Genomic DNA, 54,997 nt, shown 5'->3' with positions numbered 1-54,997 from the left:
CGCGGTTCAGCTCGACCACCGGGGACGGCATCGCCTCGGCCAGATGCTCGTACAGCCAGGCGATCCGTTCCCAGTCGGTGTCGTCGAAGCGCCGGGCCCGGGCGTGACAGGCGGCGATGGCGGCCTGCAAAACGTACGGGCCGGGCTTGTCGTCGATCAGCGCCTCGGCCTGCTCCAGCGCGGCCAGCCCGCGGCGGATCAGCAGTTGGTCCCAGCGGGCCCGGTTCTGGTCGGCCAGCAGGATCGGCTCGCCACCGGGGCCGGTGCGGGCGGCGGCCCGGGAGGCCTGGATCTCCATCAGCGCGACCAGGCCGTGCACCTCGGGCTCGCGCGGGGCCAGCCGGGCCAGGATCCGGCCCAGCCGCAAGGCGTCCTCGCACAGCGCCGGCCGCATCCAGTCATCGCCGGCGGTGGCCGAGTAACCCTCGTTGAAGATCAGGTAGACGACCTCCAGCACCGAGGAGAGCCGGGCCGCCAACTCCTCGCCCTGCGGCACCTCGAACGGCACCTTGGCCTTGGCCAGAGTCTTCTTGGCCCGCACGATCCGTTGCGCCACAGTCGGTTCCGGCACCAGGAACGCCCGGGCGATCTCGTCGGTGGCCAGGCCGCCGAGCAGCCGCAGCGTCAGCGCCGCGCGGGCCTCCGTGGACAGCACCGGGTGGCAGGCCACGAACACCAGGCGCAGCAGGTCGTCGCCGATGCCGTCGTCCTCGGCGACCAGCGCGCCGATGTCCGGGGTGGATTCCTCCAGATCCCGGCCGACCTCCTCGACCTTGCGTTTGAACGTCTCGTTGCGCCGGATCTGGTCGATGGCCCGGCGCTTGGCCGTGGTCATCAGCCACGCCCCGGGATTGTTCGGCACACCCTCGGCCGGCCACTGCTCCAGGGCCGCGACCAGCGCGTCCTGCGCCAGCTCCTCGGCCGCACCGACATCGCGGACGAGCCTGGTCAGCCCGGCGACCAGCCGAGGCGACTCGATCCGCCAGACAGCCTCGATCGCGCGATGGGTGTCGGTAGGCACGGCCCACAGTATCTACGTCGCGCGCGCCGAGCGGGCATGTTTGTCCTGGCCGGGAAGATCGAGTGATCTTCCCGGCCCGCGGTTGTCCTGCTCAGCGGTGCTGCTCGGCCGCCCGGGCCCGCAGCTCCTCCACCGCAGCCTGCCGCTCCGGCGTGAAGTTCTCGCCGAAGTCCTCGGCCTCGAAGACCCGCCGGATCTCGATGTTGGTCTGCCCGTTGGGCGTCGGGCACGGGCAGCGCCGGAACCGCTCGACACACTCCTCCAGCGACTTCATCTCGACCAGCCAGAAGCCGGCGATCAGCTCCTTGGTCTCGGTGAACGGCCCGTCCACCACGGTCTTCTTGTCGCCGTCGAAGTAGATCCGGGCGCCCTTGGCGCTGGACTGCAGGCCGTCGGCGGCCAGCAGCACGCCGGCGTCCACCAGCTCCTCGTTGAACTTGCCCATGCACTCGAACTCCTCGGGCGTGGGCAGCACGCCGGCTTCGCTCTCCGCGCTGGCCTTGACGATCACCATGAAGCGCATCGCTGTCTCCTCAGGTCAGGGTGCCTTCTCACCTACGCGTCGATCGGCGGTCGGCCCGCTCGACACCCTGCCAGAAGTTTTTTCCGCGAACGTGTCGGTGGCCGTGACCAGGGCATGTCGCATGCCGGGGGCGGAGAGGCTGTGGCCCTCGTCCGGCACCATGATCAGCTCGGCCTGCGGCAGGGCCTGGGCCAGCAGCCACGGTGTGCCGACGAGGTTGCCCAGGTCGAGCACCCCCTGCACGAACACGGTCGGGATGTCCCTGAGCCGGCCGGCGTTGGCCAGCACCTCGTCCGGGTCGATGAAGTGGTCCTGACTCCAGTAGTGGGTGACCAGCCGGGCGAAGGCGTAGGCGAACTTCTCGTCCTCCTCGTACATGGCGCGGGGCGGCGCGTACGGGAGCATCGCGTCCTCCCAGTCGCACCAGGCGCGCGTGGCCCGGTCGCGCACGGCGGAGTCCGGGTCGTTGAGCAGCTTCGAGTAGCCGGCCGCGGTGTTGTCGCGTTCGTCCTCGGGCAGCAGTGCCACGAACTTCTCGTACGCCTGCGGGAACATGCCGCCGAGGCCGCGGGTCAGCAGTTCGACGTCGTCGCGACGGCCGGTGGCCAGGCCCATCTGCACCAGCTCGGTCACCCGGTCCGGGTGCCGCTCGGCGTAGACGAGGCTCAGCACGCACCCCCAGGAGCCGCCGAACAGCATCCAGCGGTCGATGCCGAGGTGCTCGCGCAGCAGCTCCATGTCGGCGATCAGGTGGTCGGTGGTGTTGGCCGACAGGTCGACGGCCGGGTCGCTCGCGTTGGGCAGGCTGCGGCCGCAGTTGCGTTGGTCGAACAGCACTATTCGGTAGCGCTCGGGATCGAAGTAGCGGCGGGAGTTGGGGCTGCAGCCGCTGCCGGGGCCGCCGTGCACCGACAGCACCGGCTTGCCGTCCGGGTTGCCGCAGGTCTCCCAGTACATGAGGTTGCCGTCGCCGACGTCCAGCCGGCCGTGCTCGTAGGGCTCGATGTCCGGGTAGCGGTCACGCATGGGTCTCCCCCTCGCTCAGTTACAACAGCGCTGTTACATTAGCACTGTTATATTGACCGGGTGACGGGACCGGGATTGGGCACACGACTGCGCCACCTCATCGAGCTGCTGGACGGCGACGTCGCGGTCGTCGAGGAGGAGCTGGGCCTGACCGGGTTCCGGCCGCGCTACGCGCCGTTCCTGCGCACGCTGGCGGCGCTCGGCCCGAGCTCGATCCGCGACCTGGCCGCGGCGGTGGAGGTCACCCACTCGGCGGCAAGCCAGACAGTCGCGCAGATGGACCGTCAAGGATTGGTATCACTGTCGCCGGGAACCGATGCGCGGCAACGGATCGTGGACCTCACCGCCCGAACGCGGGAGCTGCTGCCCAAGATGGAGCAGGCGTGGCAGGCCGCGGAGGCCGCCGGGCGGGAGCTGGACGCGGAGCTGCCGTACCCACTGTCCGAAGTGGTCATCGCGGCCACGGAAGCGTTGCAGCGCAGGCCTCACCGCGACCGAATCCGAAGCTACCTGTAGGAGTTGCGATTGGCGTTGATCTGCTCGCGGTTGGCCATCGCCCACTCGGCGAGCGCGATCACCAGCGGCACCAACGTCTTTCCCAGTTCGGTCACCTCGTACTCGACGCGCGGCGGCACCTCGGCATAGGCGGTGCGGGAGACCAGGCCGTCCTCGACGAGGTGCTTCAACGTCAGCGTGAGCATGCGCTGCGAGATGCCGGCGATCGCCTTCTCCAGCTCGCCGAAGCGCATCGGCCCCTCGCGCAGGGTGCCGACGACCAGCAGGCTCCACTTGTCGCCGATCCGGTCCAGCACCTCGCGGACCGCGCCGCCGTCCTTGATCGGCGGCGGACAGTTGCCCTTGCCTGTGACCTGCGTCATAGTCGAGCCGCCTTTCCTGGACACATACATCGGTGTGCCTTTTGCAGCGCCGTCCATGCGGACAGACCATGAGGCTACGCACAAGGGGTAAGGATTGGGGAGTCCCGTGAACATCGCACTGTGGGTCGCGCAAGTTCTGCTCGCATTGGTCTACCTCGCCGCGGGCGGCATCAAGGTGGCCCAGCCGCGCGAGCGACTCGCGGCATCCGGCAACTTCAACTGGATGGAGGACAGCTCGGACGCCGGCGTGAAGGCGATCGGCGCAGTCGAGGTGCTCGGCGCGGCGGGTCTGATCCTGCCCCAACTGACCGGAATCGCCCCGATTCTGACGCCGATCGCCGCCATCGGCCTGGTCGTCGTGCAGGTCGGCGCGATCCGAGTCCACCTCACCCGAAACGAGCGGCAACCGTTGCCCGCCAACGTAATTCTGCTACTGCTGGCCACCTTCGTCGCGGTCGGCCGTTTCCTCGGCTGACCCGATCCATTAACAAAAGGCCGCCGGCTAACCGGCGGCCTTTTGTCTGTCACCGACACGTCAATAGCTCTCACCCATTCGGGGGCATTTCCCGCCCTTGGGGAACTCATTGACAAGTTACTCCGAACGCAGCATCATCTTGCGCATGATGCGCGGGGTCTATCTGACCATTCGCCGGCATGTCGACCTGCAACGGCAGGCGAGCGACCTCTGTCTCGGCCGCTGAGGCCATCTCACATTCCTCGGACTCCGACATAGTCGGGAGCCGTTGAAAGCGCTTGCCCGAACACCGCCTCCGGTGTCCGGTCGGACAGTCACGCGCATTTTCTCCTGTGACGAATAGGGAGCACACAACACATGTCAGTGAATTCGCCCGGCCGACGACGGACGAGGGTGGCCGGCGCGGCGGCGGTTCTCGCCGCGGCCGCCGTCGTCTTCCCGGCCGCGGGCACATCCGCCTACGCCGACGTCCAGGTCAGCACCGAGCACGTCACCGGCTCGGACGGCAAGGACTACTCGGTGACCAACCACCTGGTGCCGCAGTACGTGGCCAAGGCCAACACCCGCAAGGAATGGCTGCTGGTCTGGGCCGGCGACGAGAACATCGCCGACACCCTGGTGCCCGACATCAAGAACCTGCCGGGCACGCTCGGCGGCGGCCTGACCAAGGTGCGCAACGCCCTGCCAGGACCGGACTTCCTCGCGGTCATCGACGCCACCAAGGGCTCGCCCGACTACGGCAAGGTGGTCAACACCGCCACCGTCGGCCCGCTGGTGGAGAACGAGCCGCACCACATGCAGTACGTGTGGCACAAGGGCGACACCATCTACGCCGGCGCGCTGTTCGCCGCGGCCACCTACGCGTTCGACGTGACCTCGCTGCCCCAGCTCAAGCTCAAGGGCATCAGCCTGCCCAGCCAGACGCTGGGCGGCTCGGTGCCGGACGCGTACTGGACGCTCAAGGACGGCACCGCCTACGGCACCTACATGGGCGGGCCGGTGGTGCCCGGCCCGTACGTGTACGGCGACGGCTCGACGGTGATCGGCAACGGCTTCGCCGGCAGCCCGGGCGAGGTGATCCACTTCGACCAGAACGGCAAGGTGCTGTCCCAGTCGCCGGCCGACACCCCGCAGGGCGACGACCCCAAGCTGTGCGACAACCTGCCGCAGCTGGGCAGCCCGACCTGCGCCAACCCGCACGGCATCCAGGCCCGCGAGGACCTGAACACGATGATCACCAGCGACTACGCCGAGCCACGCAACATCATCCTGGACCCGGTCAAGCAGCCCTCGCCCTACCTGCGCCGGCCGACCATCCGGACCTGGGACATCTCCGACCGCAACAACCCGAAGCTACGGGCGGTCAGCTACCTGCCGGACGGCCCGCGGGCCAACCCGGCCGACCCGCTGCACTCGGAGAGCCGGGCGGCGATGGAGAACACCGTCACCAACCAGCCCGGGCACAAGGGCGCGTTCGCCCAGACCATGCAGGGCGGCGCCATCTTCTACACGCCCGACATCACCGCGGCCCAGCCGCACTGGCGTGAGGTGTTCGACGACGGCACCGCCACCAAGGCCTTCAATCCCAACGCGACCGAGGCCAACGGCGGCGGGACCAACGGCGGCTGGGTGCAGGTCAGCCCGGACGACCACTACCTGTACCACGCGGTGATCGGCCGGCCCAAGGGCACGCTGTCGGCCGACGACCCCGGCACGGTCGGCGGTGTGTACACATTGGACATCCGCAAGCTGTTGTCCGACGGTGACAACTACACCTGCACCATCGACACCATCGCCAAGGCCCAGAACGGCGGCGGCGCCGACTGCCCGACCCTGGTCGGCGCGGCGGCGATCAACCCGGGCACGCCGGGCCAGGGTCCGCACTGGGGCACGTACGACAACTTCCAGATCGGCGCGGACGGCTACTACCACGAGACCGACAACCCCGACCGGGTCGCGGTGTCGGACTACTTCGTGGCGCGGTCCGGCATCGACGGCGACCACAAGGTCAACATGGTGGACATCGGGCCGGACGGCAAGCTGACCGTCGACACCTCGTTCCGTGACGAGTACACGGGGCAGGTCGGCATCAACTTCAACCGGAAGTCCTGGCCGCACGGGGACTTCGGCAACGCCAAGCCGCACTCCGAGCTGTTTGTCGTGGCCGACGCCGACGTGAAGTAGCGGACGCGGGTGGCGCCGCCCCGACCGCGGCGCCACCCGCCCTAGGTGAAGCGGGATCCCCTGTGAACATGACCGACATGGGCACGGACCTGCCGGCATCCGGTGTGCCGGCCGCCGTGCTGCTGCTCAGGATCGTGCTGCTGCTGGCCAGCGCGACCGTCGCCGGCATCGGGTTGTTGCGGCCGGCCGTGGCCGCCACGCCGCGCGGCACCGTTGTCATCGCATGGATCGCGGCCGCCGTCACGGCTGTGGCCGACGTGATTTCCCTGCTGTGGCTGGACACCAACCTGGCATTCGCCATCGGGCAGCTGCTGCTGGCCGTCGCGGTGCCGGCGACGCTGCGCTGGCGCACGCCGGCCACGTACCTCGGTTTCGGCCTGCTGGTGGTGCTGATCTCCGAGATCTCCCTGAGCCACATGGGGATCGAGTTCCTGGCCGACACCGGCTACACCGTCGGCGTGGTCGCCTGGCTGGGGCTGACGCTGATCCCGCCCGCGCCGGCCGGTCGGCTGCGGCCCAAGCCGGTGGCGTTGACGCTGGCCATCGTGCTCGCGCTGGCCGGCGTGCTGCAGATCGCCGTGTCCGGGATCGGCTTCGACCGCCGGCTCTACGACACCGGCTTCGGGCTGGCGCTGCTCTTGGTGGCACTGCTGCCGATAGTCGTCACCGTATTGACTCTTGCCCTGCCCGTGCCGCGGCTCTACCCCGTCGGCGCGCTGCTGGTGGTGATCGCCTACGTGGCGTGGGCCGCGCTGGGCGCGATTCCCCGGCCGACCGACCTGCCCACTCCGGGCGTGCCGCTGCTCGGTGATGCTTCCGGTGCACCGGTTCTGGTCGCCCCGCAACGCCCTGGCCGCAACCTCGTCCACCTGCCGGACGCGGCGACCGTCAACGGCGTGAAAGCCGTGGCCCGGCCCGGCATGAACGGCACCTGGGCGGAGATCGACCTGCCACCGGGCCGCAGCACTTTGCAGGTCTTTCGTGACGGCAAGGATTCCACGCTGGCCGTGGACACCGGCTCTGGTGCCACCGCTCGTGCCGTCGACCCCGAGTGCGCCAACGCCGCGCTGGGCGGTCTGATCGGCGGCAGCCGGCTCGCCCTCACCTCGTGCCCCAGCGACTCCTTGTCCACAGAGGACACCGATTCTGTCCACAAGCTTGTGGACTACTTGAAGGGCCGGAAGATCCCCGCCGTCACGGTCGTCGGCGACGGCTCGGCCCGGGCCAAGGCCGCCGAGGAAGTCGTGCGGCAGGCCGGCATCCCGGTCTCCGACACCGAACAGCCCAACAGCGCCCTGGTCGTGGTGGCCGGCTGGTCCGACGCGGCCACCGAACTGGCCAAGGTCGCCGTCGAGCAGACCCAGAAGCCGACCTACGTCTACGGTGTGTACCTCGCCCCCTGGCTGCTCACCGCCCCGCTGCTGAAGTCCGTGGTCAGCTCGGCCATTCCGCTGCACTTCGACCCCCGTGATCCGCGGACCCTGGCCTACACCGTCGCGCTGTCCAACGCCTTCCCCGGCGAGACCGGCACCATCGGCGGCCTCGACCAGTGGCTCGCCGCCCAGGGCCAGCAGACCGAGCCGGCCGTGCGGCTGTACGCGTCGGCACAGGTCGACGCCATGCCCATGGACAGCACCATGGACGGGATGGAGATGGCCTACCCCGGCCAGTGGGTGCCCAACGGCACCATCGTCCCGATCTCGGGACCGCTGTCGTGACCGATCGCTGGAACCTGCTCTCCACTCCCCTTTTCCCTTCCCCTGCCCCGAGTCGTTAGGAGGGACGATGTCTGTCGCCAACGAGAGACTGCCCGTGGTGGCGGTCGAAGCGCCGTCGGCCAGATCCGGTGTGATCGTCGTCGGCACCGCGCTGGCCGCCATCCTCGGCTTCGCCGTCTACCACGCGGCGGGCTGGAAGCTGGCCCTGCTGTACGTGGTCGGGCTGGCGCTCGGCCTGGTGTTGTTTCACTCCCGCTTCGGTTTCACCTCGGCCTGGCGGCAGATCGTCGCGGTCGGCCAGGGTGCGGCGATCCGGGCCCACATGCTGATGCTGGCCGTCGCGGTGCTGTTGTTCGCGGTGATCCTCCAGTCCGGCTTCGGACTTTCCGGCGCACCGCAGGGAATCGTGCTGCCGGCGAGCATCGGGGTGGCGCTCGGGGCGTTCATCTTCGGCGTGGGCATGCAGATCGGCGGCTCCTGCGCGTCCGGCACGCTGTTCGCGGTCGGCAGCGGGCAGACGGCGATCCTGTACACCCTGGGTGGATTCATCCTGGGGTCGATCGGCAGCGCCTTCGCCGCGACCTGGATCGGCTACCTCCAGTCGCTCGGCCCGACCGTGTCACTGGCCAGCACGCCGCTGGGGTACGGCGGCGGCGTGCTGTTCTCGTTCCTCATCATCGGCGCGATCGCGGCCGGTTCCCTGCTGCTGCAACGACGTCGCAACCCACCGCCGATCGAGCCAGCTCCCGTGGCCCGGGGCTGGACGCGGGTGCTGCGCGGCGCGTGGCCGCTGTGGGTGGGCGCGATCCTGCTGGCCGTGCTCAACGCCGTGACGCTGTTCATCTCCGGCAGCCCGTGGGGAATCACCGCCGCGTTCGCCTTGTGGGGTGCGAAGTTCCTTGGTTGGATAGGGATCGACATCTCCAGCGCTCCCTATTGGACGATCCCGAAGAACGCCGCCGCCCTGCATGCCTCGGTGCTCGCCGACCGCGTGTCGGTGATGGACTTCGGCATCATGCTCGGGGCCCTGATCGCCTCCGCCCTGGCCGGCGCGTTCGTGCTGCACCGGGCCGTGCCGTGGAAGATGGCGGTCGGCGCGGTCATCGGCGGTGTGCTGATGGGCTTCGGCGCGCGGATGGCCGGCGGCTGCAACATCGGCGCCTACTTCTCCGGCGTGGCCTCGTTCAGCCTGCACGGCTGGCTGTGGGGCGCCGCCGCCATCGTCGGCACCTACGTCGGCGTGCCCCTGCGGCCGCTGTTCGGCCTCGGCAATCCCAAGCCCACCGATTCCGTCTGCTGAAAGGAAACCCGTGAAGAAGGTCCTCACCGTCGGGCTGCTGTCCGCCGCCCTGCTCGCCGCCGGCGCCGGCGTCGCGAGCGCCGACACCCTGCCCATCTGGGCCTTGCCCGGCCTGGACGTCGGCTCGGTGCTCGGCCCGACCGTGCCCGTGCCCACTCAGGTGCTCGCCCCCGTCGACGGCCTGCTGAAGCTCATCAGCGGCTGAGAAGGAAAGGAATCCCCCATGCGCAAGACTCTCGTCACCGGCGCGCTGGTCGCCGCCGCCCTGATCGGCGCGGCCGCGCCGGCGATGGCCGACGGCGTGACCGTGGTCGACCAGCCGGACACCAGCAGTCTCAACAACATCTGGACCTTCGACCCGCTGGGCGTGCCGGTGTTCGGCGCGGTGCAGTCGGTCTCCCAGGTGTTCGGCCGCCTGTTCTGAGGCGATTGCCCGACCGTTCCTGAGTTTCCGCGGAAAGACCCACCGTGGCCCGGCCCGTCGTCCCGCCGGGCCACGGTCCTCTCCGCCCCCCTGATTGGAGCCCTGCGTTGTCTCGTCGTGCCTCGACCGGTCTGGTCGCGCTGGCCGGCGTGCTGGCCGTGACCTGTGCGGCCAGCACGACCCCGCCGGCCGCGCTGGTCGCCGCCCAGCCGGCCGCTGCCAACGTGCCGGATCGCATTGTGCCGCCGGCACATTCGCCCACCGCGCCACACAAGCGTCCCGACGTGCAGGTCGTCTATCCCGATCACGTCGTGCCGTACAAGCCGATCCCGACCGTCGTCGACAGCCGGATTCCCGCCGTGCTGCTGGCCGCCTACCAGCAGGCCGCCGGCCGTGTGCCGGGGTGCCATCTGCGCTGGCAGGTGCTCGCTGGCATCGGGAAAGTCGAGTCCAATCACGCCCGTAGCGGCCAGGTCGATGCCCGTGGCACCGTCACCGAGCCGATCTTCGGTCCCGAACTGGCCGACGGCGACCATGCCGTTGGGCCCATGCAGTTCCTGCCGTCCACCTGGGCCAAGTGGGGCGTCGACGCCAACCACGACGGCACCGCCGACCCGCAGAACGTCTGGGACGCCACCGCTTCCGCCGCCGACTACCTGTGCGCCGACGGCCGTGACCTGGCCCTGAACGGCGACCTCGTCAACGCCATCCTCAGCTACAACCATGACGGCGCCTACCTGGCCGACGTCTTCCAGTGGATCACCGCTTACTCCGGTGGCGTGAGCGTAATCCCGGCCGTTGCCGCGCCGCCGGTTGCCACAACCACCACAACGCCACCCACCACGACCACTTCACCTCCTACTACGACAACCACCACGCCACCGACCACGACCACCACGACTCCACCGCCGAACGTGGTCGGAGCGGTGGTGGGTGGGCTGCTCAGCGATGTGGGGTCGTTGCTGGGAAAGAAGTGACCCACCGCCGCAGCGCCTCGGTCATTCCCGCATCCCCGGCCCACGCCACATAGCCGTCCGGCCGGATCAGCATTTGCTCCTCCCCGGGCAGCCATTCGGCGCCGTCGAGCGGCGCGGGGCCGACGTAGACCCACCGTCCGCCCCTCAGCCGCTCGGCGAGCCCGGGCCAGGCCGGCGCATAGTGGCCGATCGCCGGATGCTCCCCGGGTTCGTAGTGCACGTCGAGCCCGGCCAGCATCGAGACCAGGTGCCGATTGGTCTCGTCCAGCAGCATCAACTCCGTGCACAGCTCGCGCAGCGGGTCGAACCTCGGGTCCGGGTCCATCAGCACGACCTGGGCGCGGGCGTTGCGGAGCACGCGTTCGCCGACCGGGTGCCGCTCAGCGTGATACGTGTCGAGCAGCCCGTCGGCGGCGGTGCCGTTGATCGTCGCGGCGAGCTTCCAGCCCAGGTTGACGGCGTCCTGCAGGCCGAGGTTGAGCCCTTGGCCGCCGGCCGGGAAGTGCACGTGCGCGGCGTCGCCGACGAGCAGCACCTGGCCCTTGCGGTAGCTGACCGCCTGCCGGCAGGCGTCGCCGAAGCGGGACAGCCAACGGGGATCACGCATCGGTACCGGCCGGCCGAGAATTCGCTCCACTGTGGACTGAAGTTCGCCCAGGCTGAGCGGGGCATCCCGGTCCGCGTGCGGGCCGTCGAAGGTGAAGGCGAAGACGCGGCCGACGCCGTCGGGGCGGATCATGCCGACGACCCAGCCACGGTCCGTGCGGTGCCAACCGAAGGGAATCGCCCCCGGGTCCTCGACCGTCACGTCGCCGAGCAGCGCTGCGACAGTGGCGTCGGTGCCGGCGAAATCGATGCCGGCGAGCTTGCGAACCGTACTCCGGCCGCCGTCCGCGCCGACCACGAACTTCGCGGCGATCCGTTGCCCAGCAGCGGTTTCCACCACTGCCTCGGCGAGCCCGACCACCTCTTCGCCCCGTCTGATGTCCGCGCCGAGGGCGATGGCGTGGTCCAGCAGGATCCGCTCGGTCTCGGCCTGCGGGACGCCCAGCATCATCGGCACGTCGACCTCTACAGCGTCACGGTCCAGCACGGCCAGCCCACCGAACTGGGCCCGGCCACGCGTCGGCCGGGTCCCGGCCACCGGCTGGAACCGGGCCAGCAGGCCTCTTCGGTCCAAGGTCTGGATCGTCCTGGCGTGCAGGGCATTCGCCTTGGACAGCCCGGCCGGCCGGGTCAGCCGTTCCAGCACGACCACGCCGATCCCCTGTAGGCGCAGCTCCGCCGCCAGCATCGCCCCGACCGGCCCGGCCCCGACAATCACCACATCCGTAGTCTCTAACACCGTTAGAGACGGTACCCGAACAGTGTTAGGGTGACAACCGTGGATCGGGACACCGTGCTGGCCACCGCGCTGCGACTGCTGGACGAGGTCGGCCTGGACGGCCTGTCCATGCGCCGGCTCGCGGACGCCCTCGACATCAAGGCGCCCACGCTGTACTGGCATTTCGCCGACAAACGGGCCCTGCTCGACGCCCTGTCGGCTGAGATCGCCGCCGCGGCCATGGACCCGGTCGAGCATCCGCTCCCCGGCCAGGCCTGGCCAGAGTGGCTGGCCGATCGCGCCCGCGCCTTCCGCCGTGGGCTCCTGGCTCACCGCGACGGCGCTCGCCTGCATGCCGGCACCGTCCCCCGGGCCGGCGACACGACTTCATTACAGCGGCTGGTCGAGATGATGATCGCCGACGGCCTGAGCCAGGAGGACACTCTCGGCACCGTGCTGGCCGTCAGCCGGTACACCGTCGGCTGCGTCATCGAGGAGCAACAGGCCACCGAGCCGCTACCCGATGCCGACCGCCACTTCGAACACGGACTTCGCGTGCTACTCCTTGGTGCGCAACAGGATTCCCTCAGCTAGGGCGATGGCGTGGGCCTGTCCCGGGCATTCGTGAGTGCCGGCCCCGAAGGGGTGGCCGTCGAGACTGACCAACACCACCTCGCCGTCGCGAACCCGGCGGGTGGTGCGCAGCGGCTGGTCGTCGCGGAGGGTCTCGTCGATCGTGGCGTGGTTGCGGGCCTTGGCCACCAAGGCAGTAGTGGCGTCACAACTCTGCACCAGCAGGCTGATCCGGGCGGCGGTCAGTTCATCGGTGACGCCGCCGAAGGCGTCGACCAGGCGAGCGACAGCCCGGTCGGCGGCCTCGTCGGCGACAGTGTGCGGGTGGTACGCCCGGGCGACGTCGGCGACGGCCTCGCCGGCGTCGATGCCCATGGCTTGGGCCAGCACTTCGGCTGCGGTGCAAGAAGTTTCGGCCGCTCGGCGGCGTAGCTCGGCGGGGTCGATCTTCGCGAGTTCGGCCACGGCGAGGGCCCGCCGGCGGCGGTGGTCGGGGCCGGAGCTGAACCGGGCGACCATGGCCCGCAGCCAGGCCACGGTCGGCACGGGCTGCGGCACGGGCAGTTCCAGATCCATGGCGAAAACCCTAGCGCCGCAACAGTTCGGCCGCGGCCGAAGCGTCAGCGGCGGTAGGCCTCGGCCAGCGCGGCGAAGACTTCCTTGGGCACCAGACCCTCTTCGGTCACCCGCATCACGCCGTAGGCGGCCATGTCCAGGTCATACCGGGGATCGGGGTTGTACGGCGCGTTGTAGGAGGCGAAGGTGAACCACAGCGCGGTGTCCACACCGACTTCCTCGAAGATCGCCAGATGGTCCCGCAGGTAGCGCACCTGCTCCTGCTCGTCGCGCACGTAGTCGCCGTTGAGCCGGGGCGGATCGGCCTTGTCGTCGACGATGGCCCAGCCCGCGCCGCCACGGTCGCCGGCCCCGGCGTACGTGCAGCAGCCGAACTCGGTGATAGCGAGGGGCTTGCCCCACTTCGTCCGCGTGGCGAGCTGGTCGCGGAAGGTGGCGGCGTTCTCCTTGTCCCGGTAGCCGTCGACCGACACGATGTCGAACGGCGTCCAGTCGATGTCCTCCCACAACCCGGACGCGTAAGTGATCTTGCCGCCGAACCGCTCCCGGACGGCCGCGGCCGCCTGCGCCAGAAAGGCCTTGATCTTCTCCGGGGCGGTGGCGAAGGCGGCGTACGTCTCCGGCTTGCCGTTCATGACGCCGTCCAGGCGGGCGTACACGTTGTCACCGGGCAGGAAACCCTTGGCGAACAGGCTGACCTCGCAGCCGAGGACCAGCACGACCTCGGCACCGTTCAGGCGCACCTGCTCGGCCTTCGTGGCGCAGTCCACGAACAGCGGCAGCATCTCCTCCGACGTCAGGTCGCAAGGGAACGGCGCGAACCACACCTCCAGTCCGAACTCGGCCGCGATCGCGGCCGCCTGGGCGATCCGCTCCGGGTCCGCGCCGCTGATCCGGACCGTCGTGCAGTGCAGCTCCTCGGCGATGACCCGCATCTCCCGCCGCACGTCGGCGAGGTCGAACACCGGCCGGCTGAGCTCGTCGCCCGGCTCGAAACCGGTGTCGTAGTTGATTCCCCTGGCTCGCATGGCATCGAGTCTGACACCGGCGTCCGCACGGCGACCACGACAGATGTCATGGCCTCGACACGACAATCCACATCGGACAGTCAGACGACCGCGCTGCGCCGCTCCAGCTGCACCACGTCCCGCCACCGGCCGTCCCGGAACCGGCCGATCCGCTCGGTGACGCCGACGATCCGGAAGCCCAGCTTCTCGTGCAGGCCGAGGCTGGCGGTGTTCTCCGGGAAGATGCCGGCCCGCAGCGTCCAGATGCCGGCCGCCTCGGTGCTGGCGATCATGCAGTTCAGCAGCGCCCGCCCGACACCCCGGCCGCGGCCGTCGGGACGCACGTACACGCTCTCGCTCACCACCCCGGCGTACACCGCCCGGCTGGACGTCGGCGAGCAGGCGACCCAGCCCAGCACCCGATCCCCGTCGAGCGCGACGAAACGGTGCCCCGGCAGGTGGCCGGCGTCGAAGTCGGCCCAGCTCGGCGCGGCCGTCTCGAAGGTCGCGTTGCCAGTGTCGATGCCCTGCTGGTAGATCTCCAACACGGCGTCCGCGTGAGCGGGCAGCATCGGCGTGACGGCCATCATGACCGGGACGCTACCCCAATCGGGCGACGTATCCTCGCCAGTTGTGACCAGGGCGAGAACTGCCGGGCTGGCGGTGGTGCTGGGCAGTCTGTCGGCGTTCGCGCCCCTGTCCATCGACATGTACCTGCCGGCCTTTCCGGCGATGGCGCGGGAGCTGACCGCGACACCGTCGGACATCCAACTGACGCTGACCGCGTGCACCATCGGTCTGGCCGTGGGCCAGCTGATCGCCGGCCCGCTCTCCGACCGGCTCGGCCGCCGTGGACCGCTGCTGGTCGGGCTGGTGATCTACCTCGTCGCCTCCGTGGCCTGCGTCGCCGCGCCGTCCGCGCTGACGCTGACCGTGCTGCGGCTGGTGCAGGGCATGGGCGGCGCGGCCGGCATCGTGATCGCCCGGGCCGTCGCCCGTGACCTGTTCGAGGGCCGCGAGCTGGCCAAGTTCTTCTCCCTGCTGATGCTGGTGAACAGCCTCGGCCCGGTCGTCGCGCCGGCGCTGGGCGCGGTCGTGCTGCACTGGACCACCTGGCGCGGGGTATTTGTGGTGCTGTCGGCGATCGGGCTGCTTCTTCTGGTGCTGGTCACGCTGACGCTGGCCGAGTCGCTGCCCCGGGAACGCCGTCACCGCGGTCGCCTGTCCATCGGCTCCCTGCTGGCCGACCGAGTTTTCGTCGGCTACGCCCTGTCCTGCGCCCTCGCCTTCGCCGCCCTGTTCGCGTACATCTCCGGCTCCTCGTTCGTGCTTCAGGACACCTACGGCCTGTCCGCGCCGCTGTTCAGCCTGGTGTTCGGCGTGAACTCGCTGGCCATCATGGCCGCCAGCCAGGTCAACAGCTGGCTGCTGGGCCGCTTCTCCCCACGCCGGCTGCTCGCCGCCGGACTGGCCGGCACCGTACTCAGCGCTGTCGCCTTCCTACTCTCCGTGCTCACTGGCCTCGGCCTGCCCGGCGTGCTGCCCTCACTGTTCGTGCTGGCCGCCTCCGTCGGCATGGTCTTCCCCAACGCCACCGCTCTGGCCATGAGCGACCATCCCGACAAAGCCGGCAACGCCTCCGCCCTGCTCGGCACCGCCCAGTTCCTCATCGGCGGCGTCGCCGCCCCGCTGGCCAGCTCCGCCGTATCCATGGGCGTCGTCATGGCCGCCGTCGCCGTCTTTGCCGTGCTGGCCTTCCTGCTGCTCACCCGGGCCCGCTCCTTGGCCACTGCGGCCCAGATCACCCGTTCGCCCTAGTGCCTGCCCGGAACCACCCGCCCCCGACCTGCGTCGAAGTCCCATCGATGACGGACAGTCACCAGCGTCACGGCAGGTGGAGCTTGAGTCGCCTTGCTGAGGGATTCACCCGCGCCGCGGTGCACGGTCGGCTAGCCTAAGTGGCGGGTACGGGGAAGCTAGGTGGGGACGGGGACGATGGCAGGTCAGATCGACGTTGGCGGCGGCTACAGCATCGACATCGACGATGCCAAGAAGTTCACCGACGCCCTCCAGGCGCAGCTGGACCAGCTGCAAATCGCGCAGGCGCAGGCCAACCGTGAGCTTGTCGTCTTCCCGCCTGGCCATGACGACTACAGTGCGGCCTGGGCCAACTCGGCCAACCAAATGGTCACGCAGCACGCGACGTGGAATCAGGGCAAGCAGCAAGAGCTCGCCGACCTGATCAAGAAGGTCAACGCTGTGGTGGAGCAGTACAAGCAGACCGAACACGACAACACATTGAGGGCCTGACACGTGCGATCGAAGACCACGCTCACCGTGACCATCCTCAGCGGCGTCGCCGCTCTGGCCCTCGCCGGCTGCAACAACAATCCGGGTGGGACCGCCGGCCCGACCACGGGTGCGTCCACAACAACCGCGACGAGCAGCGCCGACACTGTTTCGAACCCACTGGACACGACCAAGCTCCAGCAGAATCTGTGCGGCGGTCTGACGCCTGCACAGTTGGCGCCATACATGGGTCAGGTGCGAACCACCAGCCCCGTTAACCAGTCCGATTACGCCGGGTGCGACCTTCTGCCGGCCGACAGCGGCATGGCGACTGTCTCAATCAATGTTTACCCGAACCTCGGACCCAGCGCCATGATCGCCAGTAACGGCAATTTTCCCTACGCCAAGAACATTGCCCCCATCGAGGGCTACACTGCCCGCAACACAGGCCTAAAGAACCCACCTAACGGCGAGTGCTCAACGAGCGCCGCTGTCTCGAGCCACGCGACGGTCGAGGTTTCGGTCCAGTGGGCGGACAAGAGCTCCCAGTATTACAACAATCCGTGCACCGTATCTGATGCGCTCACACCACTGTTGCTCGACAACATCAAGGCGTCGAGGTGATCCCATGAGTGGAAACGGACAAGGAAACGGCTACACGTTCACGCCGCTCTGCCGGGCCGGCCAGGGAACGATTTACCAGCAGTTCCACGAAGGCGTCAAAGGCGACGGGCCTATTCACCAAAACGCAACAGGGTTCCAAGGCCTCTCACAGAAATACGGTGAGATGCAGACAGCCTTCAAGACGGCGTTGGGCAACATCAAGACGACCTACACCGGGTCCGCCGCGGACAGCATGCAGAGCGCCTTTGATCCGCTGGTCAAGGGGATGGGCGACGGCCAGACGATGTCGCAGCAAGCGTCAACCGCGCTGACGAACCAGGCCGGCCAATTCACCACGGCACAGAGTAAGATCAACAACACTGTGCCGGTGCCGGACCAGCCCTGGTACGGGGACTACGTGCCGTGGAACACCGACCACGATGACGCGGTCGACAAGAACAACAGCATCAACAACGCCAATGCCGCGGCGTACTCGGCGTACGGCAAGTCGACCACGTCGAATGTGCAGACGTTCCCCGGGTTCACCGACAACGACACGATGAACGCCAACAGCATCAGCCTGTCCAGCAACCAGGTGGGGCCGGTCGGCAACGGCTCCGGCGGGTACAGCGGTTCGGGTACCGGCGGCGGCGGGGGCTACTCCTCCCACAACGTCGGAGGCACGGGCGGCGGTGGCGGGGGCTCCTACCAGTCGGGCACGAACCCTGGCGGCGGGCAATACAACCCCGGCGGCATCGGCGCTGACGGCAACGGCCAGTACGTGCCGCCTCCCGGCCCGTCGAGCACCAACCTCCAGGGTGCCGGCGGTGGCGGCGGCTACCCGACAGGCGGCGGCTCCTGGTCGTACCCAGGCGGGGGTAGCGGCGGCGACGGGAGTGGCGGCGGTGGGTTCGGCGGTGGCTTTCCGGTCGGAGGCGGTGGCTTCGGCGGCGGTGGCGGGGGCAGCTACGGCGGGAGTGGCGGCGGCAGTGCCGGAAGCTACGGCAGTGCCCGAGGTGCCATGGGTTCCGGGTCCACGGCGGGTGCCGGGGCGAAGCCGGGTGCCGGGGCGGCGGCGGGCATGGGTGCAGGCGAGGAGGGTGGCCGCATGGGCTCCGGCATGGCCGGCGCACGGGGTGCGGCCGGCGCGAACAGCGGCATGATGGGCGGCGGCCAGGGCCGGGGTGGCAAGAAGGAAGAGGACGGCGAGCACAAGTCGGCCGCCTACCTGGTCACCGAGGAAGACGAGATCGTGGGGGACCTCCCGGCGACATTGCCGCCGGGTGGGGTGATTGGGGGCTGAAGCAGTGCTCAGGGCACCGGTGAGCGTCTCGAAGGACGCGTGGGAAGCGGTGCGCCAGCGGCACGGCATCGAGGAGCAGCACGCGACGCTGGCCGTGCCGCTCCCGGACGTGACGCTGGCCGACTACCCGGCCTGGGAGCGGCGGGCCTACGACGAGTTGGCCCGCATCGGCATGGCCAACGGCATGAGCGCGCACCCGGACCTGGTGGCGACGATGGCCCTGCTGGCCCGGCCGCCGCTGCAGCTGTACGGCAGCGTCGGCTACCACAACCGGGTCACGGTCGGCGCGGTGGCGGCCAGCGACGGCCGGTCGGCGGTGCTGGCCGTGCTGGACGACCGCGCGCTGCACCTGCGGCCGATCGCGCCGGACAAGCTGGCAGAGGCGGCGGTCGGCCTGCTGCCGCCGGCGCCGCCCGGGCGCGGCCAGTCGATCAGCATCTCGCTGGCGGCGGCCAACCGGGTCGGCACCGGCCAGCCGGCCGCGTCGAGCTACGACGACGAGCCGCAGAGCTGGCTGCAGTCCGGCACCGACCAGGACCCGCCCGAGGAGCGCGCGTTGCAGCGGCTGCTGGCCGAGCCCCGGCTGGGCGGCGGTCGGCTGTACGCGGCCGCCCGGGACGGCATGGGCCGGCACCGCCGCAGCGAGAATCCAATGACTTACATGGACTTCGAGTCGGGCCGCTGGCTGTTCCAGCACAAGCCCGGCGCGGGCGGCGAGCAGTGGCTGATCGTCCGGCCGGCCACCCCGGAGTCCCTGGTCGCCGGGGCGAACGACCTGCTCGGGGAGATCACCGCCCGGGTCTGAGTCTCCTCACACCGGAGTCAGCTCGGACACCAGCCACTGGCCGTCCTGCCGCTGCAGGGTGGCCCGCACCCGGGCACCGTCCACTCGGGACGACGGGTCGGCCCCGGTCTGCGTGACCTGGTCGAGAAACACCAGCAGCACCACGCGATTCGGCTCGGCGCTGACCACGGACGTGCCGGCGACGGTGGTCTTGGTGACGATCTGCTGTTTCTGGGCGGCCGGGGCGACAACCTTGGTGCTCAGCTCGGCGAACTGATCGCGAAACGCCCCGGTGGTGCCGGCCCGCGCGCCGGCCAGATCCTTGTCCAACGTGTGGTAGTCGTACGACAGCAGCTGCGGCAACCGGGTCTGTGCCGCGTCGACGGCCGACTGCCGAGCCGAGTCCACTTCGGACGCAGCCTCAACCCGTTGGTACAAAAGGAAGGTCGCGGCGCACAGGCCGAGAACCGCCGCCGCGGCCACCCCCAGAAGAAAGCGCTGTACGAACCTCACGGCACGAACTCCAGATCCGAGACCAGCCAGCGGTCCCCGTCGTGTTGCAGCTGCATCTTCATCCGGTACTGGCGCTGTTCCCCACTGGGAGCATCGGCGTTCTGCACGGTCGCGGACACGGCGGCCAGCACGGTGACGGTGTCCCCGTCGACGCTGCTCACGCCGGCCTCGGCCACGGATCCCCTGGAGGTCACCGAGGCCTGCTGCACGACCTTGCGGAACACGTCGGCCTGTTGGGCGAACTGGTCCTTGAACGAGCCGGTGGCCACGTCCAGCAGCCGGTTCACATCGCCCTGCGCGGTGTCCTTGCTGACGGTGGTGAGGTCGACGGCGACCTGCCGGGCGACCTGGAGCGCCGACTCGCGGTTGACCTCGTCGGCGTTGGCGTCGGTCAGCTTGAGCAGCAACAGGGTCGCGACGGCGACGAGTGCGGCCGCCAGCACCATGGCGGCGGCCGGCAGGATCCGGCGCCGCCACGGCCTCACTTCACGAACAACTTCTGCCATGCGGGCTCCTTTTCTTGGCATTGCTCGGGACTCGCGCCCCGTCGGCCAGGGGCGTTCAGGCACGGCGTGTTCCGCGCACCTCGAACGATCCGTGGATCAGCCGGCCCGACCTTGCAGTACAGGTCGCTCGGCGCGGCGATGTCCTTGGTGTCGCTGGGATCCCGCCGCTGCGGGTTGGGCAGGAACCCGGTGGTGCACGGCGGCGGGTCGTTGATGTTGAGCCGCAGCGTGGCGGCGATGTCCCCGTTGTGCCGCAGCAACATGTTCTGGATGAGGGCGACGGTCGCCGGATAGTCGGAGAGGAACTGCTCGACGCCGGGCAGATAGGTGCGGACGACCTGGCCGGTGGCGATCATGTTGCCCAGCAGCATGGGCAGCGTCGGCCGGAGCCGATCCTGCAAGCTCAGCACCTGGTCGTCGAAGCCGGGCACGGTGCCGAGCAGGCGGCGCAGGTCGTCGTCGCTGAGCCGGAGCTGGTCGGTGAACGAGGCCAGATCCCTGGTGTACGAACGGATCTGGCCGTCGAGGTCGTGCTGGGTGTCGAGGAACGGCCCGAGCTGGGTGATCAGACCGGTGGTCGGTCCGATGTCGACCGCGACGTTGTGCACCAGCAGCGAAGCCTGGTTCAGCAGTTGCCCCAGATCGTCGTGCGAGCCCTGGAACGCCGTGGTCACCTCGGCCAGCACGGTCCGGAGCTGGTCGGTCGGCACCGCCTTTGCCAACGAGTCCACACTGGACAGCAGCGCGTCGGTCGGCGTCATCGGCTTGGTCCGGCCGGCGGGAATCGTGGTGCCGTCCACGGCCATCTCGGTGAGAGAGCCGGTCGGCGACAGGTCGACGTACTGCTCGCCGATCGCCGAGGTGCTGTGGATCTCGGCCCGCAGCGCGGCCGGCACGGGCTGGTCCAGCGACAGCCCGACCGCCACGCCGTCGGTGCCGAGATCCATCGAGGTCACCTTGCCGACCTGCACGCCCAGGTAGGTCACCTCCGCGCCGGCGTACAACCCCGAGGCATCGGCGAAGTCGGCGGTGACGGTGTACTTGCCGCCGGTCAGGCCGAGATAGTCGACGGCGATCACCGACACGGCGAACACCGTCAGCGCCGAGAAGGCGGCGAGCTGGATGCGGACCAGGCGGCTGAACATCAGCGGCCGCCCAGCGGGGCCAGCAGCGGATTGACGGCCTGCAACGAGAGGTCGACCGAGGCGTACACGTTGACGAAGTCGCCGCGAAAGCTGTTGTTGAACGTGGACAACGGAAACAGCAGGGTGCCGGCGACGTCGAACGAGCGGGGCAACGAGTCACCGGCGGCGACGAGATTGGCCAGGATCGGTTGGAGATCACGCAGGTTGCCGTCGAGATCGTCCTGGGTGTGGTCGATGACTTTGGTGGCGGCATCGGAGAACGACGTCAGCGCGGTCAGAGCCGACGTCAAGGTGGTCCGCTGTTGGTTGAGCAACGTGACGCCGGGGGTGACGTGATCGAGCGCCTGGGCGAGCTGATCCCGTTGCGTGGCCAGGGGTTTGCTCAGGTTGTCCAGGGCGTCGATGGTCGCGACGATGGCGGCCTTCTGTTGGTCGACCGAGGTCGTGAAGGTGCGCAGCTTGTCCAGCAGGTCGCGGGTCACCTGTTCCCGGCCGCCCAGGGCCTTGTCGACCTCGGTGTAGATCGTCCGCAGGTTCTCCAGGCCGCCGCCGTTGAGCCACAACGACAATCCGGCCAGCAGCTCCTCGGTCTCCGGGTAGCGATCGGTCCGGCCCAGCGGGATCAGGTCGCCGCCGTGCAGCTGTCCCTGCGGGTCGGACGGCCGGTCCAGCTCGACGTACTCGGCCCCCAGCAGGCTTTTCTGGCCGATCTTGGCGATGGCGTTGGCCGGCAGTCGCACGCCGTCGCCCAGTTCCAGGGTCAGCCGGGCGTGCCAGCCGTCCAGGCGCACGTCGCTGACCCGGCCGACGGTGACGTCGTCGACCTTGACCTCGGAGTTCGGCACCAGGTTGGCGACGTTGGTGAACTCAGCCTGCACGGAGTACGTGTCGCGTGCACACGCCGTCAAACCCACCACAGCGGCCAGCGCCAGCAGGATTCTCATCGGCCACCGCCAAGCAACAGCGTGGGCAGGTTCGGTGGGTTCAACGCCACCGGCACGGTGTTCATGTTCAGCAGGCGCAGCAACGGATCCAGTGTCTGACGGCACTGATCGGGCGTGCCACCGAGAGAGAACAGCGTGACGCACGTGAACCCGGCGAGATCCTGGGTGTTGTTGATGGTCAGCCGGGCCTGGATGCTGTTCGTGGCCGGGTCGAACATGGCCAGCGTGTCGGCGAGCGTGGTCGGGGCCTGGTGCAGGATCTCGGCCAGCTGGGCCCGGTCGTCGGCGAGGATCTTGGTCACGTCGGCCAGCTGCCCGACGGTCGCGCCGAGCCGGTCCCCGTGGTGGGCCACGAAGTCCGCGACGTCGGCGGTGGCCCGGTCCAGGGCCTGTAGGGCCGCCGCCAGCTGGGATTTGTTGTCGTCGACCAGCTTGGCGATGGCCGTCAGCTGCGCGCTGAACTCGCGGACCTGGGCGTCGGCGCCGTTCAGCGCGGTGACTAGGACCTGGAGGTTGGTGATGGTGCCGAAAAGGTCCTTGCTGCCGGCGGCCAGCGTGCTCGCGGCCCTGGCGAGCTCGGTGATCGTCTTCCGGATCGAGCCGCCGTTGCCCCGCAGGTTGGCGGCCGCGGTGTCGATCGCGTTGGGCAGGGAACCGTTCTGCGCCAGCGCGGTGGACAGCCTGGTCAGCTGGTCCTTCAGCTCGTCCCACTCCACCGGCACCGCGGTCCGGTCCTTCGGCACCACCGCGCCGTCAGCCAGCTGCGCCCCGCCGGTGTACGCCGGCGTGAGCTGCACGAAGCGACCGCTGATCACGCTGGGCGTGACGATGACTGCCTTGGCACTGGCCGGCACCGGCCGGTCGTAGCCGATGCCGACGGCGACCTGATCGCCATCGGGCCGCACCGAAGTGACCTCGCCGATCCGCACGCCGAGCACCCGCACGTCGTCGCCGGGATGCAGGTTGACCGCCCGCGTGAACTCCAGGGTCGCGGTCCGCTGCCCGCCCGGGTTCAGCACGACGTACGCCGTCGAGGCCAACAGGGCCACCACGACCGCGGCCACGGTCAGCCGGTGCAGGTTCACTTTCCTCCCCTGGCCAGCAGTTCCGGCAGCAGCGGCACCAGGTTGGTGGGCACCAGGTTGCCGACCTGGGTGTCCACGAACGGCCCGGAGCCGACGGCCTCGCCGATCTCCCGCACCAGTGGCCCGGTCCGGTCGAGCACCTGGCCCAGCTGGGCCCGGTGCTGTCGCAGCACGGTCAACAGGTCGTCGAGCTGCTTCAGGGACGGATCCAGCTGGGCCTTGTTGTCCGCGACCAACCCGCTGAGTTGGTCCGACACCGCGACGGAATTGGTCAGCAGGGACCGGATCGCCGCCCCGCGCTGGTTCAGCGAGGCCAGCAGCGATGAGCCCTGGGCCAGGATCTTGACCAGCTGGTCGTCGCGCTGGGCCAGCACGCCGCTGACATTGTCCGCGTGCACCAACAGATCCCGCAGCGTGGCGTCCCGTGAGCTGACGGTCTCGGACAGCCGGCTCAGCCCGTCCAATACTGCCTTCACCTGCGGCGGCGTGTCCTTGAACGTGTCGGACAAGGTGTCCAGTGCGCTGGCCACCTTGCCGGTGTCTACTTGGGACACATTCGAGGTGACGTCCGACAGCGCTTCGGTGACGTCGTAGGGAACGGTGGTTCGGCTGAGCGGGATCCGTCGCAGATCGCCCGACCCGGCCGGGGTCAACGCGAGTTCCTTGCGCCCCAACGCCGTCTCGGCCTTGATCGCCGCGCTGGTGTCGCCGCCGAGCCGGACGTTGTTGTCGGTCAGGGAGAACGTGACATCGACCCGGTCGCCGTCGAGGTCGACGCCGTCGACGGACCCCACCTTGAGCCCGGACACCACCACCGGGTCACCGCCGGTCAGGCCGCCCACCTCGGCGAACTCGGCGGTGAACTGCCGGCCGCCGATGACCCGCGGCGCCATGAACGCGCCGACCACCACGGTAACCAGCACAACGGTGCCGATCACGCCCAGCTTGACCGGATCTCGTTCGGCGAAGGTCTTCGTCATGCCGCCCTCACTTCGTCGGCCGGCAGCGGGCGATGCCGCTGCGCAGTGCGATCGGATCCGTCAGCTTGATGCCCAGGCCACACAGATAGACGTTGAAGTAGCCGCCCCAGGCCGCGCCGCGACTCAGCCGCTGATAGGCGTCGGGCAGCTCGGCCAGCGCGGCGATGATGCTGTCCTTGTTGGCGTTCAAGGTGTTCGCCAGCTGGCCGAGGCGGCCGATGTCGTCGTGCAGCGGCGGCCGGACGATGTTGAGCAGCGCGGCGGTCTTGCCGGTCAAGGCATCGATGTGCGTGACGGCGTCGCCGATTTGGTCCCGGTCGGCGTCCAGACCGCTCACCAGCTGCTGCAACTGCGTGATCAGCTGCCCCAGCTCGCCGGTGTTCACCTTGCCCAGCGCGGCGTCCAGGTTGGTGATGAGGTCGCCGATCACCCGGTCCCGGTCGGCCAGTGCGGACGTCACCGACGCCAGCGCGGCCAGCAAATCGTCGATGGTGCCGCCCTCACCCTGTAACACGGTGACCAGTTCGCCGGAGACCCGGTTGACCTGGTCCGGGGACAGCGCCGCCAGCAACGGCTTGAAGCCGTTGAACAACGCGTCCAGGTCGAGGGCCGGCATGGTCTGCCCGACAGGAATCGTGCCGTCGGGCGACATCCGGGGGCCATCGCCGGCGGTGAGCTCCAGGTAGCGGTCGCCGACCAGGTTCTTGTACTTCACGGCGGCGTGCGTGCCGGTGGTCAGCTCGACCGTCCGCTGTGCCGAGAAGGTGACCAGCACCCGGTCTCCGTCCGATATGGACAGTTCGCCGACGGTGCCGACCCGGATGCCGGCCACCCGGACCTCGTCGCCGGCCACGAGATTGGACGCGTCGGCGAAGATCGCGTGGTAGTCGTCGGCCGGGCCGCTCGACGCGCCGCCGGACAGCGTCACGCCGACCAGCGCCGCGGCGGCGACGCTGACCAGTAAGAACACCAGGAACTTCACCGCGGCCCGGCCATTCCGTGGCAGCTGGGCCCGGTGCCCGGATGGATCTGCGGCAGGTCCTGGGGATACCGGTACGGCTGCGCGCCGGGGCCGACCGTGATGTCCACGTGCAGGCCGCTGTCCTGGTTGCGGCTCAACAGCTCCCGGTTGAGGTCGAGACCACGGAACAGGCAGGGGAACATGGTCGCGTAGCCGGCGAGCAGGTCGGCGGTGGGACGGCTGATCCGCAGCGCCTCGGTCAGCGGCTGGTCGACGCCGCCGAGGAAGTCGGCCCCCTGGTTGCCGAACTTGGTCAGGGACAGCAGGAATCCGGCCAGTTGCCCGGCGGCGAGGGTGTCGCTGGTGACGCCGAGGTTGTCGCCGATGCGAATCGCGTCCGGCACCACCGCCGCATACGTGTCGAGTACCGACGGCGCCTTGGCCAGGTCGTCCCCCAACGCCGGCAAGCTGGAGTTCAGCTGGGCCAGGTAGCCGTCGAGGTCCGCGGCCAGCAGCCCGAGCTTGTCCCCGTTGCCCCGCAACGCGTCCGCGACAGCGGTCAGCGCCAGGTTGAACCGACTGGGCTCGATCGCGTTCAACTGCCCCAACAGGTGCTCGAAGGTTTCGTTGATCTCGACCGCGACCCGGCTGCTGGCGATCACCGCGCCGGCCTTGATCGGCGACGCGGGCCCGGCCGGCCGGACCAACTCGATGTACTTGGCCCCGAAGATGGTCAGCGGCACGACATTGGCGGTGACGTCCGCCGGCACCTTGTCCACCAGCGCCGGATCGAGGCCGACACCGAGCTCCGCGCCGTCGGCGGTGGGCGTGACAGTGCGGACCGTGCCGACGGTGACGCCGAGAACCTTCACCTCGGCCCCGGTGTCCATCAGCAGCCCGGCCCGGTTGGCCAGCACGGTAACCGGCACGAACCGGTCCAGCGCGCCCTCGAACTGCGCGGCGACCAGCGCCGACGCCGCCAGCACAGCGACGACGAACGCGGCCCCCAGCGCGGTGTGCCGGTTCATCCGGCGATGTGCACGGTCGCGGCGTTGCCGAACACGCTGAAGTCGACGGCCATGTCCACCAGCAGCACCGCGACCAGCGACGTCCGCACGGCCTTGCCGACCGCGATGCCGACACCGGCCGGGCCGCCGCGCGCGGTGAAGCCGTGATAGCAGTGCACTGACATGACCACCACCGACATCAGCAGCGCCTTGGCGAACGCCCAGAACAGGTCCGTGGGATTGAGAAAGATGTCGAAGTAGTGCTGGTAGGTGCCGGAGGGCTGGCCGAAGCCGACGGTGACGACCAGCTTGGTCGCGGTGAACGAGGTCAGCACGGCCAGCGCGAACAGCGGCACGATGGCCAGCAGCCCGGCCAGGATGCGGGTGCCGACCAGGAACGGCAGCGACGGAATGGCCATCACCTCCAGCGCGTCGATCTCCTCGCTGACTCGCATCGCCCCCAGCTGCGCGGTGAAGCCGGCGCCGACCGTCGCGGTCAGGGCGATGCCGGCGACCAGCGGCGCGGCCTCCCGCGTGTTGGCGTAGGAGGAGAGAAACCCGGCCAGCGCACCGCCGCCGATGTCGGACAACGCGGCGTAACCCTGGAGGCCGACCTCCACACCGACCGCCGCTGTCATGAACGCCACAACGGCCGCGGTGCCGCCGATCACGGCCAGCCCGCCGGTGCCCAGCGAGGTCTCGGCCAGCAGCCGGAACACTTCCCGCCGGTACCGGCGCAGCGCGTTCGGCAGTGTGGCGTACACGCGGCCGTGGAATTCCAGTTGGCGGCCGATCGAACCCAGCATCGTCAGCTCCTCAGGAACAACGCGGTGATCAGACTGTTGGCCAGGAACAACAACAGGAAACCGCACACGACGGTCTGGTTGACGGCGTCGCCGACGCCTTTCGGGCCGCCCTTGGCCGTCAGTCCGAGGTGGCACGCGACCAGCCCGGCCAGCAGCCCGAACACCGCGCTCTTGAATTCGCTGACGATGAAGTCCTTCGGGCCGGTGAGCAGTGTGAGGTTGGCAGCGAACAGCCCCGGGCTGGCGTGTTGGACGTACACCGAGAAGACGTAGCCGGCCAGCAGGCCGACCAGGGTGACCATGCCGTTGAGGCACAGCGCGACCACCGTCGCGGCCAACACCCGCGGCACCACCAGCCGGTGCACGGGGTGCAGGCCCAGCGCCTGGACCGCGTCGATCTCCTCCCGGATCCGCCGCGCGCCCAGGTCGGCGCAGATCGCCGTGGCCCCCGAGCCGGCCACCACCAGGGCGCTGACCAGCGGCGCGATCTCCCGCACCACGCCGAGGCCGGCGCCCGCGCCGGACAGGTCCGCACCGCCGAGCTCGATCAGCAGCTGGTTGAGCTGGAACACCGTGATGACGCAGAACGGGATCGACATCAGCAGCGTCGGGGCCAGGCAGACACCGGCGATGAACCAGGCCTGGCGCAGGAATTCGCGGGTCTGGAAAGGGCGGCGGAACGCGAACCGGACCGAGTCGAGCGAGGTGGCGTAGAAACCGCCGATCGCGGCGGCCGGTTTGCGCAGCACGACGCCTCCCTTCCCGAGGCCGTCGACTTGTATACTCCAGACCCGAATTGGTGAGGGGTATTCAGTCTTCGGCGCTCCCGTTGTCGACACAGCGTTTTCTATTCGTCGCTCGAAGTGGTGAGCCGTCGTTCCGCCGTGGCGTGGCTACCGTTCGGCGCAGCACATTCGGTGCCCGGGACCGGTTCAGTCGGTTACCGTCGCCGCGTGCGCACGCTGCTGGTCGACAACTACGACTCGTTCACCCACAACCTGGCCCACTACCTGGCCGAGGTCAGCGGGTGCGCGCCGGCCGTGCTGCGCAACGACGACCCGGCGCTGACCCCGGGGCTGCTGGCCGAGTTCGACAACGTGGTGGTCTCCCCCGGGCCCGGCACCCCGGAGCACGAGACCGACCTGGGCCTGGCCCGCGAGCTCATCGACCGCTGCGACCGGCCGCTGCTCGGCGTCTGCCTCGGCCACCAGGCGATCGCCCACCAGCACGGCGCGAAGGTCCGGCGGGCCGACGAGCCCCGGCACGGGCGGACCTCGCCGGTCGAGCACGGCGGCACCGGCCTGTTCGCCGGGCTGCCGTCGCCGTTCCGGGCCGTGCGCTACCACTCGCTGGCCGTCACCGACCTGCCGGAAGAGTTGCTGGCCATGGCCTGGACGCCGGACGGTGTGCTGATGGGGCTGCGGCACCGGACAAGACCGTTGTGGGGCGTGCAGTTCCATCCGGAGTCGATCCGCACCGAGCACGGTCACCAGCTGCTGCGCAACTTCGTCGACCTGACGCCGGCGCGGCCGCGGCCGGTGATCACGACCGGCCGTGATGCTTCGACCGAAGCCGGGCTGGCACCCAGCACCAGGCCCGCCGAGCCGGTTCCCGTTCACGTGCGCCGAATGCCCACCAGCCACGACCCGGAAGTCGTGTTCGACCAGCTGTTCCGGCCCGCGGAGAACGCCTTCTGGTTGGACAGCAACGGGATCGACCGCTTCTCCATCATGGGCTCGGCTTCGCGGCGCGTCACGGCCACCGACGGGTCCTTCTTCGACTGGCTGGCCGGCGAGCTCGGCACGGTGCGGGCGGTCGCGGACGTGCCGTTCGACTTCACCCTGGGGTGGATCGGATATCTCGGCTACGAGCTGAAGTCCGAGTGCGGCGGCGATGCCGTGCACGAGTCGCCCTACCCGGACGCGGCGATGATGTTCGCCGACCACGCGGTGGTGTTCGACCACGCCGAGGACACAACCTATGTGCTGGCCCTGGATCCGGCGAAGCTGTCACTGCTGGACGCGGTGTCCCGTGTGGACATGCCAACGGCCGAGGCGTGTGCGCCGGCCCCGATCTCGTTGCGGCACAACCGGGGGCAGTACTTCGACGCCGTGACCGCCTGCCAGCAGGCGATCGTGGAGGGAGAGACGTACGAGGTCAACCTCACCAACCGGATCACCGTCGAGGCCGACGTGGATCCCTGGCCGGCCTACCGGTTCCTGCGGCGGACCAGCCCGGCCCCGTTCGGCGCGCTGCTGAAGTTCGGCGACCTGCACGTGCTCAGCACGTCACCGGAGCGGTTCCTGCGCATCGACGCCGACGGCGTGGTGGAGTCCAAGCCCATCAAGGGAACCCGGCCACGCGGGCAGTCCCCTGGCCGGGATGCCGAGCTGAGGGAGGAACTGCGCACCAGCGAGAAGGACCGGTCGGAGAGCTTGATGATCGTCGACCTGGTGCGCAACGATCTGGCCCGGGTGGCCGAGGTCGGCAGCGTCCGGGTGACGTCGCTGTTCGACGTGGAGAGCTACGCGACCGTGCACCAACTGGTGTCGACGATCACCGCGCGGCTGCGGCCGGACGCGTCGCCGGTGGACTGCGTACGGGCGGCGTTCCCGCCCGGCTCGATGACCGGCGCGCCGAAGATCCGCACCATGAAGATCATCGACCGGCTGGAGGGCAGCGCGCGGGGCGTGTACTCCGGGGCCGTCGGCTACTTCTCGCTCAACGGCGCTGTCGACCTCAGCGTGGTGATCCGCACCGCTGTGGTCACGCCCGGCCAAGTCGACTACGGCGTCGGCGGCGCGGTCGTGGCACTGTCCGATCCGGACGATGAGTACGAGGAAACCGCCGTCAAGGCAACGCCTCTGCTGGGCCTGTTCCAGGCGGAGTTCCCCGATCGGGTGATCTAGCCCGCGCGGAAAGTGCTTCACGGGTCAACCATGGGGCGGTCCGATTATCGCCTCCCACCCCAGAGGTCAACGATGCCCAAGACCGTAGTCGGGATCATCGCCGCCACCCTGGTCGCCGCCGTGCTCGGCGTCGCAGGCGTGAGCACAGCCGCCGCCCAGTCCAGTAATCCCACCCTGGCCCAACAGGTTCAGCAGGGCCGGGACCGCCTCGCCGCGGCCTGGCAGGCCCAGGACGTCGCCGCGCTGAAGACGGCCGTCTCCGAGCTCAACCCCGTGCTGGCCGCCGCGCACGGCGGGCGGGACGCGCTGAGCCCCGACGCCGCCATGTACCTCGCCCGCGCCGAGCAGCAGCGCGACCAGCTCGCCACCGCCCTGTACGCGCCGCAGCCCCGCAGCGGCATCCTCGACTCGGTGACCGGCCTGGTCAGCGGCCTGCTCGACTCGCTGTCCAACCTGCTCAGCAACCTGCTCGGCGGCGGTGGCGGCCACGACAGCGGCAGTGGCGGGACCGGCGGCAACAACGGTGGTGGCGGCAGCAAGCCGACCACCCCGGCGCCGACCGGCGAGACCATGCCGGCCGCGGCGTGAGAGCTCGGGTGGGGTCTGCCCCGTCTCGCCGGCCGACCCCACCTGCCGCCGCCCGGACTCGCCTTGAACAGGATCACCCAGCACCAGGGCGACGAGCGCAGGCCGGCGGCGCACCCCCAGCTTGCGGTACACCGAGGTCAGGTAGCCCTCGACCGTCTTGGGCCGGAGGAACAACCGCCGGGCGATCTCGTCGTTGGTCAGCCCCTCGACCGCGGCCTGCGCGACCTCCCGTTCCCGGCCGGTCAGCGCGGACAGCGCGGCCCGGGGCCGAGGCAACCGCGCCCCCAACCGCCGCTGCGCGTTCACTACCATGGCAACCAATTCGGCCGCGCCGCACGACTCGGCGAGATGCTTGGCCACTCCCAACAGGTGCCGGGCCTGATCCGGCTCGGGGCCGCCGATCAGCTCCACCGCCGCCGCCAGGTAGGCCCTCGCCACGTTCTCACGACACGACATCGCCATACACCCCAGTGCTACCGGTGGACCATCACCTGTTCGTCACCCCGCAGTTCAGGCGACCTCCTGCCGGCACAGCGCGAGTCGGGCCGACAGTTCCTCCCGATCAGCGCCGGGCAGCTCCAGCGCCCGGGTGTAGTCAGCGGCGGCCAACCCGTCTTCGCCCATGGCCTGATAGGCGAACCCACGGTTGTACAACAGATCCGGGTCCTCGCCAGCAGCCAGCGCAGCAGTGAGATCGTCCACGGCAGCCTGGTGTTCGCCGTTCTCGTACCGCAGCAACGCCCGGTTGGCCAGCGCCGTCACCAGAGCGGGGTCCACCCGGAGCGCGGCGTCGAAGTCCGCAAGTGCGCGGTCGGCGTCACCGGCCTCCGCGGCGAGCAGGCCTCGCACCGCCAGCAGGTCCGCGCAGTCCGGGTGGTGGCCCAGCCCGTCAGTGACCTGCCGGGCGGCCCCGTCCAGATCGCCCGTCTCCAGCAGGGTGGTGGCCAGGTTGATGCGGGCCTCCAGCTGAGTGGGCTCCAGCTCCAGCGCGTAGGCGAAGTCGGCGATCGCCGCGGCCGTGTCACCCATGGAAAAGTAGAGGTTGGCTCGGTTGTAGTACAGCTCGGCGAACGGGGGCGTGATGCTGGCCGCGTGGTTGTAGTCGGCGAGCGCGGCCTCATCCTGGCCGCGGCGGTGCTGGACCCCGGCCCGGTCGATGTAGTACTCGGCGTAGTTCGGGTCGATCTTGATGACCCAGTCCAGCTCGGCCAGCGACGCGTCCAGGTCGCCGAGCATGTTGTAGACCTGGGCCCGGTTGTGCCGCAGCACCGACCGGTGCAGCAGGTGCCGGTCCGGGGCCAGTTCCCGGTCGAGCCGGTCGGCGCCCTCGACGAGCAGGCGTAGCGCCTCCTCGGGATTGCCCAGGTGCATCTCGACCAGGGCGAGCCCGTTGCGGTTGAACACGCTGTTGAACGTCCGCAGCTCGGGGTCCTCGATCATCTCGGCGATGGCGATGGAGGTGTTGATGTGCGCCTTGGCCGTCACGTGGTCGCGCTGCTCGCGCGGGCGGAACCTGGTGTACAGCATGGCCAACGCGTACGCGGAGGCCATGTGCACCTTCCAGTCTGCACGCAGGCCCCGCAGCTCGACGTAGATCGCCTCGGCCTCGTCGACCCGGTCCAGCAGGGCCAGGGCCGTGGTCGCCTTGGTGCTGATCTGCCAGTACAGCTCCGGCCGGGCTTCGGGGTCGATGAGCGCCCGGCCACGCATCGCCATGTCCAGCACGGCGTGGTAGTAGCCCATGTCCAGGCAGTAGTTGACCGCTGCCATCAGGGCATCGGCCCCTGCGCCGGCCGGGTCGCTGCCGTGTTCCCGGTGGTACGGAATGGGCCCCAGCCGCAACGTCTGCTCGCCGCGTCGATCGAGCTCGTCGGCGCGGGCGTCGTGCAGTGCGGCCCGCAGCTCGGGGTCGGCCTGCTCATAGGCCGCCAATTCGTTGGCGTCGCACGAGGTTCCGTCGGAGTCGATGTAGGCGCGGACCAACTCGTCGTGACCGCGCGAGCCGGTGGCCGGCCGTTGCGAAGGCGGATCCAGCATCACGGTCAGCGCGGGGCAGGCCCGGCGGGTCAGGATCTCCAGGAACTCCTGGTCCGTGGGATCGGCCTCGGCCATGGCGCCGAAGCGCAGCTCCGCGCCGCCCCGCAGATTCGTGTAGTCGTTGACGAACTCGGCCAGCCCGTTGGCGATTCGCCTGGTGCGCAACGGATTGTAGAACCGGGTCCGCTCCTTGGGCACGGCCAGCGAGGTCAGCGTGCCCGGGGCCGCGCCGATGAGGTCGACCAGTTCCGGGGCCACCGACAGGATCTCGATCACGTGCGAGCGAACCAGCCGCGGGTCGCGCTCGAAGGTCTCGGGCACGATGGCGCGCATCAGGTTGCCCGCCGCGGTGTAGGGCCCGCGCCGCGCCCGGTGGCCGTCGACGTGCACTGTGTTCTGGGACATGGCAACCTCCAGTTCAGGCCGGCACGAGCGCGCGGCGCCGCCGGTCCCTGATCGAGACGGTGATCAGCAGGCCGATCTGGAGCAGGACCAGGGCCAGCGAGACCGCGGCGTCCCAGAAGGCGCCGTCGATCACCAGGCCGTGCCCCATCCGGCCGATCAGCCGCTGGGCGAAGACAGTGAACACGGGGATCACCCCGAATAGCGTGACCGCGATGACGCAGACATAGCCGGCCAGCATGAACGGCGCGTACCAGCGGGCGGTGGCGCGGTCCCGCTCGGTCCACTGGGATTCGTCCACCGGCGCGGCGGTCCGACCCAGCAGGCGCGAGAACCGGTTGCGCAGCAACGCTCTCGTCGCGCCGTGCAGGTCGGTGCACTCCAGCGCGGTGACGAAGACGAAGTACAGGTCGGTGCGCAGGAACAGGTAGAACTGCCAGGCGAGCCGGAGCAGTGTGCTGTAGGCCAGGGCCAGCGCGAGCCGGCCGACCCAGGAGCTGTCGGCGGCGGCGATCAGCGTGAGCACCGACGTGAACAGCAGGTCGCCGACCATGCCGGCCAGAAACGGCAGGTAGCGCTGTCGCCGGGGCACGCCGTGCAGACCGACCAGGGTCGTCTCGAAGACGAAGTAGACCAGTCGCCGGCCGACACCGAGCCTGGTCGGCAGGCCAAGGCGGCGGCCGGCCAACACGTGCAGCGACTCGTGCAGGAAGATGCCGGGCAGCTGGCCGATCGCGAGCACGACCTGCACCAGGACCAGGGAATCGCTGAAGAACACGCTCTCCGGCCGGGGCAGCAGCCGCGGCTGCGCCACCACGGACGCCACGGCGGCGGCCACCACCGCCGCGTACAGGATCCAGGCCAGGGGCGAGAACGCCCACCGCCCCAGCCGCCGCAGCGGAACCTCGGCCCGGACCGCCTCGGTCTCGCCGCCGGTGCGGACGAAACCCAGTTCCCGCAACGTGTCCACGAAGTCGTCGATGTCCACCGACTCGCCGTAGGTGAGCCGGTACCAGTCGGCGGCGGCCGCCGGCTCCTCGCCGTCCTGCAGACGCCTGAGCAGGGCGACGCCGTCGGCCGGCAGCACCACGAAGTCGTCGGTCTCCGGGCGGCCGACCAGGAACTCGTCGTGCTCGGGGAGGATGGTGAGGTCGTAGAGGTCCAGCGACGGTCCGGGCATGGTCAGGTCCCCTCGTGGCCGGCGAAACGCCGGGTGCGCCGTGGCGCACCCGGCGCGTCAGGTCAGGCGCAGTTCGTGTACGCCTGCGCCGGGCTGGTGAGCGTGACCGGGGTGGTCCGGCGAACCGCGATCTTCTTCATGACTTGGCCCTCCTCGTGACTCTCACGTCGGCGCCGGGTCGGCGCCGAAGTCGATCGTGCTGGCGACGCCGGCCCGTAGCATCCGGGTTTTCCCGGGCGACGGCGGTTGTGCCCGATCGGGCGGAACCCGCTGGGAAGCAAGACAAAAGGGCCATTCCTCCCGTTTGATCGAGAGGAATGGCCCTGGCCGGTGAAGTTGAGCAGGCCTCAGCTCTGCGGGCCGGACATCAGGGCGAAGACAGCGCCCTGCGGGTCCTGAATGACGGCCATCCGGCCGAACGGCGTGTCCTTGGGCTCGCTGACCACCGCCGCGTCTTTGCTGTCGGCGATCGCCGCGGTGGCGTCTGTGTCGGCGACGGCGAAGTACACCCGCCAGTCCGGCTGGGCGTCCGGCACGGTGAAGATGCCGCCGACGTCCCGTCCGTCGACCCGGAACGTGGTGTAGTCCATGCCCGGCATGGGATCGGCGATCTCCACCCCGAACACGTCGGCGTAGAAGGCCCGGGCCCGGGCGGCGTCGGGCGTGGACAACTCGTTCCAGATCCAGGTGCCGGGCTCGTTGACCAGCCGCGAGCCGATGTGCCGGCCGGGTTCCCACACGCCGAACACGCCGCCGGTCGGATCGGCGGCGATGACCATCTTGCCCTCGCCCATCACGTCGATCACCTCGGTCATGGCCCGCCCGCCGTGCTCGACGATGGCCTTGTGGGTGGCCGCGGCGTCGTCAGCCTTGAGGTAGGTGGTCCACGCGACCGGCGTCTCGCCCTGGTCCGGCATCTGCTGCATCAGCCCGGCGACGCTGTGCCCGCCGAGCAGCGCCTGCGTGTAGTGGCCGGTCTCCGGCGGTCCGACGAAGTACTCCCAGCCGAACAGCGCCGTGTAGAACTCCTTGCTGGCATTGACATCCGTGCTGGACAGGTCGATCCAGCACGGCACCCCCCGCGCGTACTCGCTCGCCTCGGGCATGGCGTCCTCCGCTTCGGCTACCGACGAGGCCCCACACTCTGCCAGCCGGCCGGCCCGGCGGTGTCAGCGAACCTGACGAGGTGACGGGATCGAGCGGTCCCGTTGACGCCCCGTATCCACCTCCCACCGTCGTCATGTCAGTATTGACATGTCACTGTCCACGTGTCACCTTTGGGATATGAGCGAACAGTCACCGAGCTACCTGGCCGGACACCTGGCGCCGGTCCCCGACGAGATCGAGGCGCTGGACCTGCAGGTCACCGGCGCGCTCCCGACCGAGCTGACCGGCCGCTACTTCCGCAACGGCCCCAACCCGAAGCCGGGCCAGGACAGCGGCCACTGGTTCACCGGCGACGGCATGATCCACGGCGTTCGCCTGAACCAGGGCCGCGCCGAGTGGTACCGCAACCGCTGGGTGCAGACCAGGCGGTTGGAGGGCGCGTCCTACCTTCGCCCGGACGGCACCCGCGACCTGGCCGCCGGCGCGGCCAACACGTCGGTGATCGAGCACGGCGGCCGGATCTTCGCGCTGATGGAGACCAGCTTCCCGTACGAGATGAGCCCCGACCTGGACACGCTCGGCCCGTGCGACTTCGACGGCCGGCTCACCACCGGCATGACCGCGCACCCCAAGGAGGACCCGGAGACCGGTGAGCTGCACCTGTTCGACTACGGGTTCCAGCCGCCGTTCCTGACCTACCACCGGCTCTCGGCCGACGGCCAGCTGATCACCAACTTCCCGGTGCAGGTGCCGGGGCCGACGATGATGCACGACTTCGCCATCACCCGGAACCACGTGGTGTGGCTGGACCTGCCGGTGGTGTTCGACCTGGACCTGGTCGGACGGGGCATGCCGTACCAGTGGAGCGACCAGTACACGTCACGGATCGGCTTGATGGGCAAGGACAATCCGATCGTCCAGTGGTTCGACGTGGAGCCGTGCTACGTCTTCCACGTGGGCAACGCCCGTGAGGACGAGCAGGGCCGGGTCGTGCTGGACGCCATCCGCTACAGCCGCGAGGCCTGGTTCGCCAGCTGGTCCCACATCGGCGGCACGGCCCCGCGCGCCGAGCAGGCCGCCGCGCTGGCCGTGAGCAAGCTGCACCGCTGGATCCTCGACCCGGCCACCGGCAAGGTCACCGAGCAGGAGCTGGACGACGGCGCCGCCGAGTTCCCGACCGTGGACGACCGGCGGGTCGGGCTGCCCAACCGCTACCTGTACGCGGTCGACCAGAGCGCCATCGTCAAGTACGACACCGACCGCGGCGTGGTGGCCCGACATGAACTCGGCGAGAACTGGCGCGCCGGCGAAGCGGTGTTCGTTCCCGCCGAGGACTCCAGCGGGGAGGATGAGGGCTGGCTGCTGTCGATCGCCACCAACACCGATCCGACTGTCGCCTCCCAACTACTCGTGCACGACGCCACCGACCTGGCCGCCAAACCGGTCGCGGCGGTGTTGCTGCCCCGTCGGGTGCCGGCCGGCTTCCACGGGTCCTGGATTCCGGACGGAGAACTCACGCGATGACGGAGAAGACCGATGCCCCCGGCGTGGCAACGATGCTCAGATCGCTGCTGGTGGACGTCGGCGTGCCCGCGCTGGCCTACTTCGTGGCGCACTGGCTGGGGGCCAGCGACTTCGTGGCGCTGCTGACCGGTTCGGTCATCGCGCTGCTGCGCACGCTGTTCGTGGCGGTGAAGGACCGCAAGTTCCAGCTGTTCTCGGCGTTCATGGTCGGCGTGTTCACTGTCGGCCTGGTGCTGTCCTTCGCCACCGGCGACGCCCGCTTCCTGCTCGTCAAGGAATCGGCCGGCACCTTCGTCGCCGGCGTCGCCTTCCTGGTCAGCTGCCTGTTCGGCAAGCCGCTCATCTACTTCGCGGCGCTGCGCATGCAGCCCGGCCGGGAGGCCGAGTTCGGCCAGCAGTGGCAGGAGAACGCCGGCTTCCGCCGGACCTTCTTCACGCTGTCCGTGGTCTGGGGCGCCGGGCTGGTGCTCGAGGCACTGCTGCGGGTTCCGCTGGTGTTCCTCCTGCCGATCGAGGTCATGGTCACCGTGTCGACGGTGATGCTGGTCGCCGCGTTCGTGCTGCTGGCCGTGTGGACCAGGTGGTACGTCGGTCGCGTGCGGGCCAAGTTCGCCGCCGCTCAGGGCGAGCTCGCGTCCGACTAGTCCGCCGCGAAGACCGCGCGGTGCCAGATCGCGGTCAGCGTGTCCACCAGCTCGTCCTGGCCGAGTGCGCCGGCGTTGTGCGAGATGACGTGCTCGGTCATGCCCACCAGCATGGTGGCCAGCGCGTGCGCGGAGGGCGGTCCCGCCGGGGCCGCCCCCGTCTCACGACCGCGTTCGATCATGTCCACCGTGGCCGCGACCAGCCGGCCGGTCATGTCGGCCATGAACTCCTTGGCCTCCGGCGGGGCGTCCGGGCTGTCCGCCGCCATCAGCACCGCGCCGTGCTCGTGCCACATCTTCACCGCCAGCCCGATGCTCTGCCGCACGGTCTTGCGCATGTCCGACTGGGGCTCCAGCCAGCACTCGACGACCTGCGTGACCAGGTCGTCGGAGACCCGGGCCAGCAGCGCCAGCAGCATCGCCTGCCGGGACTCGAAGTAGAAGTAGAAGCTCGACCGGGAGATGCCGGCGCCCCGGGCCAGCTCCTCGATGCCGATCTCGGCCAGCGGCTTGACCGCCAGCAGCCGCTCCGCCGTCTCCAGCAGCGCTTCCTGCTTGCGGTCCCCCTTGCTGGGGCCTCGACGGCGGGTGGGTGCGGACACCACGCGATCGTACCGTCCGGGTCATTTTCGACAGCGTGTCGATTTTTCTCGTCACGCTGTTGACGCGGCGTGGGAGCGGGGCCACAGTGGTGTCATGACGTTGACCGTTGACCAGACGCCGTTCGGCTTCGACCCCCTGCGGCCCGGTTTCCGGGACGACCCGTACTCCGTCTACCGGCGGCAGCGCGAGACCGATCCGGTGCACCACAGCCCGCTGGGCATGTGGACGCTGACCCGCCACGCCGACTGCGAGGCGGCGCTGCGGGACCAGAAACTCGGGCACGGCGAGGGCATGAACGGCCGCATCGACCACCTGTCGTTCCTCACCCTCAACCCGCCCGACCACACCCGGTTGCGCGGCCTGGTCAGCCGGGCCTTCACCCCGAAGGTCATCCGCGAGCTGCGGCCGCGGATCCAGCAGCGGGTCTCCGAGCTGCTGGATCCGCTGCGCGGGGCCGGTGAGTTCGACCTGATCGACGCGTTCGCCTATCCGCTGCCGGTGATGGTGATCAGCGAGCTGATCGGCGTGCCGGTCGAGGACCAGCGCCGGTTCAGCGGCTGGTCCGAGGAGATGGCCCGGGGCATCGACCCCGACTTCCTGCAGACGCCCGAGCAGCTGGTCCGGCGGGACCAGGCCAAGCTCGAGTTCGACAACTACTTCCGCGAACTCATCGCCGCCCGCCGCGGCCACCCCGCCGACGACCTGCTGACCGACCTGCTGACCGGCCTGATCGCCGCCGAGCAGGACGGCGACAAGCTCGACGAGCAGGAGCTGCTGGACATCCTCGCCCTGCTGCTCGTCGCCGGGCACGAAACCACCGTCAACCTCATCGGCAACGGTGCCCTCGCCCTGCTGCGCAACCCGTCCCAGCTGGCGTTCCTGCGCGAGCACCCCGACCAAGCCCCCGCCGCCACTGATGAGCTGCTCCGCTACGACCCCCCCGTGCAGTTCGTCTCCCGGATCGCCCTGGCCGACACCGAGGTCGCCGGCCACCACGTCGCCGCCGGCGAGATCGTCTCCATGGTCCTCGGCGCCGCCAACCGCGACCCCGAGGCGTTCCCCGACCCCGACCGCCTCGACCTCACCCGCCAGTCCGGCCGGCTCGTGTCCTTCGGCCAGGGCATCCACTTCTGCCTCGGCGCTCCCCTGGCCGGCATGGAGGGCCAGCTCGCCCTGGCCGGCCTCGCCGCCCTGCCCGACCTGACGCTGGTCGACGACCGCCCGCCCTACCGCGACCACTTCATCCTGCGCGGCGTCTCGACGCTACGGGTTCGGGCCTGAGGAAATCGGGCTTCGCAAACCTGAAGAGGGCGAGGCATCGGCTACCCCGGGGGCCGAGCCCGCGCGGAACGCGCGGCATCAAAGTGGTCTATACCTTGACAGTCCGCCCGGGGCTGTATCCAATGGGTTTCCGCCGCCATGTCCCGGTCCCCGGCTCGGGAGGACACCCAGTCATGTCAACAATCCCCCGGCGGCTGGTCGTTGCGGCCGCCGCCCTCACCATGCTCGGGTCCGCGGCGGCGTCCGCCGAGGCGGCGCCGGTGAAGCCGAAGGCGGTGCCGTACGCCAGTGTGGTGCCGGCCCCGGCGTCGGCCACCCAAGCGAGCTCGACGTTCACGCTGGCCAGCGGGGCGCGAATCGCGGCCAGCGGCCAGGCGGCGTCAGTTGGCGACTACCTGGCCGGCGTGCTGCGGCCGGCGACCGGCTTCGCACTGCCGGTGGACAAGTCGTTCGTGGCGCACGCGGTGGACCCGATCCAGCTGCTGATCGCACCGGACGCTTCCCTCGGCGACGAGGGCTACCAGCTGACGGTGAACGCCGGCTCGGTGGTGCTGACGGCGAACAAGCCGGCGGGCCTGTTCGAGGGCGTGCAGACGCTGCGGCAGCTGCTGCCGGCGAGCATCGACGCCAACACCACGCAGCCGGGCCCGTGGACGATCCAGGGCGGCAAGATCACCGACCACCCGCGCTTCGCCTACCGCGGCGCGATGCTGGACGTGGCCCGCCACTTCTTCGGCGTGGACACGGTCAAGACCTACATCGACGAGATCGCCCGCTACAAGGTCAACACCCTGCACCTGCACCTGACCGACGACCAGGGTTGGCGGCTGCAGATCAACAGCTGGCCGAAGCTGGCCACCTACGGCGGCAGCACCGAGGTCGGCGGGGGCGCGGGCGGCTACTACACGCAGGCCCAGTACAAGGACATCGTGGCCTATGCGGCCAGCCGGTACATCACGATCATCCCCGAGGTCGACATGCCGGGCCACACCAACGCGGCCCTGGCCTCATACGCGGAGCTGAACTGCAACGGCGTCGCCCCGCCGCTCTACACCGGCACCGACGTGGGCTTCAGCACGCTCTGTGTCGGCAAGGACGTCACCTACAAGTTCCTGGACGACGTGATCGGCGAGCTCGCGGCGCTGACCCCCGGCCCCTACATCCACATCGGCGGCGACGAGTCGAAGTCCACCAGCGACGCCGACTACAAGACGTTTGTCGCCAAGGTGCAGCAGATCGTGGCCAACCACGGCAAGACCGCGATCGGCTGGCACGACATCAGCAAGGCGGCGCTGCTGCCCTCGACTATCGGGCAGTACTGGGACACCACGCCGACCAACGCCAGCGTCCAGGCGGCGGCCAAGAAGGGCACGCACTTCATCCTGTCCCCGGCCAACCTGGCCTACCTGGACATGAAGTACACCGAGCAGACGCCGCTGGGCCAGGACTGGGCTGGCCTGATCGAGGCCAAGGACGCCTACAGCTGGGATCCCGGCAAGTACCTGACCGGCGTGAACTCCTCCCAGGTGAACGGCGTCGAAGGTCCACTGTGGACGGAGACCATCGTCCGGCTGGCCGACATCCAGTACATGGCCTTCCCGCGCCTGGCCGAGCTGGCCGAGCTGGGCTGGTCGCAGGCGGCCTCGCACGACTGGAACACGTTCAAGACGCGGCTGGCCGCGCAGGGACCGCGGTGGAAGGCGCAGGGCGTGAACTTCTACGCCTCGCCGCAGGTGCCGTGGGCCAAGTAACCGGCTCCCGAAACGGCCGGCCGGGGTCGCCCCGGCCGGCCGTTTCGCGCCCAGGGCGCGTCCATGCCCAGGCGCACATGGCATCGCCTCGTGGAGTCGGCACGCTGGTCCAGCGGGTGGTGAGCCGGAGGGGAGCTCACCACCCGCCGCACGCCCGCACGTACTCGTGGAAACGGCCGACCGGGGCGAATCCCAGTCGGCCGTACCAGTTCTGGGGCCAGTCGTCGCCGTCCGCGAACAGGAACACCGTGTCGCAGCCCCGGGCCCGCCGCAGCGCCTCCCGCATCACCGCCGTCGAATAGCCACGGCCGCGATACGCCGGCAGCGTCGTGACGTACTCGATCTGCGCGATGGCCTGGCGCCGATAGAAATCCGCCCGCGACACCGGTTCGCCGTCCTGGCGGACGGCCAGGAAGTGCACCTCGTCGGCCCCCTTGTGCCGCTCCCGCACCCTCGTGGCCAGCTGCCCCACCTCGTCCTCCGGCAGCTCCGGCTCGTCGGCCCGCCACTCCTTGCGCAGCATCTCGACCATCACCGGCAGCTCCAGCGACTCCACCGGGACCGCCGGCGCCGGCGACGTCTCCCCCTCGAACCGCATCGCCACCAACGGATGCGGCCGGTAGCCGGCCGCCAACGCCGATCCCTCGAACGCCCGGCCCGCCTCGTCGTCAAGGAACACGATCACCCGGTAGTCGAGGTCCCGCATCACCTCGTCGGCCGCCGCCAGCAGCTCCGCCGGCTCCACCGTCTCTCGGACCAGGATCCGATTGTTGTTGTACGAGACGGGAAAGTCCCGATGCCGCACCGCCACTCCGCCCGGCACCGGGATCACCTCGGAGGCCTGCCGGCAGGCGAAGGCCACCAGGAAGTCCACAATGTCGTCCGGGGTGCGCATCCGGCCACGGTAGCGACGCGGATCCGGTGGCGTCCGTGATCGAGCCGACGGCGGCCCTATGGGGCAACCGATACCCAGTTGACGATCAGCACGTCGACCCGCCGCTGGTCGGCGAGCAGCAGGTAGGTGACCAGGCCGGGACCGCCGCCGAAGACCAACTGGTAGAGGCCACCATCCGGGTTGTCGGCGTTCAGCGGCTCACCTCGCTCGGGCACCAGCGCAAGAACCTTGAACGCGTCAGCCAGCGCCCCAGCGCGGTCGGCGGCAGGGCCCTGATCTGGGCACGCGCGTTCGGGTCGATGTCGAGCTCGTAGGACATGGAACGGAACCGTCAGATGCCCAGTTCAGCCTTAAGGTCGTCCCACGAGACGCTGCCCTCGCGGGGAGTTCGCGTCCGCTGGGCCTCGATCATCGCCTTGACGGCGTCGGCATCCGTGTCGGTCTGCCACGCCACCCGCCGCCACACCCGCAGGACATGGTGCAGCTCGTCCAGGCTGAGCGTCCGCCGCGCCGAGGTGAGCGCCGCGGCGTAGGCGGCGTCGAACTCGGCGGCATGCTCGGATAGCAGCGCGGCGCGGATCGCGGCCGGGGAGCCGAACCTGGCCGCCGCTTCCTCGTCACCGGCCCACTCTGAACGCGTCTCGACGGCCCGGTCGGCGAACCGGTCGGGCTCCGGGGCATGCGTCGGAGAAGCCATGCAGCCACGATAACGCCGACCAGTAATGACCGGTAGCGACCAACACTGACCAGTAGCGATCAACACCCGATCAGGGAGAGACCCAACTCACATTCCGGGCGGTATGTGATACATGCAGGCCGGATTGATTGTTACTTGGGGCGGCGCTACCTTCGACGTGATGCCCGAGTCAGGAGGCGCCACAGCCATGAGCACCGAAGCTTTTGTGTTCGACGCGGTCCGGACCCCGCGGGGGAAGGGCAAGCAGAACGGGTCGCTGCACGAGGTCAAGCCCGTATCCCTGCTCGTCGGCCTGATCGACGAGCTGCGCACCCGCAACCCGAACCTCGACCCGGCCCGCATCGACGACGTGGTGCTGGGCTGCGTGACCCCGGTCGGCGACCAGGGGGCCGACATCGCCAAGACGGCGGCGCTGGCCGCGGGCCTGCCGAACACGGTGGCCGGCGTGCAGCTGAACCGGTTCTGCGCCTCGGGCCTGGAGGCGGTGAACATCGCGGCGCAGAAGGTGCGGTCGGGCTGGGACGACCTGATCCTGGCCGGCGGCGTGGAGGCGATGTCCCGGGTGCCGATGGGCTCGGACGGCGGCGCCTGGGCGATGGACCCGGAGACGGCCTACGACACGAGCTTCGTGCCGCAGGGCATCGGGGCCGACCTGATCGCCTCGATCGAGGGCTTCTCCCGCGAGGACGTGGACGCCTACGCGCTGGAGTCGCAGGCCCGCGCGGCCAAGGCGCAGAGCAACGGCTACTTCGACCGCTCGGTGGTGCCGGTCCGCGACCGCAACGGCCTGACGGTGCTGGACCGCGACGAGTTCATCCGCCCGCAGTCGACGATGGAGGGCCTCGGCGAGCTGAAGCCGTCCTTCGCCACGATCGGCGAGATGGGCGGCTTCGACGCGGTGGCGCTGCAGAAGTACCACTGGGTGGAGCGCATCAACCACGTGCACACGCCCGGCAACTCCTCGGGCATCGTGGACGGCGCGGCCCTGGTGGCGATCGGCAGCGAGCAGATCGGCCAGGAGTTCGGCCTCACCCCGCGGGCCCGCATCGTGGCCACCGCGGTCAGCGGCGCGGACCCGACGATCATGCTGACCGGCCCGGCCCCGGCCTGCCGCAAGGCGCTGGCCAAGGCCAACCTCACGGTCGACGACATCGACCTGGTCGAGATGAACGAGGCCTTCGCCGCGGTGGTGCTGCGCTTCATGCGCGACATGGACATCCCGTGGGAGAAGGTCAACGTCAACGGCGGCGCGATCGCCCTGGGCCACCCGCTGGGCGCGACCGGCGCGATGATCCTCGGCACGATCGTGGACGAGTTGGAGCGGCGGGAGCTGCGCCGCGGAATGGTCACCCTGTGCATCGGCGGCGGCATGGGCCTCGCCACCATCGTCGAGCGCGTCTGAGGGACGAGGTCATGAGCGAGTACTTCAAGTGGGACAAGGACTCCGACGGCATCGTCACGCTGACGATGGACGCGCCCGGCCAGTCCGCGAACACCATGAACCAGGAGTTCACGGACGCGGTCACGCAGGTCGTGGAGCGGCTGCGCCGCGAGCGTGACGACATCACCGGCGTGGTGGTGGCCTCGGCCAAGAAGACGTTCTTCGCCGGCGGCGACCTGAACGACCTGCGCCAGGTCACGCCGGCCGACGGCGAGCGCTTCATGGCCACGCTGACCAGCACCAAGGCGGCGCTGCGGGGCCTGGAGACGCTGGGCCGGCCGGTCGTGGCGGCGCTGAACGGCTCGGCGCTGGGCGGCGGCCTGGAGATCGCGCTGTCCTGCCACCACCGGGTCGCGCTGGACAACCCCAAGTCCCGCTTCGGTTTCCCCGAGGTGACGCTGGGCCTGCTGCCCGGCGCCGGCGGCGTGGTGCGCACGGTCCGCATGCTCGGCATCGCCGACGCGCTGCTGAAGCTGCTGCTGCAGGGCCAGCAGCTGGCCCCGGCCGCGGCCAAGGAGACCGGCATCGTCGACGAGGTCGTGGCGACGCCGGAGGAGATGGTGTCGCGGGCCAAGCAGTGGATCAAGGACAACCCGGAGGCCGTGCAGCCCTGGGACGTCAAGGGCTACAAGATCCCCGGCGGCACGCCGTCGGTGCCGAAGTTCGCCGCCAACCTGCCGGCCTTCCCGGCCAACCTGCGCAAGCAGCTCAAGGGCGCGCCGATGCCGGCGCCGAAGGCGATCCTGTCGGCCGCGGTCGAGGGCAGCCAGGTCGACTTCGAGAACGCGCTGCGCATCGAGTCCCGCTACATGCTCCAGCTCTCGGCCGGCCAGGTCTCGAAGAACATGATCAAGGCGTTCTTCTTCGACCTGCAGAGCATCAACAAGGGCGGCAGCCGGCCGCAGGGCGTGCCGCAGTACACGGCCAAGAAGGTCGCGGTGCTGGGCGCCGGCATGATGGGCGCGGGCATCGCCTACTCCGCGGCCCGCTCCGGCATGCAGGTGGTGCTCAAGGACGTCTCGGCCGAGGCGGCCGAGAAGGGCAGGAACTACTCGGTCGGCCTGCTGGACAAGGCCGTGAGCCGGGGCAAGCTGACCACCGAGAAGCGGGACGAGATCCTGGCCCGCATCACGCCCACCGCGGACGTCGCCGACCTGGCCGGCTGCGACCTGGTGATCGAGGCGGTGTTCGAGAACACCGAGCTCAAGCACCAGGTGTTCGCCGAGATCGAGAACGTGGTCGAGCCGGACGCGCTGCTGTGCTCCAACACCTCGACGCTGCCGATCACCGGCCTGGCCGAGGGGGTGAAGCGGCAGGCCGACTTCGTGGGCCTGCACTTCTTCTCGCCGGTGGACAAGATGCCGCTGGTGGAGATCATCCGTGGCGCCAACACCAGCGACGAGGCGCTGGCCAAGGCGTTCGACGTGGTGCTGCAGCTGAAGAAGACGCCGATCGTGGTCAACGACAGTCGCGGCTTCTTCACCAGCCGCGTCATCGGCACGTTCATCAACGAGGGCGTGGCCATGCTGGGCGAGGGCCTGCCGGCCGCGTCTATCGAGCAGGCCAGCACCCAGGCCGGCTACCCGGCGCCGGTGCTGTCGCTGATGGACGAGCTGACGCTGACCCTGCCGCGCAAGATCCGCGACGAGTCCCGCAAGGCGGTCGAGGCGGCCGGCGGCACCTGGGTCTCGCACCCGGCCGAGCAGGTCATCGACCGCATGGTGGTGGAGTTCGACCGCGGCGGCCGCGCCTACGGCAAGGGCTTCTACGAGTACGCCGACGGCAAGCGCGCCGGCCTCTGGTCCGGCCTGGCCGAGCACTTCGGCAGTGCCTTTGCAGGTGGGCCGGGCATCATCCGCGATGGCGACAATATTCCGTTCCAGGACATGAAGGAGCGGATGCTGTTCGCGGAGGCCATCGAGACGGTGAAGTGCGTAGAGGAGGGCGTGATCACCGCCGTCGCCGACGCCAACATCGGCTCCATCTTCGGCATCGGCTTCCCGGCCTGGACCGGTGGTGTGCTCCAGTACATCAACGGCTACGAGGGCGGCCTGAACGGTTTCATCGCCCGGGCCGAGGAACTGGCCCAGCGCTACGGCGACCGCTTCACCCCGCCGGAGCTGCTGCGCAAGAAGGCCGCCGCCGGCGAGACCTTCGAGTAGCCAACCGCGTCTGTCCACGTTGTACACCTGTCCGGTTCAGACTTGGCCCCAGTGGCCAAGTCTGAACCGCGGGTGAAGGATTGGCGACACGATGGTCTGCCGGTAGTCTGCCCTTCGCCGGGGGTTCAACGTCGCTCCCGACACTGCACTGCACCACAACGCGGTGAAGGGGCAGCACATGAGACGGCTGGGGATTCTCTTAGGCAGCTTGGCGATCGTGCTCGCGGGCGCGCCGGCGGTCGCGGCGACCGGCAGCGGCAACCTGATCGTCGGCGGGGACGCCGAGGCGGGCTACTGCACGACCGACTGGCACGCGGCGACGACCATGCCCGGCTGGACGGTGGCCACCGGCAGCCCGGATGTCGTCTGCTACTCGGCGGGTTCGTTCGGACATCCGGTGAATCCCGCGCCGGGCAAGGCTTTCCTCGCCCCCGGCGACCAGGGTGACAGCGCGATGTCGCAGACCGTCGACGTTTCCTCCGCGGCGACGGCGATCGACGGCGGCGGCGTCACCTACGACCTGTCCGGCTGGCTCGGCGGCTGGACCACCTATGCCGGCTACGCCGTGGTCTCCGCGCAGTTCCTGGACGGCTCCGCGCACCAACTCGGGGCCACGGCACAGCTTCCGACCGTCAGCGAGTCCGATCGCGGCGGCCAGACGGAGTTCCTGGCCCGCGACACCACCGGCGCCGTGCCGGCCGGCACGCGGTCGATCCTCGTGCAGGTGTGGTTCCTCAACAGCACCGGGGAATCCGGCTACGCCGACAATCTCTCGCTGACGCTGTCGACCCCGGTGCGCCAGCCGGTGCTGACCCCGCCGCCGAGCCAGGTTCCCGGCTACGACCACGTGTTCACGGTCATGATGGAGAACACGAACTACTCGGCGATCATGGGCGACGCCGCGGACACGCCGTACCTGCGCAGCCTGATGGCGCAGGGCACGACGATGGCGAACTACCGCGCCGTCTACCACCCCAGCGACGAGAACTACCTGGCCATCGCCGGCGGCGACACGTACGCGAACGGCGCCACCTACTTCCCGAACATCAACGACCCCAACAAGAATCTCGGTGACGAGCTCGAAAGCGCCGGCAAGAGCTGGAAGGCGTACGAGCAGGGCATGGGAACTCCCTGCAACACCACCACGCAGTACGACAAGTACTACGAGCCGGACGACGCGCCGTTCATCAACTACACCGACGTGAGCGGCAACTCGGCCCGGTGCCAGGCCCATCTGTTCGACACCAACCAGCTCGCCACCGACCTGGCCAGCGCCTCGACCACGCCGGCTTTCTCCTGGCTGGCGGCCGACGACTACTACGACGGCGAGGCCTCGGGCAACGGCAGCGCCACCAGCCTGAAGGTCCAGGACGGCTGGCTGAAGCAGACCCTCGACCCGATCCTGCACTCGCCGGCGTGGACCACGCAGCGCTCGCTGCTGGTCGTCACCTGGGACGAGAACGAGTCCGGCGCCGGCAACCAGGTCGCCACGATCGTCGTCGGCTCGCAGGGCACGGTCGCGGCCGGCCGGGTCAGCAACACCCGCTACGACCACTACAGCGCGGGACGCACCATCGAGGCGGCGCTGGGCCTGCCCGCGATCACCGCCAACGACCGGTACGCCACGCCGCTCAACGACGCCTTCGCCACCCCGACCGGCGGCAGCACGCTGACCGCCGGCGCACCGGGCACCTTCCAGTACTCGACGCCGGCCGCCACGGTCAGCGCCAAGAACTGGATCGGCATCTACCCGGTCGGCGTGGTGCCGGGCCAGCAGGCGGCGACGACCTGGCAGTACGCGCCCAACGCCAGCGGCTCGCTGACCTTCAACCCGGGCAAGGGTTCCTGGGCCGCCTGGTACTGCTACAACGACGGTTACACCGTCCTCGCCGGCCCAACCCCCTTCACCATCAGCTGAAACCGGTAATTCAATTGCCTGAGAGCGGGACTCGCGGAAACCCCGCGAGTCCCGCTCTCAGGCACTTATATGTCGAGTTCCGCGAAGCTGCTGATCTTGGGATGCCGGCCCACGTCCGGGGAGTCGTCCTCGGGCCGGGAGACGCCGATGGTGTGCCAGCCCGCCTCGGCAGCGGCGTCCAGCTCCGCCGCCACGTCGGACAGGAACGTCAGCTCCCCCGGCTCCACGCCGATGGACTTCGCGATCGCCTGGTACGAGGCGACTTCCCGCTTCGGCCCGGCCGACACCGTGTCGTAGTGCCCGCAGAAGTGGCCGAGCAGGTCGCCGTGTTGGGTGTGCCGGAACCACAACCGTTGCGCCAGCTCGGATCCCGACGAGTACACGTACACCGGCACACCCTCGGCCGACCACCGCGCCAGCACCGGCGGCACGTCGTCGTACACGTGCGCGGTGAGCTCGCCGGAGGCGTAGCCCTCGGCCCAGATCAAGCCCTGCAATGTCTTCAGCGGCGTGGCTTTGACGTCCGCGTCGATCCAGCCGACCAGGATCCGGGCCGCCTCGTCCGGATCCTCGGCCACCTCCCGCACCACCTCCGCCGCCTCAGGCCGGCGTACCCACTCCCGCACACGCGACCGCGAGTAAGGGAACAGCACGTCGTGCACATGGGCGATGGCGCTGGTGGTGCCCTCGATGTCGGTGACGATCACACCAACTCGTCCAGGGTCGGCATCCGGGACGAGATGCCGTCCCCGGTGAAGCCCGCGACCCAGCCGTCCTCCTCCTGGAAGAACCGGATCGCGCAGAACTCCGGCTGCGAGCCCATGTCGAACCAGTGCGTGGTGCCGGCCGGCACCGACATCAGGTCGCCGCGCTCGCACACCACGGCGTACACCTTGCCGGCCAGGTGCAGGTAGAAGCAGCCCTTGCCCTCGACGAAAAAGCGGACCTCGTCCTCGTCGTGGGTGTGCTCGTTGAGGAACTTCTCCCGCGCGCCCTTGGCCTTGGCCGGCCACTCCGGGTCGTCCGAGGGCTTCATCCGGACCACGTCGACCAGCCGGTAGTCGCCGGCCTTGGACACCTTCTCCACGTCGGCCTGGTAGGCCGCCAGCACCTCGTCCTGGCCGGCGGTGTCGGACAGCTCGACGGTGTCCCACTGCTCGAGGGTGATGTTGAACGGAGCCAGCTCGGCGGTGATCGTCGCGAGGTCGGTGGTGCGCAGCAACACCTCGTCGCGGTCGCCGTCGGCCATGACCTGCAGCAACGTCATCGAAGTTCTCCTAGTTCGTGAGCAGGTGCAGCCGGCAGAGGGCCTCGATGCACTCCACCCGGTTGCGGGCGATCTCCAGGGTAGGTCCCCAGGCGGTGACGCCGTGGTGGCCGATCAGCAGCACCGGCACTGAGCCGTCGACCTGCTCCCCGATCTCGGCGGCGATGCGCGGCACGTCCGACCAGTTGGTGAACACCGGCACGGTCAGCGAGCTGGGGTCGGCGACGCCGAAGCCCTTGATGATCTCGAAATCGGTGAAGCGGACCGAGTTCTCCCCGGCGGCCATCGCCTTGGCCGCCACCGCCGTCGCGTACGGCGGATGGGCGTGCACCACCGCACCGCAGTCCGCGAACGCCTTGTAGATGGCGGCGTGGATGGACGTCTCGGCGGACGGCTTCGGGCCGGAGATCCGCTCCCCGGTCTCGGCCTCCACCACCACGACGTCGGCCGGGGTCAGCTCGCCCTTGCTGCGGCCGCTGGCGGTGATCAGCGCCTGGGAGCCGATACGCACCGACAGGTTGCCGGCGGTGCCGTCCAGCCAGCCGCGCTGGTAGAGGCCGCGGGCGATCTCGGCCAGCTGCCCGGCCGGCCGCTGCGGCCACACCCGGTCCTCGGTGACGATCGCCGTCACGAGGTCGTTGGGCGTGACGTCGAAGGCGGGGTTGAACACCGGCGTGTCTGGCAGCGCCACCCGGTGCCCGTGGAAGGCGATCACCTCGTCGGCGTGCCGCTGCTCGATGACGATCTGCGAACCGTCCGAAATGGACTCGTCCACAGTGGACTCTGGTGCCACCACCACGAACGGGATGCCGCTACGGGCCGCGGCCACGGCCAGCGAGTAGGTGCCGACCTTGTTGGCCACGTCGCCGCTGGCGGTGATCCGGTCCGCGCCGACCATCACCACGTCCACCAGGCCGGCGGCGATCGCGGCCGGGCCGGCGGAGTCCACGCACAGCCGGAACGGGATGCCGGCCTGGGTCAGCTCCCACGCCGTCAGCCGCGCGCCCTGCAGCAGCGGCCGGGTCTCGCCGGCCAGCACCTCTTCGACCAGGCCACGCGCGGCCAGTTCCTTGATGCCGCCCAGCGCGGTGCCGACGGCCACGGTGGCCAGCGCGCCGGTGTTGCAGTGGGTGAGGATCCGCAGCGGGCGACGGCTGGTCAGGCCGAGCACGGCGTCGGCGGCCCGGGCCGCCATCGCGTGATTGGTCCGCTCGTCCTCCTCCAGCATGGCCAGCGCCTCGTCCAGCACGGCCCGCGCACCGCCGGGGAGTTTCGTCAGCACCCGGCGCACGGCCCAGCTGAGGTTGACCGCGGTCGGCCGCGCGTTGGCGATGCGCTCGGCGTCCTCCCGTACGGACTGGTCATCACCGTCGCTGAGCTGCGCCGACAGCGCCACCGCGAGCGCACCGGCCACGCCGATCGCGGGCGCGCCGCGAATGGCCAGCCGCTTGATGGCGTCGATGACCTCGTCGGGTGTCGTCAGGCGCAGCACGGTCCGCTCGTGCGGCAGCGCGCACTGGTCCACGGCCACGACGGCGGCTCCGTCCCAGGCCAGCGTCCGCTCCAATGGTCCCCCTAGGGCCGACGGTGCAAAACGTTCCCAGTCTGCACGTTCATCGGCCGCGGTGTTAGCCGTCTTCCAGCTGACGGGAGGCCTTGACGGCGGTCACCAACCGTGTCGGCTGTGCTCATGCGCCGCGTGCCGCGGCGAGGATCAGGGTCGACACGAACGGGGCATCCACCCGCGCGTGCCGTACCCCGATTCTGGCCGTGACCTGCGGTCGAGGGCTCAAGAAAGACCCTGAGCCAACCCGGAGAGCGACCGCCACTCGGCGACGGGCAGCGGGTCGCTGAGGATCTGGATGCACACGTGGTCGGCGCCGCCGTCGAGGTGCTGCTGGAGCCGGTCGCCGATGACGTTCTCGTCGCCGATGGCCACGGTGGCGTCCACGATCCGGTCGCTGCCGCCGTCGGCGAAGTCGGCGTCGGTGAAGCCGAGCGTGCGCAGGCTGTTCGTGTAGTTCGGCAGCTGGAAGTACAGCTTGAGATGGTCGCGGGCGATCTCGCGCCCCTTGGCCACGTCGGTGGTCAGCACCGCCTTGAGCTCCGGCGCCAGCAGCGGGCCGGTGCCGAGGATCTCGCGGGCCCGGGCGGTGTGCTCGGGCGTGACGAGGTAGGGGTGCGCGCCGGCGGCCTCCTGGGCCGACAGCTCCAGCATCTTGGGCCCGAGGGCGGCGAGCACGCGTTCCTGCTTCGGGTGGCCGGCCGCGTTCAGCCCGGCCAGGTAGTCACGCATGGCCGAAAACGGCTTGGCGTAGTTCTTCACCAGTGGGGCGTGGCTGGCGCCGAGACCCAGCAGGAAGCGGCCGTTGAACTTCTCGTTGGCCGCCTTGGACTGCGCGGCCACGTCGGCGGCCTCGTGCTGCCAGATGTTGAGGATGCCGGTGGCCACGGTGAGCCGCGTGGTCGCCGCGAGCACGTTCTCGGCCCGCGCCACCGACGGGCTGCCGCCGATCCAGATCGCGCCGTAGCCCAGCTCGTCCAGCTCGGCCGCGGCCTCGCGGGACCTCGGCACGTCATCGGCGATGTCGTGCCCCCAGATGCCTACCCGTCCCAGTTCCACAGCTCACCCTTCCGGTCGACTTGTACGACCAGAATCGTACAACCGTCGGCCGGCGTCCGCCACGAGGACCGCCAGGGCCAGCCAGACCAGGCCGAACCCGATCCACCGGGTGGCGTTCATCTGCTCGTGGTCGATCAGGATGCCGACCAGGAACTGGAAAACCGGAGCCAGGTACTGCACCAGCCCCAGCGTCGACAGCGGCAGCCGGATCGCCGACGCGCCGAAGCACAGCAGCGGCACCACCGTGATCAGGCCCGCGCCGACCAGCAGCAGCGAATGGCCGGCGCCGTGACCGAGGAACGTGCCGACGCCGATCACCTCGATCACCACCAGGTACGCCGTGGCCGGCACGAACAGGACCGCCGTCTCGGCCGCCAGGCCCTCGATGGCCGGCAGGTTGACCCGCTTCTTCAAGAAGCCGTAGGTCGCGAACGCGACAGCCAGGATGAGCGCGATCCACGGCGGCCGGCCGTAACCGACCGTGAGCACGCCGACCGCGACCACGCCGATGCCGACCGCGACCCACTGGGCGGGGCCCAGCCGCTCACGCAGCACCACCACGCCGAGGGCGATGGTCAGCAGCGGGTTGATGAAGTAGCCGAGCGAGGTCTCCACCACGTCGCCGGCGTTCACGCCGTAGATGTAGGTGCCCCAGTTGACGGCGATGGCCACCGCCGCCAGCGCGAGCATGCCGAGCCGCGCCGGCTGCCGCAGCAGCTGGCCGACCCAGGCCCAGCGCCGGCGCACCAACAGCACGACCACCAGCAGGACCAGCGACCAGACCATGCGGTGGGCCAGGATCTCCACCGCGCCGGCCGGTTCCAGAATGGGGAAGTAGAGCGGGAACAGGCCCCACATGCCGTAGGCGGCGATCGCGAGCCACAGGCCCTCCCGGGACCGGTCGGCCGGGGCAGGGTTGTCGACCTGGGTTGACTGGGAAACGGCCACGATGTCAGCTAACCCCGGGCCACACCGAACTTCTATTTACTATTTCTGCACGGCTCTTGAAGTTTTGCTACAAGGTCTGACGCTGCGTGACCGGTGCCCTCACACCGACGGGCTAGTGACGGTGGCCACCCGTCGCCAGGATCCTGAGCCGATGGCCGACCTCATCGAGCTTTCCGCCGAGTTCACCGACCGGCTCGGTCCGACCGAGCAGGTGCGCGCCGTGCTCTCCGGCCCCACCGGCACGCTGGTCGTCACCGACTTCCGGGTGCTGGCCGCGGGCTCGCACATCCCGCTGACCGAGGTCGTGTCGGTGGCCACCGCCGGCAACTCGATGTCCGGCGGCGCGCTGTCGATCCGGGCCGAGCACCTGGAGCTGCGCTGCACCGGCGTGCCCTTCGAGCAGGCGCAGCGCTTCGCCGCCGCGGTGCGCAGCGGGCTGGCCCGGGTGCAGGCCGCGGCCTGGATGCCCACTCAGCGCGGGAACTGATCCAGTAGCTGCCGGCGGTAGCCGATCGGCGAGGTTCCGTACACCGCGCGGAACAGCCGGCTCACGTGCGTCGGATCGAGCACGCCCCAGCGGGCGGCGATCGCCGCCACCGGCACGGTCGCCTGCCCGGGGTCGGCGAGATCGTCGCGGATCCGTTGCAGGCGGCGGGTTCTGATCAGCGCGGCGATCGTGGTGCCGCTGCCGGCGAACAGCTTGTGCAGGTACCGCTGGGAAATGCCGTGCACCTGGGCGATCATCTCGACCGACAGGTCCGGGTCGCCCAGGTTGGCCTCGCAGTAGGCAACCACCCGCTCCCGCATGGACGTTCGCGGATCGGTCAGCCGGGCGTCGCCGGTGAAAACCTTTCCCAGCAGTGAAAGCAGCGCGTCGGCCAGCTGCGTGCCGCCCTCGGCGACGGTGGCGTCGAGATCCTCGGCCAGGCCGTTGAGCATGCCGGCGACCACTCGGCGCAGGCCGGCGTCGGTCTCGGTCGGCCGCGCGATCGCCTGCCGCAGCGCCGATGCCTGACCGGCCAGCCGATCCCGTGGCACGCCGACCACAACCGTCCGGTAGGTGGTGCCGTAGACCAGGCCGTACGGGCGGGTGGTGTCGTACACGACGAGGTCGCCGGGGTTGACCACGGTGTGCCGGCCGTCCTGGCCCAGCATGCAGGATCCGCTCAGGTGCAGGGAGAACTTGTACAGCTCGGGGTCGGACGACGTGATCAGCCGCTGCGGACGCCAGACGCCGCCCGGGTTTCCGGTGATGTCGGCCACCAGCAGGCCGCCCGCTGTCGCGTACCGGATGCCACCGTCGAAGTCGAAGTCCTCGGTGGTCAACCGGAGCGGGGCGAAGGCCGCCGACGCGGCCTGCTGCATGGCTTCCAGGCGCTCATTGCGCTGCACTTGCGCGACGCTAGCGATCCGTGCGGGCGATGGCGATGTGACATGCGCCCGATGGCGAGGCGAGGTCGGCGTCCGCTCCTACCGTTTGCCACCATGACCGGCCCGTTCATCTGGTGGCACAGCCGCTACGACGACCAGGTGCACGCCTTCCCTCTGGCGCAGATAACCCAAGTGGGACAAGGCGTTCTGGCCGCTCGCTGCGACCACACCGCGCACCGCGACCTGATCATCGACAGTGCCGACGGCATGCGCTGCTTCCGCTGCGTGCTGCTCGTCAGCTGCCCCGAATCCCCCGCCCGGGCTACCCCTATCAGGTGGATCTAGCGGTCCAATACGGTGGCCAACGCGCCCAGCAGCGCCCACGTCGGCTCCTCCGGCGGTTCGACCGCCCGCCACGCGACGACGCCGTCCGGCCGGACCAGGCTCGCCCCCGACGCGCCGATTCCGTACCGGGCAAGGAACTCCTCGCCGCCGACGGTGCGGGTGCGCACCGCGACGCCGAACCGGGCGGTGACGTCGGCGGCGACCTCGGACCAGAATCCCCCGTTCGGCCCGCACAGCAAAACGAAACCGTCGCCGAACAGGTCCACGGTGGACAGCCGCTCCCCCTCGCTCGGCAACCACACGTGCGGCGCCCGGAATCCGGGGCGGCCCGACGGCCGGTGCGGATCCTCGGCGTCGGCCGGATCCTCGTCC

At 69.8% G+C, this 54,997-nt stretch carries 57 protein-coding genes and 2 pseudogenes (2 of these 59 running past the window's edge); 25 read left to right on the top strand and 34 right to left on the bottom strand.

Annotated features, from left to right (window positions below; translation table 11 throughout):
- The 3 genes from JJ691_RS44600 to pip form a co-directional block, all read right to left on the bottom strand.
- Positions 1-1,021, bottom strand: partial view of an RNA polymerase sigma factor gene (locus JJ691_RS44600; protein WP_442912561.1) — the 5' portion only. The gene continues 233 nt to the left of window position 1, outside the view; the window shows 1,021 of its 1,254 coding nt (coding positions 1-1,021); it begins with the start codon at positions 1,019-1,021; the stop codon falls past the left edge of the window.
- Positions 1,022-1,112: 91 nt separating this feature from the next.
- Positions 1,113-1,544: a YciI family protein gene (locus JJ691_RS44595; protein WP_211765440.1), complete on the bottom strand. Its 432-nt coding sequence runs from the start codon at positions 1,542-1,544 to the stop codon at positions 1,113-1,115.
- Positions 1,545-1,559: 15 nt separating this feature from the next.
- Positions 1,560-2,570, bottom strand: coding sequence for a prolyl aminopeptidase (gene pip / locus JJ691_RS44590; protein ID WP_211765439.1), 1,011 nt, complete (start codon positions 2,568-2,570; stop codon positions 1,560-1,562).
- 60 nt (positions 2,571-2,630) lie between these two features.
- Here pip and JJ691_RS44585 point away from each other — a divergent pair, with 60 nt between their 5' ends.
- Positions 2,631-3,086 carry a MarR family winged helix-turn-helix transcriptional regulator gene (locus tag JJ691_RS44585; protein WP_249227426.1) on the top strand — a complete coding sequence of 152 codons (456 nt, stop codon included), beginning with the start codon at positions 2,631-2,633 and terminating at the stop codon, positions 3,084-3,086.
- Here the strand turns inward: JJ691_RS44585 and JJ691_RS44580 are convergent.
- Positions 3,077-3,448, bottom strand: coding sequence for a winged helix-turn-helix transcriptional regulator (locus JJ691_RS44580; protein WP_211765438.1), 372 nt, complete (start codon positions 3,446-3,448; stop codon positions 3,077-3,079). The genes JJ691_RS44585 and JJ691_RS44580 overlap by 10 nt on opposite strands.
- A gap of 106 nt (positions 3,449-3,554) precedes the next feature.
- Between JJ691_RS44580 and JJ691_RS44575 the strand changes: the two genes are divergently transcribed.
- The 7 genes from JJ691_RS44575 to JJ691_RS44545 all read left to right on the top strand — a co-directional run bounded on the left by JJ691_RS44575 (position 3,555) and on the right by JJ691_RS44545 (position 10,526).
- Positions 3,555-3,923, top strand: a complete 369-nt coding sequence (locus tag JJ691_RS44575) for a DoxX family protein (protein ID WP_211765437.1) — start codon at positions 3,555-3,557, stop codon at positions 3,921-3,923.
- A 357-nt stretch (positions 3,924-4,280) separates the two neighbouring features.
- On the top strand, positions 4,281-6,107 hold the full coding sequence (locus JJ691_RS44570; protein WP_211765436.1) for a hypothetical protein: 1,827 nt from the start codon (positions 4,281-4,283) through the stop codon (positions 6,105-6,107).
- A gap of 68 nt (positions 6,108-6,175) precedes the next feature.
- Positions 6,176-7,825: a DUF6239 family natural product biosynthesis protein gene (locus JJ691_RS44565; RefSeq protein ID WP_211765435.1), complete on the top strand. Its 1,650-nt coding sequence runs from the start codon at positions 6,176-6,178 to the stop codon at positions 7,823-7,825.
- Between the two features lie 67 nt (positions 7,826-7,892).
- Positions 7,893-9,125 carry a YeeE/YedE family protein gene (locus tag JJ691_RS44560; protein WP_211765434.1) on the top strand — a complete coding sequence of 411 codons (1,233 nt, stop codon included), beginning with the start codon at positions 7,893-7,895 and terminating at the stop codon, positions 9,123-9,125.
- A gap of 10 nt (positions 9,126-9,135) precedes the next feature.
- A complete protein-coding gene (locus tag JJ691_RS44555) occupies positions 9,136-9,330 on the top strand; it encodes a hypothetical protein (RefSeq protein ID WP_211765433.1) in 195 nt (64 codons plus the stop codon).
- 18 nt (positions 9,331-9,348) lie between these two features.
- Positions 9,349-9,549 carry a hypothetical protein gene (locus JJ691_RS44550; protein WP_211765432.1) on the top strand — a complete coding sequence of 67 codons (201 nt, stop codon included), beginning with the start codon at positions 9,349-9,351 and terminating at the stop codon, positions 9,547-9,549.
- Positions 9,550-9,656: 107 nt separating this feature from the next.
- Positions 9,657-10,526 (top strand): lytic transglycosylase domain-containing protein, encoded by an 870-nt coding sequence (locus JJ691_RS44545; RefSeq protein ID WP_211765431.1) that lies wholly within the window; start codon positions 9,657-9,659, stop codon positions 10,524-10,526.
- On the opposite strand, the gene JJ691_RS44540 is transcribed toward JJ691_RS44545, so the two are convergent.
- Positions 10,492-11,853 (bottom strand): FAD-dependent monooxygenase, encoded by a 1,362-nt coding sequence (locus tag JJ691_RS44540; protein ID WP_211765430.1) that lies wholly within the window; start codon positions 11,851-11,853, stop codon positions 10,492-10,494. The genes JJ691_RS44545 and JJ691_RS44540 overlap by 35 nt on opposite strands.
- Before the next feature lie 48 nt (positions 11,854-11,901).
- Between JJ691_RS44540 and JJ691_RS44535 the strand changes: the two genes are divergently transcribed.
- Complete coding sequence (locus JJ691_RS44535) at positions 11,902-12,444, top strand: TetR/AcrR family transcriptional regulator C-terminal domain-containing protein (RefSeq protein WP_211765429.1); 543 nt, start codon at positions 11,902-11,904, stop codon at positions 12,442-12,444.
- Here JJ691_RS44535 and JJ691_RS44530 read toward each other — a convergent pair.
- From JJ691_RS44530 to JJ691_RS44520, 3 genes are all read right to left on the bottom strand, one after another.
- A complete protein-coding gene (locus tag JJ691_RS44530; protein WP_211765428.1) occupies positions 12,409-12,999 on the bottom strand; it encodes an oxidoreductase in 591 nt (196 codons plus the stop codon). The genes JJ691_RS44535 and JJ691_RS44530 overlap by 36 nt on opposite strands.
- Positions 13,000-13,043: 44 nt before the next feature.
- Complete coding sequence (locus JJ691_RS44525; RefSeq protein ID WP_211765427.1) at positions 13,044-14,027, bottom strand: hypothetical protein; 984 nt, start codon at positions 14,025-14,027, stop codon at positions 13,044-13,046.
- 80 nt (positions 14,028-14,107) lie between these two features.
- On the bottom strand, positions 14,108-14,596 hold the full coding sequence (locus JJ691_RS44520; protein ID WP_249227425.1) for a GNAT family N-acetyltransferase: 489 nt from the start codon (positions 14,594-14,596) through the stop codon (positions 14,108-14,110).
- 43 nt (positions 14,597-14,639) lie between these two features.
- Here JJ691_RS44520 and JJ691_RS44515 point away from each other — a divergent pair, with 43 nt between their 5' ends.
- From JJ691_RS44515 to JJ691_RS44495, 5 genes are all read left to right on the top strand, one after another.
- Positions 14,640-15,824, top strand: coding sequence for a multidrug effflux MFS transporter (locus JJ691_RS44515; protein WP_249227424.1), 1,185 nt, complete (start codon positions 14,640-14,642; stop codon positions 15,822-15,824).
- 177 nt (positions 15,825-16,001) lie between these two features.
- The gene (locus JJ691_RS44510; RefSeq protein ID WP_211765426.1) at positions 16,002-16,316 is read left to right on the top strand and encodes a PE domain-containing protein; all 315 of its coding nucleotides are present in this window, start codon (positions 16,002-16,004) and stop codon (positions 16,314-16,316) included.
- A 27-nt stretch (positions 16,317-16,343) separates the two neighbouring features.
- Entirely contained in the window at positions 16,344-16,919 is a 576-nt protein-coding gene (locus JJ691_RS44505; RefSeq protein ID WP_211765425.1) for a DUF3558 family protein, read from the top strand.
- A 4-nt stretch (positions 16,920-16,923) separates the two neighbouring features.
- Positions 16,924-18,201, top strand: coding sequence for a WXG100 family type VII secretion target (locus JJ691_RS44500; RefSeq protein ID WP_211765424.1), 1,278 nt, complete (start codon positions 16,924-16,926; stop codon positions 18,199-18,201).
- A 19-nt stretch (positions 18,202-18,220) separates the two neighbouring features.
- The gene (locus tag JJ691_RS44495; RefSeq protein ID WP_211765423.1) at positions 18,221-19,006 is read left to right on the top strand and encodes an ESX secretion-associated protein EspG; all 786 of its coding nucleotides are present in this window, start codon (positions 18,221-18,223) and stop codon (positions 19,004-19,006) included.
- A 6-nt stretch (positions 19,007-19,012) separates the two neighbouring features.
- Here JJ691_RS44495 and JJ691_RS44490 read toward each other — a convergent pair whose 3' ends face one another.
- Genes JJ691_RS44490 through JJ691_RS44445 form a run of 10 tightly spaced genes read right to left on the bottom strand, consistent with a single transcriptional unit; the run spans position 19,013 to position 27,681 of the window.
- Positions 19,013-19,498: a hypothetical protein gene (locus JJ691_RS44490; protein WP_211765422.1), complete on the bottom strand. Its 486-nt coding sequence runs from the start codon at positions 19,496-19,498 to the stop codon at positions 19,013-19,015.
- The gene (locus JJ691_RS44485) at positions 19,495-20,004 is read right to left on the bottom strand and encodes a hypothetical protein (protein ID WP_211765421.1); all 510 of its coding nucleotides are present in this window, start codon (positions 20,002-20,004) and stop codon (positions 19,495-19,497) included. The genes JJ691_RS44490 and JJ691_RS44485 overlap by 4 nt, the downstream gene beginning before the upstream one ends.
- Complete coding sequence (locus tag JJ691_RS44480) at positions 19,980-21,149, bottom strand: MCE family protein (RefSeq protein WP_211765420.1); 1,170 nt, start codon at positions 21,147-21,149, stop codon at positions 19,980-19,982. Before JJ691_RS44480 ends, JJ691_RS44485 begins: the two co-directional genes overlap by 25 nt.
- On the bottom strand, positions 21,149-22,093 hold the full coding sequence (locus tag JJ691_RS44475; RefSeq protein ID WP_211765419.1) for an MCE family protein: 945 nt from the start codon (positions 22,091-22,093) through the stop codon (positions 21,149-21,151). Before JJ691_RS44475 ends, JJ691_RS44480 begins: the two co-directional genes overlap by 1 nt.
- Positions 22,090-23,178, bottom strand: a complete 1,089-nt coding sequence (locus JJ691_RS44470; protein ID WP_211765418.1) for an MCE family protein — start codon at positions 23,176-23,178, stop codon at positions 22,090-22,092. Before JJ691_RS44470 ends, JJ691_RS44475 begins: the two co-directional genes overlap by 4 nt.
- Complete coding sequence (locus tag JJ691_RS44465; RefSeq protein WP_211765417.1) at positions 23,175-24,158, bottom strand: MCE family protein; 984 nt, start codon at positions 24,156-24,158, stop codon at positions 23,175-23,177. Before JJ691_RS44465 ends, JJ691_RS44470 begins: the two co-directional genes overlap by 4 nt.
- A 7-nt stretch (positions 24,159-24,165) precedes the next feature.
- Positions 24,166-25,128, bottom strand: a complete 963-nt coding sequence (locus tag JJ691_RS44460) for an MCE family protein (RefSeq protein ID WP_211765416.1) — start codon at positions 25,126-25,128, stop codon at positions 24,166-24,168.
- An 8-nt stretch (positions 25,129-25,136) separates the two neighbouring features.
- A complete protein-coding gene (locus JJ691_RS44455) occupies positions 25,137-26,147 on the bottom strand; it encodes an MCE family protein (protein ID WP_211765415.1) in 1,011 nt (336 codons plus the stop codon).
- Positions 26,144-26,932, bottom strand: a complete 789-nt coding sequence (locus tag JJ691_RS44450) for an ABC transporter permease (protein WP_211765414.1) — start codon at positions 26,930-26,932, stop codon at positions 26,144-26,146. Before JJ691_RS44450 ends, JJ691_RS44455 begins: the two co-directional genes overlap by 4 nt.
- A gap of 2 nt (positions 26,933-26,934) precedes the next feature.
- Positions 26,935-27,681 (bottom strand): MlaE family ABC transporter permease, encoded by a 747-nt coding sequence (locus JJ691_RS44445; protein WP_249227423.1) that lies wholly within the window; start codon positions 27,679-27,681, stop codon positions 26,935-26,937.
- A gap of 204 nt (positions 27,682-27,885) precedes the next feature.
- Here JJ691_RS44445 and pabB point away from each other — a divergent pair, with 204 nt between their 5' ends.
- Together pabB and JJ691_RS52725 are read left to right on the top strand one after the other, a co-directional pair.
- The gene (gene pabB, locus JJ691_RS44440) at positions 27,886-29,841 is read left to right on the top strand and encodes an aminodeoxychorismate synthase component I (RefSeq protein ID WP_211765413.1); all 1,956 of its coding nucleotides are present in this window, start codon (positions 27,886-27,888) and stop codon (positions 29,839-29,841) included.
- Positions 29,842-29,913: 72 nt separating this feature from the next.
- The gene (locus tag JJ691_RS52725; RefSeq protein WP_249228378.1) at positions 29,914-30,429 is read left to right on the top strand and encodes a hypothetical protein; all 516 of its coding nucleotides are present in this window, start codon (positions 29,914-29,916) and stop codon (positions 30,427-30,429) included.
- Positions 30,430-30,525: 96 nt separating this feature from the next.
- On the opposite strand, the pseudogene JJ691_RS52720 reads toward JJ691_RS52725, so the two are convergent.
- The 4 genes and pseudogenes from JJ691_RS52720 to JJ691_RS44420 all read right to left on the bottom strand — a co-directional run.
- A pseudogene (locus JJ691_RS52720) lies at positions 30,526-30,741 on the bottom strand (response regulator transcription factor); the annotation flags it as partial.
- 198 nt (positions 30,742-30,939) lie between these two features.
- On the bottom strand, positions 30,940-32,871 hold the full coding sequence (locus tag JJ691_RS44430) for a tetratricopeptide repeat protein (protein ID WP_211765411.1): 1,932 nt from the start codon (positions 32,869-32,871) through the stop codon (positions 30,940-30,942).
- A gap of 13 nt (positions 32,872-32,884) precedes the next feature.
- On the bottom strand, positions 32,885-34,048 hold the full coding sequence (locus tag JJ691_RS44425; RefSeq protein WP_211765410.1) for a hypothetical protein: 1,164 nt from the start codon (positions 34,046-34,048) through the stop codon (positions 32,885-32,887).
- A gap of 347 nt (positions 34,049-34,395) precedes the next feature.
- Positions 34,396-35,154 carry a VOC family protein gene (locus tag JJ691_RS44420; protein ID WP_211765409.1) on the bottom strand — a complete coding sequence of 253 codons (759 nt, stop codon included), beginning with the start codon at positions 35,152-35,154 and terminating at the stop codon, positions 34,396-34,398.
- Positions 35,155-35,332: 178 nt separating this feature from the next.
- On the opposite strand from JJ691_RS44420, the gene JJ691_RS44415 reads away from it, so the two are divergent.
- Together JJ691_RS44415 and JJ691_RS44410 are read left to right on the top strand one after the other, a co-directional pair.
- On the top strand, positions 35,333-36,679 hold the full coding sequence (locus JJ691_RS44415; RefSeq protein ID WP_211765408.1) for a carotenoid oxygenase family protein: 1,347 nt from the start codon (positions 35,333-35,335) through the stop codon (positions 36,677-36,679).
- Positions 36,676-37,323: a VC0807 family protein gene (locus JJ691_RS44410; protein WP_211765407.1), complete on the top strand. Its 648-nt coding sequence runs from the start codon at positions 36,676-36,678 to the stop codon at positions 37,321-37,323. Before JJ691_RS44415 ends, JJ691_RS44410 begins: the two co-directional genes overlap by 4 nt.
- On the opposite strand, the gene JJ691_RS44405 is transcribed toward JJ691_RS44410, so the two are convergent.
- Positions 37,320-37,925: a TetR/AcrR family transcriptional regulator gene (locus tag JJ691_RS44405; RefSeq protein WP_211765406.1), complete on the bottom strand. Its 606-nt coding sequence runs from the start codon at positions 37,923-37,925 to the stop codon at positions 37,320-37,322. The genes JJ691_RS44410 and JJ691_RS44405 overlap by 4 nt on opposite strands.
- Positions 37,926-38,019: 94 nt before the next feature.
- Between JJ691_RS44405 and JJ691_RS44400 the strand changes: the two genes are divergently transcribed.
- Both JJ691_RS44400 and JJ691_RS44395 read left to right on the top strand, forming a co-directional pair.
- Entirely contained in the window at positions 38,020-39,207 is a 1,188-nt protein-coding gene (locus tag JJ691_RS44400) for a cytochrome P450 (protein WP_211765405.1), read from the top strand.
- Between the two features lie 173 nt (positions 39,208-39,380).
- Positions 39,381-40,958, top strand: a complete 1,578-nt coding sequence (locus tag JJ691_RS44395; RefSeq protein WP_211765404.1) for a beta-N-acetylhexosaminidase — start codon at positions 39,381-39,383, stop codon at positions 40,956-40,958.
- A 136-nt stretch (positions 40,959-41,094) separates the two neighbouring features.
- On the opposite strand, the gene JJ691_RS44390 is transcribed toward JJ691_RS44395, so the two are convergent.
- The 3 genes from JJ691_RS44390 to JJ691_RS44380 form a co-directional block, all read right to left on the bottom strand.
- Positions 41,095-41,853, bottom strand: a complete 759-nt coding sequence (locus tag JJ691_RS44390) for a GNAT family N-acetyltransferase (RefSeq protein ID WP_211765403.1) — start codon at positions 41,851-41,853, stop codon at positions 41,095-41,097.
- Positions 41,854-41,909: 56 nt separating this feature from the next.
- Positions 41,910-42,068: a hypothetical protein gene (locus JJ691_RS52715; RefSeq protein WP_249227422.1), complete on the bottom strand. Its 159-nt coding sequence runs from the start codon at positions 42,066-42,068 to the stop codon at positions 41,910-41,912.
- Positions 42,069-42,184: 116 nt separating this feature from the next.
- Positions 42,185-42,550: a DUF6247 family protein gene (locus JJ691_RS44380; protein ID WP_211765402.1), complete on the bottom strand. Its 366-nt coding sequence runs from the start codon at positions 42,548-42,550 to the stop codon at positions 42,185-42,187.
- Positions 42,551-42,737: 187 nt separating this feature from the next.
- On the opposite strand from JJ691_RS44380, the gene JJ691_RS44375 reads away from it, so the two are divergent.
- The 3 genes from JJ691_RS44375 to JJ691_RS44365 all read left to right on the top strand — a co-directional run bounded on the left by JJ691_RS44375 (position 42,738) and on the right by JJ691_RS44365 (position 48,071).
- The gene (locus tag JJ691_RS44375; protein ID WP_211765401.1) at positions 42,738-43,952 is read left to right on the top strand and encodes an acetyl-CoA C-acetyltransferase; all 1,215 of its coding nucleotides are present in this window, start codon (positions 42,738-42,740) and stop codon (positions 43,950-43,952) included.
- Positions 43,953-43,963: 11 nt separating this feature from the next.
- On the top strand, positions 43,964-46,153 hold the full coding sequence (locus JJ691_RS44370) for a 3-hydroxyacyl-CoA dehydrogenase NAD-binding domain-containing protein (protein WP_211765400.1): 2,190 nt from the start codon (positions 43,964-43,966) through the stop codon (positions 46,151-46,153).
- Positions 46,154-46,331: 178 nt separating this feature from the next.
- Positions 46,332-48,071 (top strand): alkaline phosphatase family protein, encoded by a 1,740-nt coding sequence (locus tag JJ691_RS44365; RefSeq protein ID WP_211765399.1) that lies wholly within the window; start codon positions 46,332-46,334, stop codon positions 48,069-48,071.
- 65 nt (positions 48,072-48,136) lie between these two features.
- Here JJ691_RS44365 and mtnC read toward each other — a convergent pair whose 3' ends face one another.
- The 6 genes and pseudogenes from mtnC to rarD form a co-directional block, all read right to left on the bottom strand.
- Complete coding sequence (gene mtnC / locus JJ691_RS44360) at positions 48,137-48,778, bottom strand: acireductone synthase (protein WP_211765398.1); 642 nt, start codon at positions 48,776-48,778, stop codon at positions 48,137-48,139.
- Positions 48,775-49,338 carry a 1,2-dihydroxy-3-keto-5-methylthiopentene dioxygenase gene (locus JJ691_RS44355; RefSeq protein WP_211765397.1) on the bottom strand — a complete coding sequence of 188 codons (564 nt, stop codon included), beginning with the start codon at positions 49,336-49,338 and terminating at the stop codon, positions 48,775-48,777. Before JJ691_RS44355 ends, mtnC begins: the two co-directional genes overlap by 4 nt.
- A 10-nt stretch (positions 49,339-49,348) precedes the next feature.
- A complete protein-coding gene (gene mtnB, locus JJ691_RS52710; RefSeq protein WP_249228345.1) occupies positions 49,349-49,942 on the bottom strand; it encodes a methylthioribulose 1-phosphate dehydratase in 594 nt (197 codons plus the stop codon).
- Positions 49,919-50,905, bottom strand: a pseudogene (gene mtnA, locus JJ691_RS52705) (S-methyl-5-thioribose-1-phosphate isomerase); the annotation flags it as partial. The gene mtnB and the pseudogene mtnA, both read right to left, overlap by 24 nt.
- A gap of 222 nt (positions 50,906-51,127) precedes the next feature.
- Positions 51,128-51,961 carry an LLM class F420-dependent oxidoreductase gene (locus tag JJ691_RS44345; protein ID WP_211765395.1) on the bottom strand — a complete coding sequence of 278 codons (834 nt, stop codon included), beginning with the start codon at positions 51,959-51,961 and terminating at the stop codon, positions 51,128-51,130.
- A 3-nt stretch (positions 51,962-51,964) separates the two neighbouring features.
- Positions 51,965-52,909 (bottom strand): EamA family transporter RarD, encoded by a 945-nt coding sequence (gene rarD / locus JJ691_RS44340; RefSeq protein ID WP_249227421.1) that lies wholly within the window; start codon positions 52,907-52,909, stop codon positions 51,965-51,967.
- Positions 52,910-53,060: 151 nt separating this feature from the next.
- On the opposite strand from rarD, the gene JJ691_RS44335 reads away from it, so the two are divergent.
- Positions 53,061-53,396 (top strand): hypothetical protein, encoded by a 336-nt coding sequence (locus JJ691_RS44335; protein WP_211765394.1) that lies wholly within the window; start codon positions 53,061-53,063, stop codon positions 53,394-53,396.
- Here the strand turns inward: JJ691_RS44335 and JJ691_RS44330 are convergent.
- On the bottom strand, positions 53,381-54,301 hold the full coding sequence (locus tag JJ691_RS44330; protein ID WP_211765393.1) for a helix-turn-helix domain-containing protein: 921 nt from the start codon (positions 54,299-54,301) through the stop codon (positions 53,381-53,383). The genes JJ691_RS44335 and JJ691_RS44330 overlap by 16 nt on opposite strands.
- Positions 54,302-54,394: 93 nt before the next feature.
- Here JJ691_RS44330 and JJ691_RS44325 point away from each other — a divergent pair, with 93 nt between their 5' ends.
- Positions 54,395-54,625, top strand: coding sequence for a hypothetical protein (locus tag JJ691_RS44325; RefSeq protein ID WP_211765392.1), 231 nt, complete (start codon positions 54,395-54,397; stop codon positions 54,623-54,625).
- Here the strand turns inward: JJ691_RS44325 and rdmE are convergent.
- A protein-coding gene (gene rdmE, locus JJ691_RS44320; RefSeq protein ID WP_211765391.1) for an aklavinone 12-hydroxylase RdmE crosses the window boundary here: on the bottom strand, positions 54,622-54,997 show its final stretch. 1,190 nt of this gene lie beyond the right edge of the window; the window shows 376 of its 1,566 coding nt (coding positions 1,191-1,566); the start codon falls outside the window, past its right edge; the stop codon is at positions 54,622-54,624. The genes JJ691_RS44325 and rdmE overlap by 4 nt on opposite strands.

It is taken from the genome of Kutzneria sp. CA-103260, assembly GCF_018263855.1.
GTDB lineage: Bacteria > Actinomycetota > Actinomycetes > Mycobacteriales > Pseudonocardiaceae > Kutzneria.
Note: the sequence above shows the minus strand (reverse complement) of the source record. Positions and strands in the feature narration are given on the sequence as shown.

What these genes read in the sequence shown, in the direction of transcription:
- JJ691_RS44595 (WP_211765440.1), bottom strand. Translation starts at nt 1,544, where the DNA reads ATGCGCTTCATGGTGATCGTCAAGGCCAGCGCGGAGAGCGAAGCCGGC.
- pip (WP_211765439.1), bottom strand. Translation starts at nt 2,570, where the DNA reads ATGCGTGACCGCTACCCGGACATCGAGCCCTACGAGCACGGCCGGCTG.
- JJ691_RS44580 (WP_211765438.1), bottom strand. Translation starts at nt 3,448, where the DNA reads ATGACGCAGGTCACAGGCAAGGGCAACTGTCCGCCGCCGATCAAGGAC.
- JJ691_RS44570 (WP_211765436.1), top strand. Translation starts at nt 4,281, where the DNA reads ATGTCAGTGAATTCGCCCGGCCGACGACGGACGAGGGTGGCCGGCGCG.
- JJ691_RS44565 (WP_211765435.1), top strand. Translation starts at nt 6,176, where the DNA reads ATGACCGACATGGGCACGGACCTGCCGGCATCCGGTGTGCCGGCCGCC.
- JJ691_RS44560 (WP_211765434.1), top strand. Translation starts at nt 7,893, where the DNA reads ATGTCTGTCGCCAACGAGAGACTGCCCGTGGTGGCGGTCGAAGCGCCG.
- JJ691_RS44550 (WP_211765432.1), top strand. Translation starts at nt 9,349, where the DNA reads ATGCGCAAGACTCTCGTCACCGGCGCGCTGGTCGCCGCCGCCCTGATC.
- JJ691_RS44530 (WP_211765428.1), bottom strand. Translation starts at nt 12,999, where the DNA reads ATGGATCTGGAACTGCCCGTGCCGCAGCCCGTGCCGACCGTGGCCTGG.
- JJ691_RS44525 (WP_211765427.1), bottom strand. Translation starts at nt 14,027, where the DNA reads ATGCGAGCCAGGGGAATCAACTACGACACCGGTTTCGAGCCGGGCGAC.
- JJ691_RS44520 (WP_249227425.1), bottom strand. Translation starts at nt 14,596, where the DNA reads ATGATGGCCGTCACGCCGATGCTGCCCGCTCACGCGGACGCCGTGTTG.
- JJ691_RS44510 (WP_211765426.1), top strand. Translation starts at nt 16,002, where the DNA reads ATGGCAGGTCAGATCGACGTTGGCGGCGGCTACAGCATCGACATCGAC.
- JJ691_RS44500 (WP_211765424.1), top strand. Translation starts at nt 16,924, where the DNA reads ATGAGTGGAAACGGACAAGGAAACGGCTACACGTTCACGCCGCTCTGC.
- JJ691_RS44485 (WP_211765421.1), bottom strand. Translation starts at nt 20,004, where the DNA reads ATGGCAGAAGTTGTTCGTGAAGTGAGGCCGTGGCGGCGCCGGATCCTG.
- JJ691_RS44480 (WP_211765420.1), bottom strand. Translation starts at nt 21,149, where the DNA reads ATGTTCAGCCGCCTGGTCCGCATCCAGCTCGCCGCCTTCTCGGCGCTG.
- JJ691_RS44475 (WP_211765419.1), bottom strand. Translation starts at nt 22,093, where the DNA reads ATGAGAATCCTGCTGGCGCTGGCCGCTGTGGTGGGTTTGACGGCGTGT.
- JJ691_RS44465 (WP_211765417.1), bottom strand. Translation starts at nt 24,158, where the DNA reads ATGACGAAGACCTTCGCCGAACGAGATCCGGTCAAGCTGGGCGTGATC.
- JJ691_RS44455 (WP_211765415.1), bottom strand. Translation starts at nt 26,147, where the DNA reads ATGAACCGGCACACCGCGCTGGGGGCCGCGTTCGTCGTCGCTGTGCTG.
- JJ691_RS44450 (WP_211765414.1), bottom strand. Translation starts at nt 26,932, where the DNA reads ATGCTGGGTTCGATCGGCCGCCAACTGGAATTCCACGGCCGCGTGTAC.
- JJ691_RS52725 (WP_249228378.1), top strand. Translation starts at nt 29,914, where the DNA reads ATGCCCAAGACCGTAGTCGGGATCATCGCCGCCACCCTGGTCGCCGCC.
- JJ691_RS44430 (WP_211765411.1), bottom strand. Translation starts at nt 32,871, where the DNA reads ATGTCCCAGAACACAGTGCACGTCGACGGCCACCGGGCGCGGCGCGGG.
- JJ691_RS44425 (WP_211765410.1), bottom strand. Translation starts at nt 34,048, where the DNA reads ATGCCCGGACCGTCGCTGGACCTCTACGACCTCACCATCCTCCCCGAG.
- JJ691_RS44420 (WP_211765409.1), bottom strand. Translation starts at nt 35,154, where the DNA reads ATGCCCGAGGCGAGCGAGTACGCGCGGGGGGTGCCGTGCTGGATCGAC.
- JJ691_RS44415 (WP_211765408.1), top strand. Translation starts at nt 35,333, where the DNA reads ATGAGCGAACAGTCACCGAGCTACCTGGCCGGACACCTGGCGCCGGTC.
- JJ691_RS44410 (WP_211765407.1), top strand. Translation starts at nt 36,676, where the DNA reads ATGACGGAGAAGACCGATGCCCCCGGCGTGGCAACGATGCTCAGATCG.
- JJ691_RS44400 (WP_211765405.1), top strand. Translation starts at nt 38,020, where the DNA reads ATGACGTTGACCGTTGACCAGACGCCGTTCGGCTTCGACCCCCTGCGG.
- JJ691_RS44395 (WP_211765404.1), top strand. Translation starts at nt 39,381, where the DNA reads ATGTCAACAATCCCCCGGCGGCTGGTCGTTGCGGCCGCCGCCCTCACC.
- JJ691_RS44390 (WP_211765403.1), bottom strand. Translation starts at nt 41,853, where the DNA reads ATGCGCACCCCGGACGACATTGTGGACTTCCTGGTGGCCTTCGCCTGC.
- JJ691_RS44380 (WP_211765402.1), bottom strand. Translation starts at nt 42,550, where the DNA reads ATGGCTTCTCCGACGCATGCCCCGGAGCCCGACCGGTTCGCCGACCGG.
- JJ691_RS44375 (WP_211765401.1), top strand. Translation starts at nt 42,738, where the DNA reads ATGAGCACCGAAGCTTTTGTGTTCGACGCGGTCCGGACCCCGCGGGGG.
- JJ691_RS44370 (WP_211765400.1), top strand. Translation starts at nt 43,964, where the DNA reads ATGAGCGAGTACTTCAAGTGGGACAAGGACTCCGACGGCATCGTCACG.
- JJ691_RS44365 (WP_211765399.1), top strand. Translation starts at nt 46,332, where the DNA reads ATGAGACGGCTGGGGATTCTCTTAGGCAGCTTGGCGATCGTGCTCGCG.
- JJ691_RS44355 (WP_211765397.1), bottom strand. Translation starts at nt 49,338, where the DNA reads ATGACGTTGCTGCAGGTCATGGCCGACGGCGACCGCGACGAGGTGTTG.
- JJ691_RS44335 (WP_211765394.1), top strand. Translation starts at nt 53,061, where the DNA reads ATGGCCGACCTCATCGAGCTTTCCGCCGAGTTCACCGACCGGCTCGGT.
- JJ691_RS44325 (WP_211765392.1), top strand. Translation starts at nt 54,395, where the DNA reads ATGACCGGCCCGTTCATCTGGTGGCACAGCCGCTACGACGACCAGGTG.